This is a genomic window from Methylobacterium sp. J-078 (genome assembly GCF_022829285.1).
Classification (GTDB): domain Bacteria; phylum Pseudomonadota; class Alphaproteobacteria; order Rhizobiales; family Beijerinckiaceae; genus Methylobacterium.
Map to the genome: position 1 here is coordinate 1 of NZ_JAKSYI010000057.1, position 55,583 is coordinate 55,583.

Annotated in this window: 56 protein-coding genes and 1 tRNA gene (1 of these 57 running past the window's edge); 32 read left to right on the plus strand and 25 right to left on the minus strand. The window is 66.3% G+C overall.

The annotated features are described in order from the left end of the window. Positions 1-1,444: 1,444 nt before the first annotated feature. A complete protein-coding gene (locus tag MKK58_RS07600; protein ID WP_243911499.1) occupies positions 1,445-1,645 on the plus strand; it encodes a hypothetical protein in 201 nt (66 codons plus the stop codon). A gap of 78 nt (positions 1,646-1,723) precedes the next feature. Here MKK58_RS07600 and MKK58_RS07605 read toward each other — a convergent pair whose 3' ends face one another. Then, the gene (locus tag MKK58_RS07605; RefSeq protein WP_243911500.1) at positions 1,724-1,999 is read right to left on the minus strand and encodes an adenylosuccinate synthase; all 276 of its coding nucleotides are present in this window, start codon (positions 1,997-1,999) and stop codon (positions 1,724-1,726) included. A 120-nt stretch (positions 2,000-2,119) separates the two neighbouring features. After that, on the minus strand, positions 2,120-2,386 hold the full coding sequence (locus MKK58_RS07610) for a DUF6894 family protein (RefSeq protein WP_243911501.1): 267 nt from the start codon (positions 2,384-2,386) through the stop codon (positions 2,120-2,122). Between the two features lie 128 nt (positions 2,387-2,514). Between MKK58_RS07610 and MKK58_RS07615 the strand changes: the two genes are divergently transcribed. The 12 genes from MKK58_RS07615 (at position 2,515) to MKK58_RS07670 (ending at position 11,591) form a co-directional block, all read left to right on the plus strand. Continuing rightward, entirely contained in the window at positions 2,515-2,754 is a 240-nt protein-coding gene (locus MKK58_RS07615; protein ID WP_243911502.1) for a hypothetical protein, read from the plus strand. A gap of 472 nt (positions 2,755-3,226) precedes the next feature. Beyond that, positions 3,227-4,450 carry a tyrosine-type recombinase/integrase gene (locus MKK58_RS07620; RefSeq protein WP_243911503.1) on the plus strand — a complete coding sequence of 408 codons (1,224 nt, stop codon included), beginning with the start codon at positions 3,227-3,229 and terminating at the stop codon, positions 4,448-4,450. Continuing rightward, positions 4,443-5,312 (plus strand): hypothetical protein, encoded by an 870-nt coding sequence (locus tag MKK58_RS07625; RefSeq protein WP_243911504.1) that lies wholly within the window; start codon positions 4,443-4,445, stop codon positions 5,310-5,312. The genes MKK58_RS07620 and MKK58_RS07625 overlap by 8 nt, the downstream gene beginning before the upstream one ends. A gap of 157 nt (positions 5,313-5,469) precedes the next feature. After that, a complete protein-coding gene (locus MKK58_RS07630; protein WP_243911505.1) occupies positions 5,470-5,676 on the plus strand; it encodes a helix-turn-helix transcriptional regulator in 207 nt (68 codons plus the stop codon). 4 nt (positions 5,677-5,680) lie between these two features. Continuing rightward, positions 5,681-5,893 (plus strand): hypothetical protein, encoded by a 213-nt coding sequence (locus MKK58_RS07635; protein WP_243911506.1) that lies wholly within the window; start codon positions 5,681-5,683, stop codon positions 5,891-5,893. Further along, positions 5,890-6,273: a hypothetical protein gene (locus MKK58_RS07640; RefSeq protein WP_243911507.1), complete on the plus strand. Its 384-nt coding sequence runs from the start codon at positions 5,890-5,892 to the stop codon at positions 6,271-6,273. Before MKK58_RS07635 ends, MKK58_RS07640 begins: the two co-directional genes overlap by 4 nt. Then, the gene (locus tag MKK58_RS07645; RefSeq protein ID WP_243911508.1) at positions 6,270-7,136 is read left to right on the plus strand and encodes a bifunctional DNA primase/polymerase; all 867 of its coding nucleotides are present in this window, start codon (positions 6,270-6,272) and stop codon (positions 7,134-7,136) included. Before MKK58_RS07640 ends, MKK58_RS07645 begins: the two co-directional genes overlap by 4 nt. After that, positions 7,120-8,538 carry a phage/plasmid primase, P4 family gene (locus MKK58_RS07650; protein WP_243911509.1) on the plus strand — a complete coding sequence of 473 codons (1,419 nt, stop codon included), beginning with the start codon at positions 7,120-7,122 and terminating at the stop codon, positions 8,536-8,538. Before MKK58_RS07645 ends, MKK58_RS07650 begins: the two co-directional genes overlap by 17 nt. 736 nt (positions 8,539-9,274) lie before the next feature. Continuing rightward, positions 9,275-9,940 carry a hypothetical protein gene (locus MKK58_RS07655; RefSeq protein WP_243911510.1) on the plus strand — a complete coding sequence of 222 codons (666 nt, stop codon included), beginning with the start codon at positions 9,275-9,277 and terminating at the stop codon, positions 9,938-9,940. After that, positions 9,927-10,193 carry a hypothetical protein gene (locus MKK58_RS07660; protein ID WP_243911511.1) on the plus strand — a complete coding sequence of 89 codons (267 nt, stop codon included), beginning with the start codon at positions 9,927-9,929 and terminating at the stop codon, positions 10,191-10,193. Before MKK58_RS07655 ends, MKK58_RS07660 begins: the two co-directional genes overlap by 14 nt. A 230-nt stretch (positions 10,194-10,423) precedes the next feature. After that, positions 10,424-10,633, plus strand: coding sequence for a hypothetical protein (locus MKK58_RS07665; protein ID WP_243911512.1), 210 nt, complete (start codon positions 10,424-10,426; stop codon positions 10,631-10,633). A gap of 430 nt (positions 10,634-11,063) precedes the next feature. Beyond that, positions 11,064-11,591, plus strand: coding sequence for a hypothetical protein (locus tag MKK58_RS07670; RefSeq protein WP_243911513.1), 528 nt, complete (start codon positions 11,064-11,066; stop codon positions 11,589-11,591). Here the strand turns inward: MKK58_RS07670 and MKK58_RS07675 are convergent. Then, positions 11,557-11,871: a hypothetical protein gene (locus tag MKK58_RS07675; RefSeq protein WP_243911514.1), complete on the minus strand. Its 315-nt coding sequence runs from the start codon at positions 11,869-11,871 to the stop codon at positions 11,557-11,559. The genes MKK58_RS07670 and MKK58_RS07675 overlap by 35 nt on opposite strands. Before the next feature lie 9 nt (positions 11,872-11,880). Between MKK58_RS07675 and MKK58_RS07680 the strand changes: the two genes are divergently transcribed. Together MKK58_RS07680 and MKK58_RS07685 are read left to right on the plus strand one after the other, a co-directional pair. Then, positions 11,881-13,761 carry a nitrate- and nitrite sensing domain-containing protein gene (locus tag MKK58_RS07680; protein WP_243911580.1) on the plus strand — a complete coding sequence of 627 codons (1,881 nt, stop codon included), beginning with the start codon at positions 11,881-11,883 and terminating at the stop codon, positions 13,759-13,761. Continuing rightward, positions 13,761-14,876 (plus strand): phage baseplate assembly protein, encoded by a 1,116-nt coding sequence (locus tag MKK58_RS07685; RefSeq protein ID WP_243911515.1) that lies wholly within the window; start codon positions 13,761-13,763, stop codon positions 14,874-14,876. Before MKK58_RS07680 ends, MKK58_RS07685 begins: the two co-directional genes overlap by 1 nt. A 420-nt stretch (positions 14,877-15,296) precedes the next feature. Here the strand turns inward: MKK58_RS07685 and MKK58_RS07690 are convergent, their stop codons facing one another. The 5 genes from MKK58_RS07690 to MKK58_RS07710 form a co-directional block, all read right to left on the minus strand. Then, positions 15,297-15,863: a hypothetical protein gene (locus tag MKK58_RS07690; protein WP_243911516.1), complete on the minus strand. Its 567-nt coding sequence runs from the start codon at positions 15,861-15,863 to the stop codon at positions 15,297-15,299. A gap of 451 nt (positions 15,864-16,314) precedes the next feature. After that, positions 16,315-17,214 (minus strand): DUF3037 domain-containing protein, encoded by a 900-nt coding sequence (locus tag MKK58_RS07695; RefSeq protein WP_243911517.1) that lies wholly within the window; start codon positions 17,212-17,214, stop codon positions 16,315-16,317. Further along, on the minus strand, positions 17,195-17,902 hold the full coding sequence (locus tag MKK58_RS07700) for a HipA family kinase (RefSeq protein ID WP_243911518.1): 708 nt from the start codon (positions 17,900-17,902) through the stop codon (positions 17,195-17,197). The genes MKK58_RS07695 and MKK58_RS07700 overlap by 20 nt, the downstream gene beginning before the upstream one ends. Before the next feature lie 406 nt (positions 17,903-18,308). Beyond that, positions 18,309-20,036 carry a Hint domain-containing protein gene (locus MKK58_RS07705; protein ID WP_313899271.1) on the minus strand — a complete coding sequence of 576 codons (1,728 nt, stop codon included), beginning with the start codon at positions 20,034-20,036 and terminating at the stop codon, positions 18,309-18,311. A 254-nt stretch (positions 20,037-20,290) separates the two neighbouring features. Beyond that, complete coding sequence (locus MKK58_RS07710) at positions 20,291-20,536, minus strand: helix-turn-helix domain-containing protein (protein WP_409565213.1); 246 nt, start codon at positions 20,534-20,536, stop codon at positions 20,291-20,293. A gap of 217 nt (positions 20,537-20,753) precedes the next feature. Here MKK58_RS07710 and MKK58_RS07715 point away from each other — a divergent pair, with 217 nt between their 5' ends. From MKK58_RS07715 to MKK58_RS07725, 3 genes are read left to right on the plus strand one after another with little or no spacing between them, the layout of a single operon-like run. Next, complete coding sequence (locus MKK58_RS07715) at positions 20,754-20,933, plus strand: hypothetical protein (protein ID WP_243911520.1); 180 nt, start codon at positions 20,754-20,756, stop codon at positions 20,931-20,933. 12 nt (positions 20,934-20,945) lie between these two features. Continuing rightward, positions 20,946-22,442 (plus strand): hypothetical protein, encoded by a 1,497-nt coding sequence (locus tag MKK58_RS07720; protein WP_243911521.1) that lies wholly within the window; start codon positions 20,946-20,948, stop codon positions 22,440-22,442. A 4-nt stretch (positions 22,443-22,446) separates the two neighbouring features. Next, positions 22,447-22,698, plus strand: a complete 252-nt coding sequence (locus tag MKK58_RS07725) for a hypothetical protein (protein WP_243911522.1) — start codon at positions 22,447-22,449, stop codon at positions 22,696-22,698. Between the two features lie 75 nt (positions 22,699-22,773). Here the strand turns inward: MKK58_RS07725 and MKK58_RS07730 are convergent. From MKK58_RS07730 to MKK58_RS07775, 10 genes are all read right to left on the minus strand, one after another. After that, positions 22,774-22,848: transfer RNA gene (locus MKK58_RS07730), tRNA-Thr, on the minus strand. 160 nt (positions 22,849-23,008) lie between these two features. Next, positions 23,009-23,467 carry an NUDIX hydrolase gene (locus MKK58_RS07735; RefSeq protein ID WP_243911523.1) on the minus strand — a complete coding sequence of 153 codons (459 nt, stop codon included), beginning with the start codon at positions 23,465-23,467 and terminating at the stop codon, positions 23,009-23,011. Between the two features lie 364 nt (positions 23,468-23,831). Continuing rightward, positions 23,832-24,299 carry a MarR family winged helix-turn-helix transcriptional regulator gene (locus MKK58_RS07740; RefSeq protein ID WP_243911577.1) on the minus strand — a complete coding sequence of 156 codons (468 nt, stop codon included), beginning with the start codon at positions 24,297-24,299 and terminating at the stop codon, positions 23,832-23,834. Positions 24,300-24,527: 228 nt separating this feature from the next. Next, entirely contained in the window at positions 24,528-25,586 is a 1,059-nt protein-coding gene (locus MKK58_RS07745) for an HD-GYP domain-containing protein (protein WP_243911524.1), read from the minus strand. Between the two features lie 165 nt (positions 25,587-25,751). Beyond that, complete coding sequence (locus tag MKK58_RS26970; RefSeq protein WP_313899272.1) at positions 25,752-26,825, minus strand: L,D-transpeptidase family protein; 1,074 nt, start codon at positions 26,823-26,825, stop codon at positions 25,752-25,754. 125 nt (positions 26,826-26,950) lie between these two features. After that, positions 26,951-28,177: a polysaccharide deacetylase family protein gene (locus MKK58_RS07755; protein ID WP_243911525.1), complete on the minus strand. Its 1,227-nt coding sequence runs from the start codon at positions 28,175-28,177 to the stop codon at positions 26,951-26,953. 268 nt (positions 28,178-28,445) lie between these two features. Further along, the gene (locus MKK58_RS07760; RefSeq protein ID WP_243911526.1) at positions 28,446-28,910 is read right to left on the minus strand and encodes a hypothetical protein; all 465 of its coding nucleotides are present in this window, start codon (positions 28,908-28,910) and stop codon (positions 28,446-28,448) included. Positions 28,911-29,000: 90 nt separating this feature from the next. Beyond that, complete coding sequence (locus tag MKK58_RS07765; protein ID WP_243911527.1) at positions 29,001-29,687, minus strand: alpha/beta hydrolase; 687 nt, start codon at positions 29,685-29,687, stop codon at positions 29,001-29,003. A gap of 86 nt (positions 29,688-29,773) precedes the next feature. After that, positions 29,774-30,172, minus strand: coding sequence for a YybH family protein (locus MKK58_RS07770; protein ID WP_243911528.1), 399 nt, complete (start codon positions 30,170-30,172; stop codon positions 29,774-29,776). Between the two features lie 34 nt (positions 30,173-30,206). Then, complete coding sequence (locus tag MKK58_RS07775) at positions 30,207-30,650, minus strand: OsmC family protein (protein WP_243911529.1); 444 nt, start codon at positions 30,648-30,650, stop codon at positions 30,207-30,209. 360 nt (positions 30,651-31,010) lie between these two features. Between MKK58_RS07775 and MKK58_RS07780 the strand changes: the two genes are divergently transcribed. From MKK58_RS07780 to MKK58_RS07790, 3 genes are all read left to right on the plus strand, one after another. Beyond that, entirely contained in the window at positions 31,011-31,439 is a 429-nt protein-coding gene (locus tag MKK58_RS07780; RefSeq protein ID WP_279578280.1) for a PAS domain-containing protein, read from the plus strand. Between the two features lie 125 nt (positions 31,440-31,564). After that, complete coding sequence (gene frc, locus MKK58_RS07785) at positions 31,565-32,815, plus strand: formyl-CoA transferase (protein WP_243911530.1); 1,251 nt, start codon at positions 31,565-31,567, stop codon at positions 32,813-32,815. 186 nt (positions 32,816-33,001) lie between these two features. Next, positions 33,002-34,234, plus strand: a complete 1,233-nt coding sequence (locus MKK58_RS07790) for an HPP family protein (protein WP_243911531.1) — start codon at positions 33,002-33,004, stop codon at positions 34,232-34,234. 331 nt (positions 34,235-34,565) lie between these two features. Here the strand turns inward: MKK58_RS07790 and MKK58_RS07795 are convergent, their stop codons facing one another. After that, positions 34,566-34,874 (minus strand): hypothetical protein, encoded by a 309-nt coding sequence (locus MKK58_RS07795; protein WP_243911532.1) that lies wholly within the window; start codon positions 34,872-34,874, stop codon positions 34,566-34,568. A gap of 106 nt (positions 34,875-34,980) precedes the next feature. Beyond that, positions 34,981-36,297 carry an oxalate/formate MFS antiporter gene (gene oxlT, locus MKK58_RS07800; RefSeq protein ID WP_243911533.1) on the minus strand — a complete coding sequence of 439 codons (1,317 nt, stop codon included), beginning with the start codon at positions 36,295-36,297 and terminating at the stop codon, positions 34,981-34,983. 654 nt (positions 36,298-36,951) lie between these two features. Here oxlT and MKK58_RS07805 point away from each other — a divergent pair. The 4 genes from MKK58_RS07805 (at position 36,952) to MKK58_RS07820 (ending at position 39,970) form a co-directional block, all read left to right on the plus strand. Then, entirely contained in the window at positions 36,952-37,362 is a 411-nt protein-coding gene (locus tag MKK58_RS07805) for a CBS domain-containing protein (RefSeq protein ID WP_243911534.1), read from the plus strand. Between the two features lie 252 nt (positions 37,363-37,614). Beyond that, positions 37,615-37,893: a hypothetical protein gene (locus MKK58_RS07810; protein ID WP_243911535.1), complete on the plus strand. Its 279-nt coding sequence runs from the start codon at positions 37,615-37,617 to the stop codon at positions 37,891-37,893. A 21-nt stretch (positions 37,894-37,914) separates the two neighbouring features. Further along, positions 37,915-39,732, plus strand: a complete 1,818-nt coding sequence (locus MKK58_RS07815) for a hypothetical protein (protein WP_243911536.1) — start codon at positions 37,915-37,917, stop codon at positions 39,730-39,732. A gap of 76 nt (positions 39,733-39,808) precedes the next feature. After that, positions 39,809-39,970, plus strand: coding sequence for a hypothetical protein (locus MKK58_RS07820; protein ID WP_238281280.1), 162 nt, complete (start codon positions 39,809-39,811; stop codon positions 39,968-39,970). Positions 39,971-40,066: 96 nt separating this feature from the next. Here the strand turns inward: MKK58_RS07820 and frc (MKK58_RS07825) are convergent, their stop codons facing one another. Continuing rightward, positions 40,067-41,341: a formyl-CoA transferase gene (gene frc, locus MKK58_RS07825; RefSeq protein ID WP_243911537.1), complete on the minus strand. Its 1,275-nt coding sequence runs from the start codon at positions 41,339-41,341 to the stop codon at positions 40,067-40,069. 118 nt (positions 41,342-41,459) lie between these two features. Next, on the minus strand, positions 41,460-43,235 hold the full coding sequence (gene oxc, locus MKK58_RS07830) for an oxalyl-CoA decarboxylase (RefSeq protein ID WP_243911538.1): 1,776 nt from the start codon (positions 43,233-43,235) through the stop codon (positions 41,460-41,462). 573 nt (positions 43,236-43,808) lie between these two features. Between oxc and MKK58_RS07835 the strand changes: the two genes are divergently transcribed. After that, positions 43,809-44,501 carry a GntR family transcriptional regulator gene (locus tag MKK58_RS07835; RefSeq protein ID WP_243911539.1) on the plus strand — a complete coding sequence of 231 codons (693 nt, stop codon included), beginning with the start codon at positions 43,809-43,811 and terminating at the stop codon, positions 44,499-44,501. A 43-nt stretch (positions 44,502-44,544) separates the two neighbouring features. Here the strand turns inward: MKK58_RS07835 and MKK58_RS07840 are convergent, their stop codons facing one another. Together MKK58_RS07840 and MKK58_RS07845 are read right to left on the minus strand one after the other, a co-directional pair. Next, positions 44,545-45,585, minus strand: a complete 1,041-nt coding sequence (locus tag MKK58_RS07840; protein WP_243911540.1) for a sensor histidine kinase — start codon at positions 45,583-45,585, stop codon at positions 44,545-44,547. Continuing rightward, positions 45,572-47,119: an ATPase domain-containing protein gene (locus MKK58_RS07845; protein ID WP_243911541.1), complete on the minus strand. Its 1,548-nt coding sequence runs from the start codon at positions 47,117-47,119 to the stop codon at positions 45,572-45,574. The genes MKK58_RS07840 and MKK58_RS07845 overlap by 14 nt, the downstream gene beginning before the upstream one ends. A gap of 319 nt (positions 47,120-47,438) precedes the next feature. Between MKK58_RS07845 and MKK58_RS07850 the strand changes: the two genes are divergently transcribed. The 5 genes from MKK58_RS07850 (at position 47,439) to MKK58_RS07870 (ending at position 52,664) form a co-directional block, all read left to right on the plus strand. Next, on the plus strand, positions 47,439-48,533 hold the full coding sequence (locus MKK58_RS07850; RefSeq protein WP_243911542.1) for an OpgC family protein: 1,095 nt from the start codon (positions 47,439-47,441) through the stop codon (positions 48,531-48,533). After that, positions 48,497-49,498 (plus strand): SGNH/GDSL hydrolase family protein, encoded by a 1,002-nt coding sequence (locus MKK58_RS07855; RefSeq protein WP_243911543.1) that lies wholly within the window; start codon positions 48,497-48,499, stop codon positions 49,496-49,498. Before MKK58_RS07850 ends, MKK58_RS07855 begins: the two co-directional genes overlap by 37 nt. Positions 49,499-49,612: 114 nt before the next feature. After that, positions 49,613-50,965: a lipopolysaccharide biosynthesis protein gene (locus MKK58_RS07860; protein ID WP_409565215.1), complete on the plus strand. Its 1,353-nt coding sequence runs from the start codon at positions 49,613-49,615 to the stop codon at positions 50,963-50,965. Continuing rightward, positions 50,962-52,185 carry a GNAT family N-acetyltransferase gene (locus MKK58_RS07865; RefSeq protein ID WP_243911544.1) on the plus strand — a complete coding sequence of 408 codons (1,224 nt, stop codon included), beginning with the start codon at positions 50,962-50,964 and terminating at the stop codon, positions 52,183-52,185. The genes MKK58_RS07860 and MKK58_RS07865 overlap by 4 nt, the downstream gene beginning before the upstream one ends. Before the next feature lie 59 nt (positions 52,186-52,244). Beyond that, a complete protein-coding gene (locus MKK58_RS07870; protein WP_243911545.1) occupies positions 52,245-52,664 on the plus strand; it encodes an FKBP-type peptidyl-prolyl cis-trans isomerase in 420 nt (139 codons plus the stop codon). 31 nt (positions 52,665-52,695) lie between these two features. On the opposite strand, the gene MKK58_RS07875 is transcribed toward MKK58_RS07870, so the two are convergent. Then, positions 52,696-53,718, minus strand: a complete 1,023-nt coding sequence (locus MKK58_RS07875; RefSeq protein ID WP_243911546.1) for a PAS domain-containing protein — start codon at positions 53,716-53,718, stop codon at positions 52,696-52,698. A 1,125-nt stretch (positions 53,719-54,843) separates the two neighbouring features. Here MKK58_RS07875 and MKK58_RS07880 point away from each other — a divergent pair. Continuing rightward, on the plus strand, positions 54,844-55,583 hold the start of the coding sequence (locus MKK58_RS07880) for an NAD-glutamate dehydrogenase (protein WP_243911547.1). Its footprint extends 4,141 nt past the window's final position; the window shows 740 of its 4,881 coding nt (coding positions 1-740); the start codon lies at positions 54,844-54,846; its stop codon lies beyond the right edge, outside the window.

Below are 55,583 nucleotides of genomic sequence, written 5' to 3' on the forward strand. Positions count from 1 at the left end.
CGAACTCGTGCAGCGAGGGCGGCAACAGCCAGCCCTGATCGACGTCCCAGGAGCGAAACACCTTGGCCATGAGCCGAGTGAATCACCTCGCAGCCTCGTCGTCGAGAGGATTACTCGGACAAGCTCCTAGATGTCGAAGCTCCCGCAGGAGCAGATTTCCCATGTACTGCCCGGCTCGATGGAGGCGGTCACTGATCCAACCCAGCACGAATCGCCGCTGCGATGGGCATCTCTCTCCGGCGTCTTCGAGAGTTGTTTCGCGAGGATGGGCGCAGCGCTGCTGGTTGGATCTGGAAGCGGCGTCTAGACTTGGCCGCTCGGCGACTCGCACTTCTCTCGCCGGTTTCGCGATCATGTCGAGATCAGCCCCAATGAGTACCGCCAGGCTGCACTCGCCCGTCTCGCCGAGCGATCCGGAGAATGGACCCGCTGCCAGTGAACCGCATTTTGTAATCGGTGACACGCCGCGAACCATCCCACTGCCGCCCCGTTCGGAACGCATCTCGAGCGAGACTCGAACCTCACCCGCCCGGCTCCGGCCGCGGCGGGCTTTTGTTTGGGTCCCGCGAAACGACGATGTCCGAGCGAGATGCCCGGCCGGGCAAGGAACCTTGGCCATGAAAAGCCCGTTAACCATATGCGAGGAGATGCCGATGTCAGTTTCAGCGAAGTGTCCTTATCGCATCGGTATCCGGCCATCCCCGAGGAACCGGAGCCGGTATCTCTGGTCCATCTGCGGCACCGCGGAACTCTTCCGCGAAGAGTCCGAGATTGAATACGATTCGATCGAGCGCGCTCTTGAGGATGCGAGTAAGCGCCTCTCGCAACTGGTTTGATCTGGTTCTGTACGCTCGACAGACATAGCCCCCCAAGATCCCCCTGAGGCGGTTCTTGCTTCATGCTGATGCGGCCTCGCATAACGTGCAGTCGTCGTCACAAGATGTCTTTGGAAGGCGGGGCGAAACCTTCGAGCGGTTGAGAGCCGAGAGGTTTTCCCGATGGGGCGCGACGATCGACGATTTCTGGCATACCACCTGACACGATGAGCCGTTCCTTCCCAGCGACGACGTGACGCTTACCCGCCCGGCTTCGGCCGCAGCGGGTTTTTCATGTTGCGCGACGACTTTGGTCGGGTGGGATCGAAATTTTTGGCAAGGCCTAAGGTTTTCCTGTCGGTCATAGCAGTAGCCATGAGAGCGCTGATGCTTTCGACGCGCGCTCTGGCACTGTCTTCGTGCGACCTCGTGCAGATGAGGATCGACGCTGATGTCCGATCCCGGACCAAGACGCGCGGTGCCACCGTCCCCGGCATGCAGAACGCGACAGGCGGACATCCTGGCCGCGTTCGATCTCGCGGTGGATCGATCCCGCTGTCGCGGCGAAGCGTTCGAACAACCGCGTTCCTCAACCGTTGGCCTCGAACAAGCAAACTGGCGAGGAAACGATGACCGAGAACAAGCAGGAGCCGCTCGACGTCCCGATGGATCAGGTGATCACCCGGGATGGCGGTGACGATCCGAAGGAATCCGAACCGAAGGGCGCGACCACCGGCACCCGGCGGATCGAAGGCAGCCACACGCAGGAGACAGTCGACCCGGCCGAGCGCCTTCCCGAAGAGCCGGAGGAGCAGAACGATCTCGCCTGATCCGGCCCGAACAATGGACCCGGCCCCCGTTCGGTTGTGCCGGGCCTCCTCCCATCGCGCCGCGTCGCGCAGGCATCCTCACGCCGTAGCGATCTCGAATTCCATTCCTCGTCCCGGCCCCTGATCAGCGTAGTCGACGAGGACGTAACCGCGCTCGGCAAGCGCCGCGTCGAGGCTGTCTCGGTGCTTCCGGAACGTCTGGCCAATCGCCAGGGGCGTGAGACGTGGATTGCCCTGTCGAAGCTGATCGACGCCGACGTTGAGCGGTGCGCCTTCGCGGTCGGCAATCCGGATGAGGGCGGATGCCAGATCCGCGGCTTTCGTCTCCGCTGCCGATTTCGCCTTGAACGCCACGCTGGTCTCCTCTGTGTCCGAGCGCTCTGCGCGCACTGCCGACTCTCTGCGAAATCCTCCGAGATCTCGCGGACTTGGCCAGGAATCGCCGCGGCCTCCCGCTCACCCGTCTCGTCGACTTCATCGCGACGGTCGGGTCTCTCCGGGCTCAGGCGGCCGGGGGTCATACCGGACGTCCGTGAAGGCCTTCGTCAACACCACCCGGCCGTTCGCATCGTAGACCTCGACGTGCCAAGCCGACCAATCGAGCTGTGCGCCGTGCAACATCAGGTCGAGTGCGACCCGCTCGGCGTAGTGGCGCATCAGTGCCACCGTCGGGACGCGTCGCCCGCGCAGGTCGGCAACCAGATCATGTCCGTCCGTGCAGTGGAAGCGGTAAAGCCGCATCGGCATTGGCTTTCTACCCCGCGCTCCACAGCCGTCCACCGACGCGTCAGCGGCCTTGGCCCTTTCCATTGAACCGTGGGCCTCGATGCGGTTTGTTCCTGATACGTTCTTTCAGGGATCGATCCAAGATGCACGCCCGTCCGTTCGAACCGCCTGTGGCGGTCAAACTCTCCGAGGCCGAGACGATCGCGCTCGCCTACCATCGGGCGGCGCATGGAGACCCCTGGGCCGCTCTCGTACGCGTGGTCGAAGACGCGCTCGCGGATCTCGCCGAGGCCGAGCGCCGGACCATGCAGCGGGACCGGCTCATCTCTCAAGGCTACGTCCGCAGCGCCACGGATCGGACGGTCGCGCGCATCGCCCGATGACCCCAAGCGCCGTCGCGGGACGGATGCTCAGTGGCCCGGACGCAGCGTACGTGCCGTGACCGGGCAGGTTTTCTGCGCAGGGGTCCCGAGCCCGCGCGCGCCGGTCCTGGTACGGATCCGCGGCGGGTCGATGCGCGGCGCCAGCATTCGCGATTGGAATCGCGCCTGCATCGACCGCAATCGAAAAACGGGAGCATGCGCTGCGCTTACCGGAGCGCGTCGCCGGTCAGCAATGCTTTGACTAAGTTGTCGGAAAGAATGGTGCTGCTGGACAGGATTGAACTGTCGACCTCCTCATTACCAAACACCTGCCATTGGCAAACCAAGCCGAACAAAGCAGGTGGTCCGAGGAGACCGTAACCACCTGCCGCACCAGCATTTGGCATCCTTGTGAGCCTTGGTTAGTATCTTTGGGTAACAGGGCATAACAGCCCCTTTCCGTTACCCAGATGATACCCAGGGCGCACAACAGATGACCGCGAAGGTGCTCACCGTGCAGTCCGTCGACCGCCTCAAACCTGACCCGCTTGCCCGTCGCGAGATCCCCGACGCCGGCATGCCGTCGCTTTACCTTGTGATCCATCCGACCGGCCGAAAGGCATGGTGCATCCGCTATCGCTTCGCTGGCCGTACCCGGAAAATGATGCTGGGGCCTTATCCGGCTCTTGATCTGCCGGCTGCGCGAAGCCGAGCGCGTGAGGCAATCCAAACTCTATCCCTGGGCCGTGATCCGGGTGCCGAGAAGATTGAGGCTGCCAAGGAGGCTCGGCAACGACCCGCCGACCACGACCTCGTCTCCGGTGTCATCGAGGATTTCCTTGAGCGGCATGTGAGGCCGAAGAACAAGGCCAGGACGGCCGAGACCGCCGAGCGCATCCTCCGCAAGGAGGTCATGCCTCTCTGGGGGCGGCGTCGGGTTCAGGACGTGACTCGCCGTGATGTCCTCGACCTCCTCGACGGGATTGTGGATCGCGGCGCGCCCGTGGCTGCGAACCGGACGCTTGCCACCGTGCGCAAGTTCTTCAACTGGTGCATCGATCGCTCAATCATCACAGCGTCGCCGTGCGCACTCGTGAAGGCGCCATCGCAGGAAACAGCCCGTGATAGGGTCCTGAGTGATCAGGAGTTGCGACTGGTCTGGCAGGCTGCTGATCGTGTCGGCTGGCCATTTGGGCCGTTCGTCCACCTTCTCATCCTGACGGCTCAGCGCCGGGACGAGGTGGCCGGTATTGTGAAGACCGAGATCCGTGAGGGCGGCACGGAGTGGCATCTGCCTTCCACTCGGTCGAAGAACAAGTTGGCTAGCATCGTGCCCCTGAGCGCTCCGGCTTCGGCCATCCTGCGGTCGCTGCCGAGCATCAAGGGTGACTACCTGCTCACCACGACCGGCAAGGGGCCAATCGCGGGATACTCTCGAGCCAAGAGCAGACTGGATGCCGAGATCGGGGCGTTGGCGTTAGATAACTTCCCCGGTTGGACCTTCCACGATCTCCGCCGCACGGCCGCGTCCGGCATGGCCCGTCTGGGTACGAACCCGCACGTTGTGGAAGCCGTGCTGAACCATCGGTCCGGCACGATCAGCGGCGTGGCTGCCGTCTACAATCGGTATCAGTACCTTGCTGAGAAGCGAGCGGCGTTGGAAGCGTGGGCGAGGCATGTCTCCAGCTTAATCAGCGAAGGCTCTCGCCATGGATGAAACCTGGAAGAAAGCTCGGCGTGACGAGTTATGGGATGCGTATGTACACAACGTACCCGAACTCGATCTGCCGGCAGGCGCTTCGGATCGCACCGTACAAGCTTTTGAGATGTTGCGTGTGCTGAGCATCGTTCATCAAGCCGCAGTTGATGCTGGTGATACAGACCAAGCAATCCACACTGCGGCGCGAGGACGGATAGTCTGGCAGCTTCTAACTCTTGAGTTCGTGCGCTGGCTCTTCGACGAGCCTTTACCTGATCGAAGGTTGAGCCAGCTGGATGATTGGGTCGGATGTGAGCGCATAGCGCTCAGCCTCGTCTTAGCGATGCATAGAGATCTTGGCCCCCATCCGCATCGGCCAGCGATTGATCCTGTTCCTGTTCTGATGCCTCGCTGGCTTCTAAATAGATTAGCGGGTGCGCTCGAAGCCCTTGGTGATGGTGAAGTCCAGGACATCGTTCGTCCAGCCATTGCTGGACGACATGGTACCGCGTGGTCGTGGGACAAAATGCGAGCTAGCGCCCTGGAGCACGTCGCCTTCCTGCATGGGCAGGGTCAGACAAAGAAGGTCGCTCAACAGCGAGTTGCGGCTCGCATGGGTATTCCTCCAGCAACCCTTCGCGACTGGGAAAGAGATGCGGCTCTCAAGGATGGATGCGAAACTGCATACGGGGCCGGCAAGCTAAAGATCATTTTCGAAGATGACCCGAAATACGCTGAAGGTGATGGCAAGTCTGTCGATAGCGGCGCCTTGGCACGATTGATTAAGTTCAGGTCTGAGCCTTCGCTTGCAGATTTCGGAGCGGAATACCGTGAGAAATTTGGTCGTAGGCACAACCCCGGCACGAGTGCGGACAACTAGCCCGTCGTTGCCCACACGATCCTGCGGTTAGCTGTATCGCAGTATTCCGCGAAGTTATGCGAGTAACTGCGCCTCAATCATCAGCATAGACGCGATCAGGTGTTCGAAGCACATTGCTTTCGAGCGCAAGAGTTTGCGCGTGTTTGGAGAGGTGAAAATGAGCGATCGACCCAAGCTCTACTGCACCGCCACCCAGGTTCGGCGTCGTTATGGCGGCATCTCGGAAATGGGACTTTGGCGTTGGATCAACGATGGGAAAGTTGATTTCCCGAAGCCCGATTTGATCGTGAACGGACGGCGGCTCTGGAGCGAGGAAACCCTCGATATCTTCGACGCACGCCTCGCTGTGAAGGAGGCCGCATAAGCGCATGCCCCACAACGTCAAAACCCCCGCCGGCCAGGGCGAGGGCTTTGGAAATAGTGTTGTCGCTTCGCAGGCGGACAACTTTTCCTTAGCATCTCAGCCCCGTTTCTACCAAGCAAAAAAGCTTGCCGCCCGTCTTGGTCTGAGTTTCGCTCACGCCAGTGTGCTTGCCGAGCAGGCTTATGCAATCCCCGAGACATGGGGGAGCCGCGCATGAGCATCAGCGCGCTCTCCCGCCCCGCTCAGCGTCGGCTCAAGCGGCTGACAGCCGAGAACGAGGCGAGCATCCTATCCGATGCCCGCTTCTTCGAGCGCCGGCCTGATCGAAGCCATCGCATCCGCCTTTCCTCGCTGGCCGAGGTCGAGACGATCCGCCTCCTGCATCCCGGCAATCAGCTCACGCCCGGCCTCCGGTGGTACACAGCAGTCCGCCAGGTCCGACAGGGCGTGCGCCTGCGCGTCTTCAGCATGGGCTTGCCCGACCTTGACACCGACGAGCCGGAGGACGTGTGCCGCTGGGTCTACGAGCGGGGCCGCACGGGCGGGGACGATGCAATCGAGCGCGGTCTCCGGCGGGCGATGGAGGCGCGGTCATGAGCGATCGTCTCGACGCCGCTCTCTACCTTGCCAGCCGTGGCGGGCGGGTGTTCCCGCTCCATGGCATGCGCGCGGCCGCAGACGGCAGTCTCGTCTGTACCTGCGGCGTGCGGGACTGTGGCGACGCCGGCAAGCACCCCATGGCGAAGCTGGCGCCGCGCGGGCTGAACAGTGCGACCAACGAGGAGAAGGTGGTTCGGCGATGGTTCACGGTCGCACCCTTCGCCAACCTTGGGCTGGCGACCGGCTCCACCATCGTGCTTGACGTCGACCCACGCCATGGTGGTGACGATAGCCTCCGCGCCCTGGAGGCCGAGCACGGTCCCCTGCCGGAGACCTGCCGCTCCATCACGGGCGGCGGCGGCGAGCACATCTTCTTCAGGCCGCCAGCCGGCGTCGAAATTCGCAACAGTGCGGGCGATAATGGTGGCCTCGCGCCCGGTCTCGATATCCGGGGGACCGGCGGCTACATCGTCGCCCCGTCTAGCCTGCATCGTTCGGGGCGGCCCTACGAGTGGTCGGTCGATCATCATCCGGACGAGGTGGTGCCAGCACCGATGCCGGACTGGATGGTTCGGGCTCTGACACAGCCGAGCCTGGGCGCTGCGCGATCCCCAGCCGAGTGGCGCCGCTTCGTTGCCGAGGGCGTCTCGGACGGGGGCCGCAACACGGCGGTCTCCCGCCTGACCGGCCATCTCCTGCGTCGCTTCGTCGATCCCGAGGTCGCGCACGAACTGGTCCAAGCCTGGAACGCGACCCGGTGCAGCCCGCCCCTGAGGCCTGAGGAGGTGACGAAGACGGTCGGCTCCATTGCCCGCAAGGAACTCAAGCGTAGGGAGGCTCGGAATGGTAGCCGGGTTTGAGGACATTCTGAACCTGTCGGAGTTCGGACAGAACCGGCGCGCGCGCGCAGGCAGCAACGGCGACCTGCTCACCGAGGATCACGCTGCCCGGCAGTTTGCCGAGCGCCATGCTGGCGAGCTGCTGTTCTGCCACGACACTGGCAAGTGGCACGAATGGACCGGCGCGGCTTGGGTCCCGAACCGGCAGGGCAAGGCGTTCCAATGGGCGCGTGAACTCGCCCGCGAGCTTTGCGCCGACGAGGACCCCAAGACGCGCTTCATCGCCTCGAAGGTGAGCTTTGCCGGCGGCGTGGAGAAGTTCTGCCGCTCCGATCCAGCCTTCGCGGTTACGATCGAAGGGTGGGATAAGGACCCCTGGCTCCTCGGCACGCCGGGCGGGACGGTCGACCTCCGCACGGGCATGTTGCGAGAGGCCCGGCGCGAGGATCGCATCACCAAGCTGACGGCAGCGACACCAGCCGAGGTGGCCGACTGCCCGACTTGGTTCCAGTTCCTGCAGGACGTCACCCAAGGCGATGACGGCTACATCCGGTTCATTCGGCAATGGGCCGGTTACTGCCTGACCGGCGACACCAGCGAGCAGGCGCTGTGCTTCGCCTTCGGTGGCGGCGGCAACGGCAAGGGCGTGCTGATCCACGTACTGGCCGGGATCTTGAACGACTACGCCCTGAACGCCGCGATGGAGACGTTCACGGCGGCCAAGCACGACCGGCACCCGACCGAGATCGCGGCTCTGCGTGGAGCCCGCCTCGTCACGGCTTCGGAGACCGAACAGGGGCGCCAGTGGGCCGAGAGCCGGATCAAGCAGCTCACCGGCGGCGACGTCATGCGCGCGCGCTACATGCGCCAGGACGAGTTCGAGTTCATGCCGGTGCTGAAGCTCCTCATCATCGGCAACAACAAACCGGGGCTCTCCAGTGTGGATGACGCGGCGCGGCGCCGCTTCAACCTCCTGCCCTTCCTGTTCAAGCCGGCGGTGCCCGATCCGCGCCTGGAGGAGAAGCTGAAGGCCGAATGGCCGGCGATCCTGCGCTGGATGATCGAAGGCTGCCTGGACTGGCAGGCCAACCGGCTCGTGCGGCCCGACGTCGTGAAGGACGCCACCGACGAGTACTTCACCGCACAGGACACTTTCAGTCAGTGGCTTGAGGAACGGTGCCTCGTTGAGCGTGGCAACCCATACCGTAAGGCCACAACAAAAGAGCTATTTGACTCCTGGTCTAAGTACGCCTTCGGCAACAATGAGGCTGTTGGCTCGCTGAAGGCCTTCTCGGAAAACTTTGAGAAGCGGGGGTTCAAGAAGCTGCTCAACGTTCCCACCGGACTGGGAACCAGGGCGCGTGGCTTCGCTGGTGTCGAGGTTCGGGTAGACCACTCCCAGGGAGGCAATGATGAGGATTGATGAGCATCCTCCCTACTGCACGCACACGCGCACGTGCGCGAATGGGCGGTTTACGGGGAACCCTCGTCAATCCTCATCATCCGCATCTACCGAGGTGGCCAACCGCTGCCTCATCCCGTTCGACCGCCGAGAAGGTCTGTCCCTGTCCCAGGCCGCCAAGATTGCAGGCAAGTCCGTCGACACTGTTCGGCTCTGGTGCCTGAACCACGACATCGGACGGCGCGTCGGCGGGGGCTCATGGGTCGTGAGCCGTGTGGCCCTCACTATGTTCCTTGACGACGATAGCAGAGCGCTAAAGGCCTACCTTGCTGGAAGCCGTTCGCGGGCTGAGGTGGCAATGTACTTCCACCGTTTAGGCCTAGATAGTCTGCTTAGGGACTGGGCAAGATCAGCCTGAAATCTCCGAAGATCCCGAATTCATCTGTGGTCCTGAACGCCTCTGATGGGGCACAGTCTGCACACCTTAAAGCTTCACCCAAGGAGCCCGTCGTGCAGACCGCCGCTCGTTCCATGACTTTTCCAGAGGCCGTTCGCTTCCGTGCAGAGCGCGGCTTGTCTGATGCCGTTGTGCGCGCGGCACGAATGAATCGCGTCTCAACCAGTGAATACGTTCGCCGAACCGTGCGTGCTCAACTGCTCGTTGATGGCGTGGCGCTGCCCGATCTGGACGACGGTGACGGACCCCGCACGCCTCCCGCCGCTCCCGCTCTTCGCCAAGCAGCCTGAGGAAATCCGCATGAGCCTCCCAACCGTCAACGTCCGCGAAGCTAACACCCTTCACTCGATCGTCAGCCTCGGCAGCAATCGCCTGCCGGCCCAGCCGATGCGTCCAGCGCCCCGCACATCCGTGGAGATTGCTGCGGATCGGGATGCCGCTGTCAGCGACCGCGAAGCGCTGGAAGCTGCCCGACCCGACGTTCTGCTGAGGGGTACGGCCGACGAGGTAGCCGCCCTCGACCACCGCGTTGCCGTCGCCAAGATCCGCATCGATCAGGCCGACGTGCAGCACGCCGCTGCAGTCACCGCAGAAGCGAAGGCGAAGGCTGATCACGAAGCCGAGCAGAAGCGCCGCAAGGAGCTTCACCGCAAGGCCATGAAGGCCTCAGCCGAGGTCGCCAAGCTGGCCGACGAGTACGTCACCGAAGCGCATCGCCTAGTGCCGCTGCTGACGAAGATCCGCGAAGGCGCCGCGCTGATCGCGGCAGCTAACTACGCCCTGCCAGACGGCGCCGAACCCGTCCCGCCTGGTGAGCCCCGCTGCAGTTGGAACGGCAAGGCCGACCAGCCGCACAGCACGATTGCTAGTCGCGTGAAGCTGCCCGCCCTGGGCACCGACACCGTCTTCATCTGGGGCGAAGTCGCCGCCCCGCTTCCCCATAGGATTGTCCATGAAATGCTCTGATATCGAGGCAGATCGCGCTTGGGCGCGTCGCGTCCTGCGCAAGCCCGAGCTGGCTGCCACCGAACGCAAGCTGACCCAAACTGAGCGCATCGCGGCGTGGTCCGCCCAGAACCGCGAGGCCGAGGGCAAGCCCCCTCAGACCCGATCTGCCGTTGAGCAGACGAAGCGCGAGCTTCATACCCCCGGCGCCTCCTACCAGATCGGTGCCGAACGCTACGCAGCCGATGGCAGCCTTTGGCGCCGTACGGCCTGAAACAGGATCGCGCGGGCGAGATCCTCACGGGCCTCCTTCACTCGCGCTTTTGAGGGCTAATCCGGTCAGCCCAATAGCGACAAGCCAGCCTGTCCTACGCCTGATCCAGAGCCATGGGGGCGGAGGATACGAAGGCCGGCAAGACTGCACCCCCTGCTCGTGCAGGGACGATCGGGGATCGCGGCGGAGGGGTTACCCCGCTGCGGTCTCCTCCTTCAAAGGAGCAAGCGATGCCGAAGATCACTCAGGATACCAGCGACAGCGCCCCGAACGATGCGGATGCCAACTTGGCGCCCGCAGTCATTCCGTGGACGCCGCCCGTTGATCCCGGCGACGCTGGCGGCATCGGCAACGGCGACGAGCGCACCATCGCACCTGATACGCTGCACGAGACCGCCGAGGATTATAGGGCTCGCGGCGGGATGTGGGGGCCAGTGTGAGCAGAGAACGCCGAGAGCGATCCTCAGTCGCCGCCTCCGCCGCCGCCATCTCCTCCACCACCGCAACTCCCGCCGTCGCTGGAGCCACCATCAGAGCACCCGTGGCCTCCATAGCCACCGTCAGACGAAGTGCTGCTGCCGGAACCGGAGTCATGCCTAGGCCCCGCATTCCGCGAGTTCTTCGATCGCATCCAGTCGGGCCGCAGGCTCCAAATTGTCATGAAGAACGCGAAAGCCAAAAGGCCGACTTCAAGACCCTGCCTTCTATCCATCGAAGCACCTCATCGGGTTCGGTAGGTCTCGCAAGTGTAGCACATCCGGATGTGCGGCGAGAGTTACAATGGGTCCTTCCCAGGGGAGCCAGGGTCGAGGGTCAGCGCGAGTCCGGCTTCTGTCTAGGTGCTCAGTTTCCATAAGGGGTTCCGCCGCCATGTCGACGATCAGCCAAGTCGCTTCGCATCTCGACATGAGCGAGCGCCGGTTCCGTGAACTGCTGGACGAGACGGTCATCACCCGGGCGCCGCGCGGCGAGTACGACCTTGATGCCGTTCGCCGCCAGTACATCGGACATTTGCGCGTGGTGGCCGCCGGTCGGCAGCCGGCTCAAGCCGGCGACCTTGATCCCGCGCAGGAACGTGCGCGCAAGGACCGCGCGCTCGCGATCGCCACCGAACTGAAGAACGATCTGTCCATCGGCAAGGTGGTGCTGATCGACGACGCGATGGCAGCGGTCACCGTCCAGCACATGAAGCTCCGGAACAAGCTCCTGAGCCTACCCAGCCGCATCGCGAGCCGCATTCCCGAGAAGGGCAGCGCCCAGGTGTTCACGCTGGTGGAAGCCGAGGTGCTGTCTGCCATGGCTGAACTGACCACGGGCGGCGAAGGGCACGTGACGCCCGCCGAGGTCATCGCCGAACGCGGTCTTACCGAACAGACAGAGGAGCCTGCCCATGGCTGACGATCGCCTCCGCCTCGTCGCGGAAGTCCAGGACGGCTTCACCGGTCCGCTGGCCAAGCTGCACACCGCCCTTCAGCGCACCGCCGCTACGGGCACGCAGGCCGGCAAGGATCTCAAGAAGGATTTCGATGCCTTCCACGGGACCCTCGGCAAGACGACCACGGCCCTGCAGGGCATCCAGCCCGTGCTGTCCGGTCTCGGTGTCGCTGGCCTCACGGCGGGCGTGTCCCTCGGTGCCGTAACGGCTGCCTTGAGCGGCTTCTCCAAGGGCACTCAGCAACTCGCAATCATGTCGAAGGAGACCGGGCTGGCCGTCGACCAGCTCCGTGCTTTCGGTGCCTTGGGTGAACGGTTCGGCGTCTCTGCCGAAACGATGCAGGGTGGCGTCCGCAAGTTCGCAGATGAGATGAGCCGCCTGCGCAAGCGGTATGGCGAAGCCTACTCCGACCTGCAGGCGATGAACCTCGGCGAGATGGTCGAGAAGATGGTCTCGTCGCCAAACATGAAGGCGGCGCTCGACAGCTTCATGGAGTCGGTGAGCAACATCGGCGACCCGGTGAAGCGCCGGAAGGTGGTCGAGATGGTGCTCGGCTCGGACCAGATTGCCGCCGTCGCGGGCCAGGTCAGTGGCCGCTATCGCGCGGTGATGGACGAGATCCTGAAGGCGCAGGGCACGACGACGGATGCCCAGGTCAAGGCAGCCCAGCGCTTCGAGACGGCGTTGAGCCGGGTGCGGGAGAACATGGACGGGCTGCGCACGCAGGCGCTGGGCCCCCTGCTGGAGCAGCTATCCAGCCTGGTCGAGAAGTTCGGCTCGGCGGACACCATGGCCGCCTTCGGCAAGCAGCTTGAGGAGATCGGCAAATTCGCCCGCACGACCGTGCAGGAGTTCGAAGCGATCGTCCGGACCTACGAGCAGTTCAAGGAATTCATCGGCCTAGGCGACCCGTCGAAGAACAAGGAGTTCACCCCTGTCCTCGGTGGCCCGCCCGGCGCGAAGCAGCTTGAGGGCCGTCGGGACAGCATCGAACAGCAGCGCAAGCTCCTGGACGCCAACCCGAGCACCCCCGACTACCAGCGCAAGCGCGACCGCATGACGGATGAGCTGAAGCGCGTGGGCGACGAACTGGAGAAGCTCCGGAGCGCGGGCGGGGCAACGGCCCAGCCTTCAAGCTACGGCGGTGCCGTGGGCGGGGGCGGTGGCGGACTGATCCACAAGGCTGCCTACGGTCGGGGTGGCTCTGGCGGCTACGGTGGCGTCGGCAGCATACCGCCCTTGGGCCTTCCCGACCCGGCGGGAGGCGGAAGCGGCAATGCGAACGTGACCGGCGGCAGTGCCGGCCGTGGCTACCAGGGCGAGGCGGGGGCCGGGCCCATGGTAAGCCCGCCCCTCTCCTCCGGCACAGCCCCGCTCGGCACCAATCGCTCGATGCCCGGCATCTCGGCGCGCGACATGCGCAACGTCCATCCAGAGATCGCGGCCTACATCCGCAACTCCGCTGCCCGGCACGGCATCGATCCGAGCGTGGCCCTGCGCATCGCCAACAGCGAAGGCCTGCGGGGTTCGACGCCGAACCGCATGACGCCGGGCGACCGGGATGGGGCGGGCAATTACACCAGCTTCGGGCCTTTCCAGCTTCACTACGCAGGGCGCGGCGGCGGCATGTCCTCGAAGGGCCTCGGCGACGCCTACACTCGCGAGACAGGGCACCACGCCAGCGATCCAACTCATTGGCGGGAGCAAATCGACTTCGCGATGAGGCACGCCCGCAAGGGCGGCTGGGGCCCGTGGCACGGTCGCATCGGCGCCGGCATCGGCGTTCGGGATGGGATCGGCACCTACTCAGGGCCTATTCCATCTGCCGAACCGTCAGCGGCCGCAGAGGGCGGGTCAGACGTGCCCTACTATCAGCGGCCGCGCTCCAACGTGCCGGGCGGTATGTCCCGGCTTCGTGACGACGAGATCGAAGTGCCAGGTTCGGGAGCCCGCTCAGGCGACAAGCTGATGGGACGGATGTTCTCCCGCGAGACGGCAGCACCGCCTCCCCAGAGCCATCGGATGACGATCGATCTTAACGGTTTCCCGGCCGGGACCCGTGCCCGCACCTCGATGGGCGACCTGTTCAAGGAGACCACGGTCTCGAAATCCAGACAGGTGGAGGCGATCTGATGCCTGATCCCGATCTTATCTGCGAGGTCCGCACGAACGGCGGCACCTACCGCGACTGGATCAGCGTCGCCGTCGAGCAGAACTTCATGACGGAGGGCTGGATCAGATCCTTCCGTCTTGTCTGTGCGGAGCCAAGTGCGGTTGCGAACCTGCGCCTCAAGCCCGGCGACCGGGTGGACATCGCGCTCGCCGGTCAGGTGGTGATCCAGGAGGGCTACATCCGCGACCGGCAGGCCGCCTACGATGGCAATCGGCATGCCGTGCAGGTCGTCGGCTATGGCAAGGCCGGCATCATCACGGAAGCGAGCATCGACGGCGGGACGGGGCAGTACCGGGGCTACAAGCTCGATGCCATCGCGAACTCCGTCCTGAAGCCTTACGGCCTGTCCTTCCGCGTTCAGAACGGGCCGGAGGGTTGGGACATGCCCTTCCCGAACGTCATGGTCCGCTACGGCGAGACGCCCTTCGATCTGATCTCGCGGCTCTGCCGGCAGCGCAACCTGTTCTTCTATGCCGACAAGGCTGGGAACGTGGTGGCCGGTCCCAAGTCCGGGGGCAGCAGCGTCGCGTTCGTCGAGGGACAGAACATCCTCTCGGCGAACTGCCAGCTGCGCCACCTCGCGGTCGAGGCTCTGGTGATCAACTCGCAGCAGTCAGGGTCCGACAGCCTGTTTGGCAAGAAGGCAGCCGAGATCCAGGCCAAGGCGACGGTGACCGGCGGGACCCCTGGCGCCAAGCTGAAGGTGCTGTCCGAGATGCCCTCGGATCAGAAGGGCACGCAGATGCGCACCAACTGGGAGGCGTCAGCCCTGCAGGCGATGGCGCTGCAGTTGCAGCTCACCTACCAGGGCTGGCTGAAGCCGGGTGTGGGCGGACTCTGGGAACCCTCGGACGGCGTCACCGTGAAGTCGCCCATGCTGTTCGCCACGGAGAGCGGCGAGGAGGAACTGAAGGTCGCCGGCTACGCCTACACGCAGGACCCGAACAGTGGCACGACCACGACGCTCGACCTTGTTAACAAGCTGGCCTGGCAGCAGCGCAAGGGCGACGCCACGAAGAACGATGGGTTCTATGACCTCGGGAACTCGGCAGCTCAGCCGGAGGCGGCTACGTGAAACTGACAGCCATGTCGGCTGCGCATCCGGGAAGGTGCAACCTTTTCATCCAGGTAAGGGCAGAGAAATATTATCCGACAAAAATTATCTATGTAGCAAAATTAAATTTAAATCGATGCGGGTCCGGCCATTGCATCAACCAATCAGTGGTTATGGAAATGCAGAATAAATTTTATATTCCAAGGTATCGACGTGGATTTGCCTAACTTAGAAACACGCTCAGAAACTTTTTGCTAAAATTATTCGTGTCAGAAACTGATACTTAATCTCTGTTTGTATTACCGAATAGAGCGTCCAATCTCTTCTTTATTTCCTCCTTACTCTTCCCCTGTTTTATCATATCTTTGATGATTTCATCAATGATTGCTTTTTCAAGTTCGTTCACTATCTTCCCCCGTCTCAATTGGCGTTATATTTTATTTAATCAGGGGAAACATTTATACTATTTATATCAGTGCGCATAATTCGATCAATTTGAGCACAGTCTTCCTTACTAAGTATTTTTTCTTTATATTTATGCCACTCTTCTGTAGCTTCATTAAATGCCTGGGATAACGCTTCAATTAAATTCTTAGCTTGCGGAACGCCAATGTCAGCACTTTTGTGCGAAGCTACGAAAGCCTGCAGAACCCTAGCTTTGATAAGTAGATCACGGTCCGAGACAACTTTCTCGACTTCCATCTTAATACGACTTTCTCTGAGTAAAAAAATTCCTGCAAAAGTTAAAATGGTTGTCAGGATCGTTCCTAAGTTAAGAATAAGGGCTACAACAGAACCCAACAGGACCTGTGTATGTTTCGTTGAAGGAGGCTCCTTCGGGGCCCCGTCTGGAGACCAATTGCCAGAAAGAACCTGGAACCAATAAACCGCAAGTTCGCCCTGTGGCACGGAGGCCGCAAAAAAATAAAGCAGCGAAAGAAATATTAGGGTTAGACCCAGTGAGATAGCGGTAGGGAGAGCCCATTTCTTCGCTTTCCTCCAACCCACCGCGCTCTCCGGAACAATACGGTGCCAAAACCATTGTCGCCCCCTAGGCCTCCGCTAGATGCTACGTTTCGAAAGCTTGGCATCACGGTTCAAGAGAGTCACACGCCGACGAACGCCCCGTACACAGAAAAGTTCGATGGCAGACAATCTGACATCTGTGCAGGCTTCATGCAACCGAGCCCTGCTCTCTCAGGGTCTGACGTTTCTGCCATCATCCCCACTTGTGAAAGCCCTGAGCGGAGGGGCTACGATGCGTCGGGCATAATGGAGAATGCCCAGCCATAGCGGCAGCTAATTGCTCCCGCCATGGCGCCTCATTGTGATACAAAGTTTACGCAAAAGACATCAGCAGCATGGCCGGCATTGCGAGGAATGTCTGGGCAGCAATGGCATAAAGCATTACGATACTATATCCCTTAATCTGCGGTCAGTACGTCATGCTATTATTGATTCAAAAATTAAATCCGTGTTCTCTGCCAGGGGAAAACCGAACCTGGCCCCTCTTATTTTTCTTTGCAACAGGGGTGGCAAGGTTTGCAAGCTCATGTACAAAATGGCTTCTTTGCGTCGCGCTTGACCAATTTATAAGCTCTGCCCCTTGATGCTCTGCTGCATCAAGTGAGGGGCGAGCAATTCGCTCAATATTCGCCGATGCATTGTAGACAAGGCGAGCTTTGGTTTTTTTATCTCCAAACCGCATTCTTGCGCGCTCAAGAACCAGGGCTGATACCGCTATATCTCCAATAGCACGACGCAAGGATACCTCGTCGTTTGATGCATCAACGGTTTCCACGACATGCATAGCACCGTTTCTTAGTACAAGATCGGCAACCAGCCCTTCGTCAAGCTCAAATCCACTCACAATACGGTGGGACTCAATATCTTCATGCCGCTGGGCCAAAACTCGTTCCTTGCGGAACTCTGATTTTATCTGTGTAAGCAGCTTAGATGATTTCCGCTTAGCTCTGGGCAGAGCGGGCTCTGGGTCGACGTAGGACTTGAGTATTGACGAGATACGATCTTCGTAATCGCTCTGCTGCTCAACCCAGAATTGTCCTACTTGGGAAAGCTTGATTGGCCCAAGAGAGGACATAATTTGCTTCCGACACCCTATATCAAAGGAGCCCGAATCTCGCATCCTTTGATCAATGTCTGACAGGCCAACGATAAATTCACGCAGCAAGTCTACGTCGAGTGCTGCCGAGAGGGCGCGGATTTTCTCAAGCCGCCGCGAGACACGGATGTCCAAGCCGTCGTCCTGAAACACGACAGCGCCTACGTTCAGTCTTTCATCGCGGCCATCATCCGGAGCAAAGCGGATGATGGCGAACTCATAAGATCGAGCCATCATCAAAGCCCCTTCGCAGATCGTTCACGCGCGCTGCCCGTTCCCCGTTGCCCCAAAATTCCAGAAACTCATCTCTCTGTTGGGCTGGGAGCCAGCCTTCCGGCATCCGGTTAACAAATCCTTCCACCGCCGCCAATGGCAAGCCTTCGATTCTGTCCAGTGTCGTTGTCGCTGTGATATGATCGAAGCCGTGGAGCATGCGCAGTAGCCGGCCAACGACAACGGTGTTCGAGTCTACTCTCAGAAAACCTGCCCAAGGCCAGTCCCAGAACATAGCTCTGCTGAAATCAAAAGTATAGAGCCGCCTCGTGCCCTGATCGTCGGTCGAAAGGTAATTGCCTGGATGTCGGTCGTCGTTATTTATAAATTGATCAAGCGCGTAAACCGCGGATAGGAGCGGCTTTAAGCCGATGGGTGGGGCTCCTAAGTTTGTATTCGACGGCTGCGCTAGGTATGCCCTCGTAGCAATGTCTTCAGCTACACCGGAAATGCGCCTGGAGCCAAATACCAAACTTCCGTCGAGGCGACGGATCACCATGGGTGTCGGGGCGGCGATGCCGACTTCTTCCGCGATGTGTGTGCAGATCCATTCGCTAGCCCGAATCAACTTACCGTCAATATCACCCTTGATATGGTATCGATGGTTGTCATCGGCTTCAACTTCGCCCAAGGCGTCGGCGGTGCCTTGCAAGTTTGGGTACTCTACCAGGGCGCGTCTCGCGAAAAGCGGAAGCTGCCGATTGGGAACTGGCGGCAACACTGGTTTGGCCTCTCTGTCGAGGTTACCCTGAGAGAGGATAGGACACCTAGCTTTCGCTTTTGGTCAAGCCGTCGTGATTGCAGATTGTGCGAACCTAGCGATTTGAAATTTTGGTTACCACGCTTTGTTCGGCCGCACTCCCGGCCCCTTAACATTCTGCTCAACAATGATGACGCTACGGCTTTGAGGGCGCCCCTTCCTTCGTAATGGGGGGGGCGGGGGTTCGAATGACAGATCCGCATTCGAACCCGCAGCGTCAGCCAACCACATGAATGCCCCGCACCCCATGACAGCGGCCGGGCATAATCATCCTGAATGGCAATCTGATTGTCGGAGCCTACGCCGCAGCGGCTTCAGGGCTGGCTTCGGACGCCTCCTGGCTCGTCACTAGTGCGGGCGCCTGCCAAGCCCGCAGAGTCCCCTCCTCGGGCGCCAGTTCAACAACAAGGCTGAAACCACCCTCCGTCCCAGCCCAGAGGATGGGAGGCACGATCGCCTCACCCGTCGTCCAGCGCCAAGGCCGATCAGACCCGCCCTGCACAAACGAGAAGCCCTGGTTCAAGGCCTCACTCCCGATCGGCAGCGACCGTGTTTCCCCGGCACCGTCCTCCACCGCTAGGCCGCGTACGGGCACGCCGAGGCGGCGCCCATCCCCCGCACCGACATGCACGCGCTCGGGCACGAAGCTGCGCGAGACCAGCCGGATCTCCTGGGCGCCGGCAGGGATCGCGAAGCGCGCGGCGGTCCCACCTCGCTTTGGATAGACGACCGCACCATCGACAACAGCGTGAAGATCGTCCTCGCCCGTTAGGGTCCAGCCCAACTCCGAGGCGCGGGCGAGCAGGCGCAGGCGAACCGCGTCAACGATCGGCCCCTCCTGAACCAGTGGTCTGCAGAAGTCGGCGAGGGTCAGTGGACTGAAATCGGGGTGGAGGGTCATATGGTCCGCCCCATTTTCGAAGTCAGCACGTACGCCCGTGTCAAGGAAGCTTTCAGCAGGTAGGCCTTCGGCAAGTAAGATATCATGACTATCCAGTTCAACGTGCCAGTATGTGACCTTTTCAGTGGGGACTTGAATGACGGTTGCATCGTTGAGAAGGTGCTTTATAGGAATAAGCACCTCGTCAAGGACGGTGACGCAGACTGAGTGGTCGGGGGAAAGAAGAAGGTCACGAGTTGGCCGGCCTTGTCCGAAGGCGTGGGCTCGAACGCGTATAGGCCAAACGGCTTCTGGGCGTGGGTGATGTATGCAGTCTATGTGGCGCGTGCCAATCCAATGGATCGCACGCGCCTGTCCCGATGAATTGAGAACTTTGTCGGAAATAGAGAGCTTCTCAACAAGAGTGAGACCTCTGTTAGTCTGAATTAAAGTGCCGGCGACAAAACAGGGGACGGTACTCAAGGTTACTGTGGTTCCAAAAACAATATCACGAAAACCGCCGTTCGAAGCACTTGCTCTAGACGCAATAAAGTATAGACCGTCATAGGTTCCAGAAAGCTTTACTGAGACGCTTGCCTGTCGACCTGAAACAGTCAAAAAATTTGTATTTGGGTTATACAAAGCGCCCGAGTTGCTAAAATCATAATCAAGTGATGAGAAGTTTAGTATGCCTCCTTGCTTTAGATTTACGTCGGAAATGCTAGCATTCGAACCCACAGACATTGCGCCACCATTAATAACAGTGCCAATGGCTGTGCTTTGCGAGTTAACATACTGGACCCCGCCGGTTTCCAGAACCGTATTATAAGATGTGCTTCCTGAAAATAGAACTTGTCTGCCCCCTGACTGAATAACACTGTTATTTAGAACGCCGCCTTGCTGACCCTGTTCGACTCCGTTCCGATATACAATCGTATTAGAAGTATATCCTCGCACAAAAGAACTGCTTTGCACATTTGTATTGTATGCAGATCCGCCGTTTTCGACGGTTAAGTTGGCATTGCCCGAAACATTCGTTTCATCAACGGTACCGCCTGAGAGTACCGTCATTCGATCTCCATCGGCTAAGGTAACACCAGAGACGTTCTGACCAGGGCCGACTGTATACGAGGTCATTATTTGCATCCCGAATGCGCAGCATACCAACTGTTTGCTACACTAACCATTCTAGGCGTTAAGGCAAAGCTACGAGCGCCTTTTGGTATTCGCTACAGTACTGTGTTCAAAAAACAGATAATCCTGCATAGAATTCAATCTAGAACACACTCTTATTTCGCAAAAAGACAATTTGCTTGCAAAAAATTCGATTTTTCCAATAACCATCGGTGTTGCTAAAACGCGACAAGGCCTAGCTTTCAGGCTATAGTTGGAGGTGCCGCTTAGCTCTCACTGCCCGCATCTTGCCGCTTCCGCAGCCGCACGCCAGCCCCACCGCCGTTCTCAGGGATGAACTCGACGCCGGCCGCTTCGAGGGCCGAACGCAGGGCTGTCATCGTGGATTGCTTGGCGTCTGCGCCGTTCTCGATGCGTGTCACGGTGTTGGCGGTCACGCCCGCCTTTTCCGCAAGTTCCCTTACGCCCCAGCCAACCGCTGCTCGCGCCATCCGGATCTGAACAGGCACCATTTGTGTTTTGTCCAAACGCGTGTTGACGCCGTGCCTAAACGCGGCTTATAGGTACAGTGTACCAACGCGGTGACACAAAGCCAATCCGCGTGGGGACTTTTCATCATCCCGACCATCTCAGCCCCGGAGCACACCGGTTATGGCAACGAACCCGCTTGCCCCCTCAAATTCCAAACGCCGATCTTCAGGCGCCCTGTACGCTCGCCCAGCCCCTTCCTTGGAGCCCGATGAGCACGGTCCCGGTAGCGCCGAGGACTGGCGCGTTACGGCGCCCGTCCGGCCCGATACCCCACACGTCCGCGCCCCGCGCTTCCTCGACCTAGCCGGCGACTTCGTCTCCGCCATCCTGATCATCGCTGGAGGCGTGTTCGCCTACGGCTTCCTGCAGATCGGTTGAGGGGAGGCTGGCATGACGACGCAAAGCAAGACTGCCCACACTGCCGAAGCCGCCCAGAGTCTCCGTGAGCGCGCCGGACATCTCCGCGACGCCGCTGGCCGGTTTGTCCGGCGCAAGCCGGCTGAGCCCGCACAAGACGCCGAGGATGCGCCAGACGCTGCTGCATCGCTCGAACTGGCGTCCATGGTCGCCGAGTGGGTCAGGTTGACCGAGGTGCAGGACAGTGGCGACCTCACCGACGAGGAGGCCGACGCCGTCAGCCCAGAATGGTCGCGCCTCCACGGTGAGATCTGCCGCTTCCCTGCCCGGTCCCTGGCGGATCTCGCCGCCAAGGCTCCGCTCTACCGCTACGAGCGCGATGATGAGCGCGCCTCGTGCAAGGGCGAGCCAACCATGCCGCTCCGCGCCTGGGAAACCGTGGTGCAGGACATCGAGGCGCTGGGCGCGCTGACCACTCAGACGCCGGGCGCTGATCCAATCTTTGACATGATCGACGAAGCCCGGCGGCAACTTCGTGAGGTTGATGCTGCCTACGCCGCGTCGGCAGATGCGACCGACGATGATCCGCGTTTCAAGGCTCGGAACATCCTGCATGGAGAACTCTGGGCCTACATCGACAAGGCCATCCTTGTGACCGTGCCGCGCACAGCGGCCGGGTGCCGCGAACTGGCTCGGTTCAGTGTGGCGTTCGAGGAAAGTCAAGGCGTGCCGATCTCTGACGATCCTCATGCCGTCACCAGTCTGATCGCTAGGAGCCCTCTGCGGGACGTGACCACAGTCCGCTCCGTGCCTGCTGGTGATATCGATGGAACAGGCCTCATCACCTACGAGGACGCGGGAGGGCAACTGCATCGTAGACCTATCGCGCAGTGGATCGCCTTCACGGCGGCGCGCCTGAGCAGCATCGCGCAGTCCGAACTCACGCGGCAGTTCAATGCCCGCTACCAGGGCCTCTCCGAGGAGGAGCGCGCTGCGCTCGAAGACGAGTTGCGGCGAACGCTGCGGATCGATGCCCTTCACGACCTCGCCTTTCGATCAGACCAGGTCTTCGAGGTGCACAAAGGGCACGCGGTCGGGCACCGCTGGCGAGCGATCGGCGATGATGCGGTGAAGCCCGATCAGCCCACTCTCACGCCCAAGGCGTCGGCAGAGGGCATCAACCTTTCGGACCTCGGCATCAACGGGCTGAGCGCCCTTTATGAAAGGGTGGGTGCGGTTCGAGAGCTTTGGAACGGGGCGATGTGCCTGCCTGGGGCCGTGGCCAGGAGGCACTCGAATGGCTGCGTCACGCTCAGCCCGCTCGGACGGCTCGCGGATTTTGAGGATAGCCGCCTCAGCTTCCTCAGAGACCGGATTGTCGATGAAGCCGCGCGGCGATCCCCTGCGAACGAGTACGACCGCGACAACCTTCTGAGCCTGCGCATCCAGCACGAGATTGCCTGCAACGGCCGGATCGATCGCCGCGACGCACCCGACCTACTCCTCGAAGCGCTGAAGGCATGGGGCTGATCCGATGACCAACGTCATTCGCTTCCCGGCATCCGGCCGCATCCAGGCTGCCACCATCCCGCGCGAGGAGTTCCAGCGCCTTGCTGACCTCGCCCTCGACGTAGTGGACCGCATCGTTGCGATCCTTGATGAGATTGACGGCGACGCGGACTTCGAGCCCGACGCTGATTCGGAGCCGTCGCTTGCCGCACCTATCGGTGGCGCGTGTCAGATCGTCTGGATGCGCGGTGGCGATCACGATCTGGAAGAAGGCTGAAACAGGGGAGGGTTGCAGTTACCCACTGCGTTACCCAGACCCCGATTTGAGAAACACCGTAACACGCTAAGTGTATGGTGCTGCTGGACAGGATTGAACTGTCGACCTCCTCATTACCAATGAGGTGCTCTACCACTGAGCTACAGCAGCGCGGTGTCCGTGGCGGCGGCGATGGCCTCGCGACCGGACGAGGGGGCAAGTAGCCGATCGCGGACGCCTTGGCAATCGCATCGTCGACAATTGCCTCGGTTTTGTGCGTCGCGATGGCTGCTCCCCCCCGCCGCCCCGAAACCGGGAGCCGGCATGGTCCTCAGGCGAGGGCGCCGGTCTCGCGTTTGCAGGCCGCGCGGATGATCGCCGCGAGGCCGGGCTCCGCCACCGCCTCGGCGGCCTCGGAGGGCGAGAACCAGCGGTCCTCGCGCTGGTGGCGCTCGGGCCAGTGCTTCAACTGCTTGCGGACCTCGAGGGGGAACACCTTGACCTGGCACAGGACGGCGTCGCGGCTCTTGAGGCGCTTCTCGTAGAGATAGAACCCGAGGGGGCGCTTGCCGATGGTGCCGATCAGGCCGGCCTCCTCGTAGGCCTCGCGTGCGGCCGCCTCGTAGGGCTTGCGCCCCTTCATCGGCCAGCCCTTGGGGATCACCCAGCGCCGGCTCTCGCGCGAGGTCACCAGGAGGATCACGTAACCGCCCTCCGGTGTCCGCCGGAAGGGGAGCGCCCCGACCTGCCGCCGGGGTGTCTGGTCCGCGTCACCCGCATTCGCACTCATGGGTTGAGAACGCTTTCCGCCACCGACGGTTCGCGTCCCCGCGGGCCGCCCGTCGATCCCCGGCCGCCGTCGGGCAGCCTACGTCGCATCGCGGAGGGCGGCTGGTTCGGGGCGACGCGCGCCCGGACCTGTCGATGGGCTTCCATATCTGGCGCAATCCCGTTGGAGCCACGGCCCCGGCAAGGGTTTTGGAGAAGTCCGGTCCGGCGCAGGCGCGCCGCCCCGGGCTCGCACCGGGACAGCCGAGCATCGGCGGGTCTGCTCCGGCTTAGCGGCTCCGGGCCGACCCGCTCAAGAGAAACTTATCCGGCAAATCTTTTTCGCTCGTTCCCAATTCCGCGGGGCCGCCCGCCGAGCGCGGCGGTCACCCGGCCGCGCTGAGGTTCGCGATCAGCGCATTGAGATCGGCCCGCATGGCCTGGACCTCGGGTTCCGACATGTTGAGCTGGCACATCACGGATTCGCGTACGGCGGTCGCCTCGGCGCGCAGGCCGCGGCCCTTCGCCGTGAGGGCGATCTCGACCTCGCGCTCGTCCGAGCGGCGCCGGTTGCGCACCAGGAAGCCGGCATTCTCCAGGCGCTTCAGAACGGGTGTCAGCGTTCCGGAATCGAGACGCAGGCGCCGGCCGATCTCCGAGACGGTGACACCGTCCGTCTCCCAGAGCACGAGGAGGACGAGGTATTGCGGGTAGGTCAGCCCCATCCGCTCCAGCATCGGGCGGTACGACTTCGTCATCCGGTGGGCGGCCGCGTAGAGGGCGTAGCAGAGCTGGTTGTCGAGGAGGAGTGGATCGATGAGGGGCGCCGTCTTCTCCGGCCGAGCGTCTACCATGCATGCCATGCCACTTGATCCCTGAAGCCGGCCGCTGGCGCGGTGGCAGAGAGGACCGCCTCCGGAGCCCTTCCGCTTCCGACGATAGCGGACACAGGTCCTTCCAGTATATAACTGTTTCGCCGCAGCCGTGACATCCGGACGGCCTTCATCCCGACCCGGCGAATGTTGCACATCCTTCGCGGGGCGCAAAGTTCGCGTCGGGCGAACCTGCCTTCGGCCGCTGCCTCAGGCGGCGCTGGTGTCGGAGGGGCGCTCGGCGATCAGGACCGTGATGTCGCTCCAGCGCGACACGAACGCGGCGACGCAATCGGGGTCGAAGTGGCTGCCCGCATGGGCCTCCAGGTGCCGCCGGGCTTGCTCGGGCGGCCAGGCCTTCTTGTAGACGCGCTCGGAGATAAGGGCGTCGAACACGTCCGCCACCGCGACGATCCGGCCGGCGAGGGGGATCTCGGTGCCGCGCAGACCCTGGGGATAACCCTGGCCGTCCCAGCGCTCGTGGTGGGTCAGCGCGATGTCGGAGGCGATCTGCAGCAGGTGCGAGGGGCTGTCGTTGAGCATGCGGTAGCCGCGAAGGGCGTGCTGCTTCATCTCCTCGCGCTCGGCCTCGGTCAGGAGGCCGGGCTTCATCAGGATCGCGTCCGGGATGCTGATCTTGCCGATGTCGTGCATGGTCGAGGCCAGCGCGATGTCGTTGGCCTCCTGCTCGGAGAGTCCGAGGCCTTCCGCGATGGCGATGGTGCAGCCCGCAACGCGGGTGAGGTGATCGCCGGCCTGGTCGTCGCGGAACTCGGCGGCGAGCATGAGGCGGCGGATGATCTCGCGCTCGCGCAGGGCGGCCTCGGCCACCGCCTGCTCCAGCGTCCGGCTCATGGCCCGGGCCTGATGGTCGGCCTTGCGGCGCAGGAACGCGAGTTCGAGCAGGTTGGCCACCCGCGTGATCAGGTCGAGGGGCTCGACCGTCCGGGCCATGACGTCGTTGGCGCCGGCCGCGACCGCGGCGTACCGCACCGCCGCCACGTCGTCCGCGAGCAGCACGATCGGGCTGCGCGCGTGCTCGGGCATCGCGCGCAGCCAGGCGATCAGGTCGATGCCCTGCGCATGCGCGGTCCCGGCCGCCTCGATCAGGATGAGGTCGCAGGGCTGGGCCCCCAGGGCGGCGCTGGCATCCGCGAAGCCGAGGACCAGACGGGTCGCGCAGGCCAGGGGCGCCAGGGCCTGGATGAGGGCGAGGGGAGGGACGTCGGCCACGAGGGCGATCAGGGCCGTACCGGCGTCGCGTGCCATCCATCCGATCCCCAACGGGACCGCCGCCTGCGGCGCCCCATCGGCACCCGGCGACGCGGTCCCACGGGAATCGATGCTAGCCGCGCCGCCGTTAACCAAATCTTGACGGCACCGCGTCCGGCCGACGCATGTGGCACGGACGGAGGGCCGCTCTGGCGACCCCGCTCACATCACCTCGACCCGGGTTCCCACGGGGACGCGCTCGTAGAGTTCAATGACGTCTTTGTTGAGCATCCGGAAGCAGCCGGACGACGCGGCGCGGCCGATCGAGCCCGGCTCCGTCGTCCCGTGGATGCGATAGGCCGAGTCGCCGAGATAGAGTGCCCGCGCGCCGAGGGGGTTGCGCGGGCCGCCCGCGACGTGGTGCGGCAGGCCCGGCCGGCGCCGGCGCATCTCCGGCGTCGGCGTCCAGCCCGGCCAGGTCTGCTTGGCGGTGACCCGTTCCACGCCCGTCCAGGTCGCGCCCGCGCGGCCGACCGCGACGCGGTAGCGGATGGCCTTGCCGTTCGCCTGGACGAGATAGAGCGCGCGCTCCCGCGTGCTGACCACGATCGTGCCCGCCTCCTGGCTGCCCGCGTAGTCCACGAGCTGTCCGCGCCAGACCGGGCGCTCGGTCTGGCGTCGGGTCGGGTCGGGCAGCGGGGTGGCCGGCAGGGCAAGGCGGGTCGACGTTTCCGGTGGCGGTGCGACTGGCGACGGCGCGTCCGGATCATGTCCCTGTGCGATCGAGGCCTGCGGCGAAGGCGCGTCCGTCGCGGGCGAGGCCGAGGCGGAGGCGGAGGATTCCGTCCTCGGCGCGTCGGGCGGTGAGGCCGGGCCCGGTACGACGGGCGCGGGGATCGGCGCGGCGGCCACGCGGGCTGACCCGGCGCAGCGATACACGCGGCGCCCATCCGTCCGCATGGTCACGGGTCCGATCGCATCGACCACGATCTGCCGGGTGCTGGCGTCCCGGTCCGCGGCCTGATCCTCGGCCGAACCGTAGCATCGCAGGGCGAGGCGATAGCCGATTGCCGTGTCGGAGACCCGCGTGATCCGGCAGAGGTTTCCGGCGCCTTCCAGGGCAGGGCCGGCCTGTGCCTTCAGGCGCACCTCGAACACGCCGCTGCCCTCCGGGTCCCGGCACGCCTTGAGCGTCGGCGCCCACCGGCCCTCGGGGGATTCGTCCGCGCTGATCGCCAGGGCGGGGCTCGCGCCGCAGAGGAGGATGAGGGGCAGGAGGCGAGCGAGGGACGTCATGCGCAAGTCTCGTCGGCGAGGGGAGGGGGCCGCCGCGTCGGCGGCCGGATCTGTCTCGAGGGGTTCTCTGGGTCCGATGCCGCGCGATCAGCAGGCCTGTGGCTGCGGCATGGGCCGCGCCCGGCTCAGCGGCGCAGCCGGATCTCCTGGAAGCCGGCACCCTGGCCGGTCAGCAGGCTCACCGAAACGAAGCCGGCGTGATCGGTCTCCCGCGCCCGGGTCGCGGCTGCGGGCTGCGCCGCCTGGCGTTCCCCAGCGGGACGGTTCGGCGCGGCGAGGGCCGGGCGCACCGGAGCCGTCGACGATGCGGACGGAGCCTCGGCCCGCGCCACCGCAGCGGGTGCCGGCGGGTGCACCGGATCGACCCAGGCATGTCCCGTGGGGGTGGGCGTGATGGAATCCGGCAGGGCGGGCCGCAGCGCCAGGGCTTCGTCGCCGGCCGAGGCGACGCGCACGACCTGTGCGGGCGCCGTCGTGACCGGGACGAAGCTGCCGCCGGCCGAGGCCACGCGCTGGAATTCGCGCGTCTCCAGGCGGTCGAGGGCGAGCCGGATGCGCCGGGCGCGGGGCTCTTCGACGGCGTCGAGGGCGAGGCGGGTGTCGCCCGCCGCCGGCACCACGTGAACGATGCGGTAGCCCTTGGCCTTCAGCCGGCGCAGGAGCTCCGGCAGGATCGCGACGGTGCGCGGCTGGATGTCGTGCAGCAGGACGATGCCTCTGCCGCGGGCATCGAGGCGGGCGAGTACGCGCTCCACCACCTGTTCGGGGGTGATCCGCCGCCAGTCGTCGCCATCGACGTCGATGCTGAAGGGAATCAGGCGCTGGGCGGCGACGTAGCCGTCGAGGGCGCGGGTGTGCCCGAGGCCGGGATAGCGGAAGAACGGCGAGAGCGCGGGGTCGGTCCGGCCCAGCACCGTGCGGGCGGCCACGAGGCCGCCATTGATCTGGTCGCGCTGGACGTTCCGGCTCCGCTGCCGGTTCAGGTAGGCGTGCGACCAGGTATGGGTCGCGATCGTGTGCCCCTCGGCGGCCGTCCGGCGCAGGATGTCCGGAAACTCGGCCACCATCGTGCCGACGACGAAGAAGGTCGCCTTCACGCATTCGGCCCGCAGCGCCTCCAGCACGGCGGGGGTCCGCCGGGGCATCGGCCCGTCGTCGAAGGTGAGTACCACCTCGCCCGGCTCCAGGGGCAGCGTCTGCCGGTAGCTGGCGCGCCCGACCGGGCCTTGCGTGAAGGGGACCTCCATCACCCGGGAGGTGCCGAGCCGATCAGGCGTGCAGTCCTGGGAATAGGCCAGGCCCGATGGAAAAATGAGTGCGCCGGCGAGCACAAGATCTCTGAGATGACGCACGCACAGCTCTCGAAACGCAAGCAGGGGCCAGTGCTCCCTGATACGATACACTTCTTAGCTGCGGCTTAAGAAGCATTGGTCTGTGCGGTTGATCCTGTGTGAAAGCTTAGTTTCTGTGTGCGTCGTCGATCTATTGGTGATTTCTTTACCGTGTTCGGAGGGGTTTCGTTAAAGAACGCCCTCCGGCTCCGTGGTGCCGGACGGATTTCGGCGCGCGGATGAATGGATCGGCGGCGGCCGTCGCTCCCGAGCGCGCGCCGGTCTGCGGTCAGCGCGCCGGGAGGCAGGCCGCCTGATCCGTGTAGAGCACGACGTCGCCCGGCTTCGGATTGTTCAGGGTGAAGGGCTTGGTCCCGTCGTAGGGCAGGAAGCCGCGCCCGAGCTCGTTGGCGTAGAAGTCGTGCCCGAACTCGAAGTAGCAGCGGTCCAGCACCGCCTGGTAGCCGAAGGATTCCTGCACCACGGGCGGGCCGAAGGCGGCCGGGTCGCCGTAGAGGCCGCGCGGCGCGCAGTAGCCGGAAAGCGTCAGGGTTCCGGGGCGCGCGAGCCGGATCGCCCGGGAGGTGCCTGGCCGGAGCGTGATGGCGGGGCCGCCGTCCTGGGAGGCGACCAGCACCAGGGGCGAGCGGTTGTAGACGTGCCGCACGCAATCGGCCGAAGCGCTCCCGATCCCGAGGAGCATCGAGGCCGCGGACAGCGCGCCTCCGCAAAGCAACCGCGTCGAACCGCGCATGACGTTCTCCAATACCTGACTGGAGATGTAGCTAGAGCATTGACTGATCCGCGACCAGCCGCGCCCGTCCCGCCGGTCAGGCTCCGCGCCTCAGGCTTCGTCCGCCAAGCAGAAGGCGACCCCCTGCGCCACGACCGCCGGGTCGTAGGCGTGCGGCCCGTCATACTCGACGGCGGTGACGTCGTAGCCGGCTTCCCGCAGCTTCGCGACGTGGACCCGGGCGCTGCGATCGATGGGGATCTGCTCGTCGCGGGTGCCGTGCGAGAGGAAGATGCGTGGCGCCCCCGATTGCAGGTGGACGGAGAGGAAGCCCGCCGAGGAGACGAGGAGGTGGGTCACGACGTGACCGTTCGCGAGTCCCAATGAAAGGGTGTAGCTGCCGCCGTCCGAGTGTCCCGCGAAGGCGAGGTGGCCGGGATCGAGGAGGAAGCGGGTGCCGACCGCGGCGAGGGCCAGGTCGACGCGCTCGCGGTCGGGGCCGTGGCCGCCGATCACGAGGTCCCAGGTCGGGAACACGGATTGGGGAGCGAGCAGCAGGAAGCCGCGCGCCTCCGCGTGGGCGCGCAGCATCGGCAGGATTTTTTCCGCGCTGCCGCCGCCCCCGTGGAAGAGCACGACCAGCGGCGTCGGTCGGCGCGGATCGATGCCCTCCGGCACCACCAGCATGGCGTCGCGCTCGGCAAACAGCCCGAGGGCGTGGAGCCCGGGGGGCAGGGGGGGCTGCGTGGGCAGCCGGTGCGCGAAGGCGAGCCGCCCGGCGAGGTGGGGGTCGATCATGCGGGAAAACCCTTCGGGTGGGGGGCAGCGCTCCGACGCGCGCCCGTGTGGTGGGGATCATCACCCCACCGGCCAATGGGAAGGCGTCAGCCGGCCTTGTCCGCGGTTGCGGGCTTGATCTTGAGCTGGTCGATCAGCCAGAGCCAGCCGCCCTGGCTCTGGCGCCGGGCGGTCTCGGCAGAGATCGTGCCGTTGGGCAGGCGCGCGAAGGTCATGGCGAGATCGCCGTTCACGATCGCCGGCAGGGTCTCGGCGGCGGGGAAGTCGGAGCGGCGGCCGAGGAGGTCGGTGTAGAAGGCGCGGATCTCGGCGTGGCCCGTGGCCACCACCTTGCCGGCGGCCAGCACCGCGCCGGGCTCGTAGAGCGCCACCAGGCCCTCCACGTCGCCCGCATTGGCGCGTTCGTTGAACAGGCGGGCGAGGTCCTCCGGTGTCTCGGCCAGGGAGCGGTCGTTCGCGGATGTCGTCTTTGCTGATGTTGTCATGGCGTGTCCTCCTGATGTTCGGGTGATGGAGCCCTCAGCCCAGCAGCGTGCCGGTGCCGTCCCGGACGGTGACGGCGACGGGAATCCCGGCCTGGACGCTCTCGGAGACGGTGCAGAAGCGCTGGAACTGCTCCAGCACCCGGTCGATGCGCGGGACGGCCTCGGCGTGCGCGGCCAGCGAGATGGAGACCGTGATGCCGGTGATGCGCAGGCGGTTCTCGGCGTTGCGGGTCACCGCGCAGTGGGCCTCGGCCCGGATGCCGCCGGCCTCCTGCTTGAACTTGGCCAGCGCGAAGACGAAGCTGGCGCACAGGCAGTTGGCGACAGCGGTGACGAGGAGCTGCTCGGGGAACGGACCCGTGCCCTCGCCGATCGGCACGGCCTCGTCGACGACGAGCTGTGGCAGGACGCTCCCGAAATCGACCGCGAACTTGTAGCCCTCGATCTGCGTGATCGTGATGCTCGGACCCGGGCCCATGGCGTCTCTCCCTCGACCGTCTTTTTTAGGCGCAGCCGTTCGGGAACGTTCCGCGCCCGCCGCCGCTCCCCTTTGGGAATTGACAATCGGGCGCTGTCGTAACCGGGGCGCCGGCGAATCCGGCGATCGGCACGGGTGGCCTCGGTTGACACCCTCGGATCGTTGGCATACCAAATACCAACGATGGAAGCGCTGAAAAAGCAAGGCCTCACGAAGCCGGCGCCTCCGGAGCAAAGTCCTCGCAACGCCACCGTACGGGCGCTTAGCTCGGCGGAGAACGGAGGAGTGTCCGATGCCACGAAGCCCAAGCATCCCGACGCGACGATGCGGATCGCGAGGCCGGCGGCCCACGGCGTGACCATGGCGCAGGGCATCGATTTCGCCGCACTGGTCGCGGCCGCCGGGGATGCCGTCGTGGTGTCCGATCCCGATGGGGCGATCACGGTGTGGAATCCGGCCGCGACGCGCATCTTCGGCTATACGGCGGAAGAGGCCATCGGCCGGTCTCTCGACCTCATCACCCCGGAGCGCCAGCGCAAGCGCCACTGGGACGGTTACGCCAAGACCATGAAGACCGGTGTGACCAAGTACGGCGCCGATGTGCTGCGAGTGCCGGCCATCCACAGGGACGGCCACGCCCTCTCCATCGCTTTCACGGTGGCGATGCTGCACGGCCCCGACGACCAGGTCACCGGCATCGCCGCGATCATCCGCGACGAGACCCAGCGCTGGAACGACGAGCGCGAGCTGCGCCGGCGCCTGGCCGACCTCGAATCCCGCGTCGCCTGAGGGCGGCGCGCCGGACCGATGCCGGGACATCCCGCGAGGGGTGCGCGGCCAATTCAGAGCCCGGGCCGACCGGGCCAACCTTTCGACTCAAGACCATTATTTCAATCGACAGGGAGAACGCCACGATGAGCAAGCCGCTCGAGGGTACCAAGATCATCGATTTCACCCACGTCCAGGCGGGCCCCGCCTGCACGCAGCTCCTCGCCTGGTTCGGCGCCGACGTGATCAAGGTCGAGCGCCCCGGTGCCGGCGACGTGACGCGCACGCAGCTCCGCCACGTGGAGGATGCCGACGCGCTCTACTTCACGATGCTCAACTCCAACAAGCGTTCGCTGACGCTGGACACCAAGACCCCCGAGGGCAAGGAAGTCCTCGAGAACATGATCAAGCAATCCGACGTGATGGTCGAGAATTTCGGTCCCGGCGCGCTCGATCGCATGGGCTTCTCCTGGGCCCGCATCCAGGAACTCAACCCGGGCATGATCCTCGCCTCGGTGAAGGGCTTCTCGGACGGCCACCATTACGAGGACCTCAAGGTCTACGAGAACGTCGCCCAGTGCGCGGGCGGTGCTGCCTCCACCACCGGTTTCTGGGACGGCCCGCCCACCGTGTCGGCCGCCGCGCTCGGTGACTCGAACACCGGCATGCATCTCGCCATCGGCATCCTCACGGCGCTCCACCAGAAGAACAAGACCGGCAAGGGCCAGAAGGTCGCCGTGTCGATGCAGGATTCGGTGCTCAACCTCTGCCGCGTCAAGCTGCGCGACCAGCAGCGCCTCGACGCCCTGGGCTACCTGGAGGAATACCCGCAATACCCGCACGGCGAGTTCTCGGACGTGGTGCCGCGCGGCGGCAACGCGGGCGGCGGCGGCCAGCCGGGCTGGGTGCTGAAGTGCAAGGGCTGGGAGACCGACCCGAACGCCTACATCTACTTCACGATCCAGGGCCATGCCTGGGCCCCGATCTGCAAGGCGATCGGCAAGCCGGAATGGGAGAACGACCCGGCCTACAGCACGGCCCGCGCCCGCCAGGACAAGATCATGGACATCTTCGGCACCATCGAGGAATGGCTCGCCGACAAGACCAAGTTCGAGGCCGTCGACATCCTGCGCAAGTTCGACATCCCGTGCTCGCCGGTTCTGTCGATGAAGGAACTCTCGGTCGATCCGTCCCTGCGCGCCAGCGGCACGATCGTCGAGGTCCAGCACCCGAAGCTCGGCTCGTACCTGACGGTCGGAAGCCCGATCAAGTTCTCGGACATGCCGGTCGAGGTGAAGGCCTCGCCGCTGCTCGGCGAGCACACCGACGAGGTCCTGCTCGACCTCGGCTACACCCAGCAGCAGATCGAGCACCTGCACCAGGCCCGCGCCGTCTGAGGACGGATGGCGGCCCTCCCGGTGGGGGCCGCAGGTCGACGGGACGGCGCGCCGCGAGGCGCGCCGTCCGCGTTTGGCGCGTGACCGGGCCTGACTCTTCGGCACGCCTGCGCGGCTCCGGGCTTGCCTGCGGCCTCCGCGGTGCGGCATGGCGAACCCGGTCTTCCCTGTGAGGTCGTACCGCCGATGCGATTGTCCCTCCGCAGCCTCGTCCCCGAAGCCGCCCCTTTGAGCCTTCGCGAGCGCTTGCGCGCGGCCGGCGGCGCCCTCGTGGGTATCCTGGCCACCGGGCTGATCAGCCAGGCCGCCATCGGCTCGGGCTCGGGCTCAGGCTCGACCTTGCCGATCCTGATCGCCCCGATGGGCGCCTCGGCGGTGCTGCTCTTCGCGGTGCCGGCGAGCCCGCTGGCGCAGCCCTGGTCCATCGTCGGCGGCAATGCGGTGGCGGCCCTCGTGGGCGTCAGCGCCGCTCTCATCGTGCAGAACCCCTACGTCGCCGCCGCCCTGGCGATCAGCGTCGCGATCGCGCTGATGATGGCCCTGCGCTGCCTGCACCCGCCGAGCGGCGCCGTGGCGCTGACGGCGGTGCTCGGCGGCGCGCCGATCCGCGATCTTGGCTACGGCTTCGCCCTCTGGCCGGTGGCGGCCAACTCGCTCCTGCTGCTCGCCGTGGCGCTCTTGTTCAACAACCTCACGGGCCGCGCCTACCCGCACGTGCTCCCGAAGGCGCCCGCCGGCCACGGCACGAAGGACCCGCTGCCCTCGGCGCGGGCCGGCATCATCGCCTCCGACCTCGACGCCGTGCTCAGGGACTACGACCAGGTTCTCGACGTGCGCCGGACCGACCTCGAGGCGATCATCCTCCAGGCGCAGATCCACGCCTATCGCCGCCGCTCGGGGCAGGCGACCTGCGGCGAGATCATGTCCCGCGACGTCATCGCCATCGGCCCCGAGGCCCCCCTGCACGAGGCCCGCGACACCCTGCGCCGGCACCACATCAAGGCCCTGCCGGTGACCGACGAGGGCGCCCGGGTGCTGGGCATCGTCACGCAGACGGATCTCCTCGACAAGACGCGCTGGGACCAGTCGGGCCCGCGCCTCGGCCCGCGCCGCCGCCTCCGCCTGACACTGACCCGGGGCCGCGCCCCGCATGGCTGCGTCGAGGACATCATGACGGCGCCCGTGACGACGGCGCGGCCGGACACGCCGATCTCCGACCTCGTGCTGTGGATGTCGGATGCCGGCCTGCACCATCTGCCGGTGGTCGGTCCCGACGACCGCCTCGTCGGCATCGTCTCGCAGACCGACCTCGTGGCGGAACTCCTGGCCGACGCCGCCGAGCGCCACGTCCCGTCCGGGGCGGCGTCCGGGATTCACCCGGTCGGCGAGCGCAGTGCGCAGATCCAGCCGGTGGTGTGAGCGCGAACGGCGCGGCGGCTCACAGTCGGTCGCGGCCTTGCGTTGCGGCTTCGCCCTTCTGAGGGTCCGGAAACGTTTACCCGATACGGATGCCGCCTGCCTCCACGCCCGCCTGACTTCGAAGCCTGGGATCGGCCTCGCGGACGCAAAATCGTGGATTGGCCCAGCAAGGTTGCGGGGCTGGGGATGGTCCTTCGGCGCCGCGATCCGGGTGAAGATCGCCGCCCCGTCGCGCCCTGCATGGCGATAGATCCGTCAGGGCCTCACGACGGGACCGGCACCGGACCCGTAGATCTCGGCGTGCGAAAATCCGGACCGCGATCCCCATCCGTCAGCGGCTCGGCACTGCTTGGGACTGGTATGCCGTTGGACCTGGGACGTGCCGTCCCACCAGGTCCGGGTCGGTCGCAGGGGCTGTGACGCCCGCCGCGAGGGCTTCGTAGGGCAGCCAGCCGTCGAAGGGCTCCAGGGCGCCGGGCTCGGCCGGCCGGTACCAGCGCCAGACCTGGCGCGCCGCGCTCGGGGCGTACCAGCGGCCGGGCCGGCCCTCGGCCAGGATCGGCCCCAAGGTCAGGTGGTTCAGCCAGATCTGCGCGACGGCCTGCGGGGCCGTGTGCATCGGGCGCCAGGTCGGCGGCATCGGGTATCTCCTAAGGGGCAGGACGCGGGGCTGAAACGGGCGCGGGGGCCGGGACGAATCCGTCCGGCCCCCGCGCTCATTCATGTTCGGTCGCTCGGCGTCGGGATCAGGCCGTGACCACCCGGGGAGCCGGCTTCGCCTCGTCGGAGACGGCCAGCGCCTGGGCCACCACCCGCTTGCGCCAGGGCTTCAGCACCGCGATGGCGAGCAGCGAGGCGAGGATGTTGGCGCCGGCGGCCACCAGGAACACGCCGTCCCAACTGTTGGTCGCCTGCTGGAGGTAGTTCGCCACCGGGACCAGGAGGGCCGCCGTGCCCTTGGCGGTGTAGAGCAAGCCCGCATTGGTGGCGGCGAACTTGGTGCCGAAAGTGTCCGTGCAGGTCGAGGGGAAGAGGGAGTAGATCTCGCCCCAGGCGAAGAACACGAACCCTGAGAGTAGCACGAACCACAGCGGGTCATGGCCCCAGAGGTAGAGCATGTAGATGCCGAAGCCTTCCATCGCGAAGGCGATGAACATGGTGTTCTCGCGGCCGATCTTGTCCGAGACCCAGCCGAAGAACGGGCGGGTCAGGCCGTTAAGCACCCGGTCGATCGTGGCCGCGAAGGTGATCGCCACCATGGTGATGCCCATGATCGTGACGGGGACCTTGTCGACGCCGATGTCGGAGGCGATGGGCTTGAGGTTGGCGGTGATCATCAGGCCGCCGGCGCCGACGATGACGAACATGAAGTACATCAGCCAGAAGATCGGCTGGCGGGCGACCTCACCGGGGGTGTAGTTGCGCCGGGTCTGGATGATGTTGGCGTTGGCGACGACCTCCGGAACCTGGCCCTTCTTGGGCGAGGTGAAGAAGAAGGCGAGCGCGCAGACCACGAGGCCCTGGCCGATGCCGAAGTTGAAGAACGCGGCCTGGAAGCCGTGATCGGCGATCATCCACTGGATCGGCGCGACGGTCAGCGCCGAGCCGGCGCCGAAGCCGGCCGCGATGATGCCGGCGGCGAGCCCGCGCTTGTCCGGGAACCACTTCAGGGCCGAGCCCACGCAGGTGCCGTAGACCGCGCCTGCGCCGATGCCGGCGATGACCTGGCCGAGATAGAACATGTTCAGCGAGGTGGCGTAGGAGTTGATCACCCAGCCGATGCCGCAGAGCAGGCCGCCGAACAGGACGACGACGCGCGGGCCGTACTTGTCCACGAACCAGCCCTCGACCGGCACCAGCCAGGTCTCGAACAGCACGAACAGGGTGAACGCCCACTGGATCGCGGCGCGATCGAAGCCGAACTTCTTCTGGATGTCGGGGACGAAGAACGTCCAGCCGTATTGCAGGTTGGCGATCATGACCATGCAGATGACGCCGATGACGAGCTGGCCCCATCGATAGCCGTCGGACACAGGTTTGATCGTGGTTTCTGCCCTGGACATGCTTTCCTCCGGTAGGTTCTGGCTGGAACGAGGTGCGACCGGTTCTTCGACCGTCTGTCGCGGGTAAGGCCGTGCTCGCCGCGCGTATCGTCGGCTTGCGCTGGCGCCGTGCGTCGGCGCCTTGGATCGACGTCTTGGTATGTGGAATACCAGCCTCACTCGCGCAGTGGCGATCGTCAAGAGTATTAATCCCGGAAATCGATCCCGCACCGCAGCAGAATGCCGTCCAAATGAAGACCGGGGCGCGTTGTAGAAGCTCCGAGATGGATCGCCGAAGTAGAAGGATGCGCTGGTTCAGCATCCTCGCACCGGCGCTGAAGGACAGTGCCTGAGCCCGCTTTGCAGCCGCTAACGCCTTGCGAACACTGGCGGACGATTGCCCCATCGCGCTCGGCGGCCTTGCGGAGCCTGAACGCGGGAGGAAGGATGCTGCGCTGCAGCATCAAATCGAGATGCAGAGCTGCAAAATTTATCATCGAAAAGGCGGTGGAGGGCGGGGCCTATGGGGTCGCCCCGGACAAAATCCGCCGCATGTCTCCCATTACGGCAGGATAATTCAGACCCTCCGTTGACATCTGAAATTCTGTATACCAGCATTGCGGCAACAAGATTTCGCGGGTTCGCAAGATTTCGCGGATTCGGAGGAGCCGCGCCATGAATGCTCGCCACGAGGCTTGCAGTACCGCCCCCCGTGCGCGCTACATCCGCATGGATCGTTCGGTGCGCGAGGCCGTCCGGATCCTGTCGGAGCCCGACGTCGACGCCCTCGTCGTGGTGGAAGGACCGAGCGACGACCGGGGGGCCTTCATCGGAATCCTGACGGAACGCGAGATCTTTAAGGCGATGGCCGAGCGCGGTCTCGACGTTCTCGACCACCTCGTCTGGATGCTGACGACGCAGGATTTCGTCTCCGTGGACGTGCGGACCACCCCCGCCGACCGTCTCGAGGCCTTCTGCACCCACAAGACCAATCACATCGCGATCATGGACGGTCTCTGCCTGCACTCGGTGCAGAGCATCTGGGATTGCGTGGCCGCCTCGGCGGATCGTGCCGCCGCGGCCTGACCCACCTGCACGGCGTGATTGTGCGGAGCCGGCGAGCGTTATGCGCGCGGTCCTGCAAAGCTGCGCGTCGAAATCCTGCAGTGCAATCCTGGATTTGTGCTCTGCAAATACTTTTGCCCGGACGGCGATCTTGACGCTGTAGGCTTTTGAATACAAATTTTGTCTGGCGCAGGTCGGCGCCATTCGACACGATGGTCCCTGCGGCCGCTGCCGCTCCGCCGGCGGGTCCGGGACAGGCAAGGAACGGGACTGATGCGTTATCTGGCGATCCTCGACTGCCCCGTGATCTTCAGCGGCGAGAACGGCTACGGGATGACGAGCATCGACATGTGCCCGTCGACGGGGATCACGGGGGGGCTCATCAGCCGCCACGTCAAGGTGGTCGACGGGCGCCTGATCGCGGTCTGCATCTGGACGAGCGAGTTCTGCGCCAGGGTGTTCTTCGATCCGGCCTGGTATCAGAAGGCGGGCGAGCTCTGGGGCGACCAGTACCAGCTCCGCCTTGAGGCGATCGACGAACAGGCCGCCTGATCGCCGGGGCTAAGCGTCCGCGTGCCCCGCGCGGCGCAGCCCGACGGACCGTCGCATCAAGTCTACGGCCCCTGGAACCCCGGCATCGAGTCGAGCCTGCCGCGCGCCGTCCTGCCGCTCGCGACGGTGTTCCGCCCCGAGCATGTCGAGACGACCCTCGCCGACGCCTCCGAGATGAGCGACGTCAGCGGTCTGCCGTTGACGTCGCTGGTCCGGTTCCGGGCCCGGCGGCTCGTGGTCCACGAGGTGCTGATCCGCGTGATGGCGGACCTCTCCGTGCCGATGGGCGAGACCTACGGCGATCTCGGGGTTAACTTCCGCGCCATCGTGTCGGCGATCCTGCGCGGCGGGATCGCGTCGCATGCCGACGCGATCGACGCCCATCTGACCGAGATCCGCGCCCGGGCGGACGCCCTGCTGGAGGCCGAGATCGCCGCGATGCTGGGCTTGGGGCGCGCGCCGGCCGCGCCGCCGCCGCGCCGCGCCGACTGGGCCGCCCTGTTCCGTCCCCGTAAGCCGGCGAGCCCCCGGCCCCCGGCCGATCCCGAGACGCGGGCCGAGGCGCATCTCGCGGAATGGCAGGACCGCGCCGCCGCGTCGGGCGATCCCCTGGCGGTCGCGTCCTGCGTGGCCCTGCGCAGCGTCGTCGCGTCCCTGGTTGGGCGGCGCGGTTTTCTCATCCGCGATCCGGCGCTTCTGCGGACGCTCGCCGTCACCCTGGTCTCGAACGGCCACGGCAGCCGCGCCCTCGGTGAGCGCATCGAACCGTGGCTGGAGGCGGTGGTGGCGCGCGAGGGATTCGTGCGCCTCCGCGCCCAGGCCGCGCCGGTCGTCATGAACGTGAAAGGCTCCTCCGCCTCCGGCAAGAGCACGATCCGGCCCCACCAGCGCGCGCTGACCGAAGCCCTCGGCCTGCGCTGGTCGGATTTTGCCCTGATCACCCCGGATGTCTGGCGCAAGTTCCTGCTCGACTACGACAGTCTCGGCGCGGCGTGGCGCTATGCCGGGCCGCTCACCGGGCACGAGGTCGAGATCGTCGACCGCAAGCTCGACGGCTACATGGCCCGCAAGGCCGAGGCGGGACGCATCTCCCACCTCCTCATCGACCGCTTCCGCTTCGACAGCTTCGCGGTCAATCCCGGCACCGAGACGGGGAGCCAGCTCCTCACCCGCTTCGGCCAGCAGGTCTACATGCAGTTCATGGTGACGCCACCGGACGCCACGGTGGAGCGGGCCTGGAAGCGGGGCCAGCAATTCGGCCGCTACAAGGCGGTGGAGGACCTCCTCGCCCACAACGTCGAGGCGTTCACGGGCATGCCGCGCCTGTTCTTCACCTGGGCGCTGCGCGCCGACAAGGCGGTGCATTTCGAGTTCCTGGACAACAGCGTGGCCGAGGGCGAGCGGCCGCGCACCATCGCCTTCGGTACCAACGGCTGCATGAACATCCTCGACGCCGGCATCCTGCTCGACATCGACCGCTACCGGGCGATCAACATCCAGGCGCGCGAGCCCGGGGCGGTCTATGCCGGCGTGCCACCCCGCGCGGAGGTGGACATGCGCTTCCTGCGCGACTGCATCCGGCGGATGACGACGATCCGGTTCGCCGATCACAGGACCGGGCGGGTCCTCGCCCGCCTGGAGCGCGGGCGCCTGGCGAGCCTCGCCCCGGAGGCGGCGGATGGCGGCGCGATCCGGCGCCTCCTCACCGACCTGCGCGTGCCGCCGGCGGCCGGCACGATCCAGGATGACGGCGAGATCCTGGCGGTCGCCGAAGCCCGGACGCTGGGAGCCTGGGGACCAGTCGCCAGCCCGGCAGTCATGCTTTCACGGCAAAGCTGACATCTGGGATGTGGTATATCTATTTGCAGCGCACCATGGCACATCTGCGGTGCAATATGTACCGAGGAGGCCCATCGTGCTCGCATCCATCATCGTCTCGACGCTCTGCCTGATCGCCCTTCAGGTGGTGCTCGTCGTCAAGGTCGCTGACTGGATGTCCCGCGACACCGGAAAGGTCGAGGGCCGCAACGACGTCGTGCTCGGCAGTGTCAACGGCCGCTTCGCCGGCATCGCCTGAGCCCGCGCGGCCAACAAAAAAAATGGCGCGTCATCGAGGGGATCGATGCCGCGCCAGTCGGGAGAGAAGACCAGGGTTGGAAGGGGTTGTTGACTCCTATTCGGCTGCGATCTTCTGGACGGCGCCGATGGCGCCGGATTCCGAAATCTTGAGGCACTCGGCGTCGGAGTAGCCGAGCACCGCGCGCAGGATCTCGTCCGTGTGCTCGCCCAGCAGCGGCGAGCGCGTGATCTCGGTCTCGCTGCCCGAGAGCCGGATGGGGTTGCCCACCGTGAGGTACTTCCCCCGGGTCGGGTGATCGACCTCCACCACCGTGCCGGATTTGCGAAGGGATTCGTCCTCCGCGATCTCCTTCATGGAGAGGATCGGCCCGCAGGGCACGTGCAGTGCGTTGAGGATCTCCATCGCCTCGAACTTGGTCTTCGACATCGTCCAGGATTCGATGCGGGTGAAGATCTCGTTGAGGTGCGGCAGGCGGGCCTTCGGCGTGGCGTAGTCCGGGTGCGTCGCCCAGGCGGGCTCGCCGATGACGTCGCAGATCTGCGGCCAGACCGCCCCTTGCGTGATGAAGTAGATGTAAGCGTTGGGGTCGGTCTCCCAGCCCTTGCACTTCAGGATTCGGCCGGGCTGGCCGCCCCCGGAATCGTTGCCGGCGCGGGGCACCGAATCCCCGAAGGGAATTCCTTCCCCGAACTGGCTGTATTCCGGCAGGGGGCCGCGCTCCAGGCGTTGCTGGTCACGCAGCTTCACCCGGCAGAGGTTGAGCACCCCGTCCTGCATCGCGCAATCGACGCGCTGGCCGAGGCCCGTCTGCGTCCGGTGATAGAGGGCGGTGACGATGCCGAGCGCCAGGTGGAGCCCGGTGCCCGAATCGCCGATCTGCGCGCCCGTCACCATCGGGATGTCGGTGCGGAACCCCGTGGTGGAGGCCGCCCCGCCGACGCACTGCGCCACGTTCTCGTAGACCTTGCAGTTCTCGTAGGCGCCGGGTCCGAACCCCTTCACGGACGCGAGGATCATCCTCGGGTTGGCGGCGTGGATGGCCTCCCAGGTCAGGCCCATCCGGGCGAGCGCGCCGGGGGCGAAGTTCTCCACGAGCACGTCGCAGGTGTCGATCAGGCGCCAGAGCACCTCGATGCCCTTGAGGTTCTTGGTGTCGAGGGTGATCGAGCGCTTGTTGTGGTTCAGCATCGTGAAATAGAGGCTGTCCACGTCGGGAATGTCTTGCAGTTGCTGGCGCGTGGCATCGCCCACGCCGGGGCGCTCGACCTTGATCACGTCGGCGCCGAACCAGGCCAGCAGCTGCGTGCAGGTCGGGCCGGACTGGACATGGGTGAAGTCGAGGATCTTGACGCCTTCGAGGGCTTTCATGGGGCTCACCCGGGTCTGGGGCGAAAGGGGGCGACGGCCGCCCGCGCGGCCGTCGCGTCCGGCAGGACGGGAGAACCCGGCCTCCCCCGCGTTCGGGAGGGCCGGGCATCCACGAGGTTCAGGCTGGCTTCTTGCGCACCGTGCTGGTCGGGTTGAGGCTGCCGATATTGCCGCTCTCGGTGCCGGCATTCGGGTCGATCACGGCGTTGATCAGGGTGGGCTTGCCCGAGTCCATCGCGGCGTTGACGGCCTGCGACAGCTCGTCCGGCGTCGTCACGTTGACGCCGACGCCGCCGAAGGCCTCCATCATCTTGTCGTAGCGCGAGTCCTTGACGAAGACCGTGGTGCCGGGATCGCGCCCGGTCGGGTCGATGTCGGTGCCGCGGTAGATGCCGTTGTTGTTGAAGACCACGATGCAGACCGGCAGGTCGTACCGGCAGATGGTCTCGACCTCCATGCCGGAGAAGCCGAAGGCCGAGTCGCCCTCCACCGCCAGCACCGGCTTACCGGTCTCGACGGCGGCCGCGACAGCAAAGCCCATGCCGATGCCCATGATGCCCCAGGTGCCGACATCGAGGCGCTTGCGCGGCTGGTACATGTCGATGATGCCGCGGGCGAGATCGAGGGTGTTGGCGCCCTCGTTGACGAGGATCGCGTCCGGCCGCTCCTTGATGATGGTGCGCAGCGCGCCCAAGGCCCCGTGGAAGTCCATCGGCGCCGAGTTCTTCTTCAGCTTCGAGGCCATCTTGGAGAGGTTCTCCTCCTTCTTGGCCTGGATCGCGTCGGTCCAGGCGGCCGGCGGCGCCTGCCAGTTCTGGCCCATGCCGTCGAGGAGGGCGGAGACGCAGGAGCCGATATCGCCGACCACCGGGGCCACGATCTCGACGTTGGAATCCATCTCCTTGGGCTCGATGTCGATCTGGATGAACTTCTTCGAGCCCGGTGCGCCCCAGGTCTTGCCCTTGCCGTGCGAGAGCAGCCAGTTCAGGCGCGCGCCGACCAGCAGAACGACGTCGGCTTCCTTCAGCACCAGGGAGCGGGCCGCGCCGGCGGACTGGGCGTGGGTGTCGGGCAGGAGGCCCTTGGCCATGCTCATCGGCACGTAGGGAATGCCGCTGCGCTCGACGAGGTTGCGGATCTCTTCGTCGGCCTGGGCGTAGGCCGCGCCCTTGCCGAGCACGATGAGGGGACGCTTGGCGGCTTTCAGGACGTCGAGGGCGCGGGCGATGGCGCTGGGCGCGGGAAGCTGCGCGGGGGCGGCGTCGATCACCTTGACGAGGGACTTCTCGCCGGCCTCGGCGTCCATCACCTGGGAGAACAGCTTGGCGGGCAGGTCGAGATAGACGCCGCCCGGACGGCCGGAGACGGCGGCCCTGATGGCGCGCGCCACCGCGATGCCGATATCGGCGGCGTGCAGCACGCGGAAGGCGGCCTTGCACAGGGGCTTGGCGATGGCGAGCTGGTCCATCTCCTCGTAGTCGCCCTGCTGCAGATCGACGATCTCGCGCTCGGAGGAGCCCGAGATCAGGATCATCGGGAAGCAGTTGGTGGTGGCGTTGGCGAGCGCCGTCAGGCCGTTGAGGAAGCCGGGCGCCGACACGGTCAGGCAGATGCCGGGCTTCTTGGTGAGGAAGCCCGCGATCGCGGCGGCGTTGCCGGCGTGCTGCTCGTGGCGGAAGGAGATGACGCGCATGCCGGCGGCCTGTGCGAGGCGGCCGAGATCGGTGATCGGGATGCCGGGCACGCCGTAGATGTTGGTGATGCCGTTGAGCTTCAGCGCGTCGATGACGAGGTGGAAGCCGTCGGTCTGCTCGCGCTCGTGAGCCTCGCCGTGGCTACCCGGAAGAGACTCGACGGCGGCGTGCGACTGTTCGGAGACAGCGGTGCGATCCATGGTGATTTCCTCCGGTTGGGGCGCTTCTTGTTTGTTCGTGCGCCGTTCTTGAAGCGGGTCTTGGGTGGGGACTTGCTGTGCCGGACGGACGGTCCAGCCGTGTCTGTTCAATTGAGTCTCGCGTGCGCGCTCGCTGGCGAAGCGAGGGGACGCGGAGCGCGCGGCCCGGGTCCCGGCAGGGACCGGAGTCTCGCTGAAGTCCGGCCGCCGAAGAACCCCCGGCGGTCCTGCGCTTGACCGAGGTTCGACCCCTCGGAACCTGACGATGGAAGTTCTGCTGCCGATTCCGGCTTCTCGGTTGCCAGTTCGAGAATGGTGGCATACCAAATACCAAGTGTCAAACCAGATCGGGGCTCCTAGGCCGGTGCGCGCGGCCTGCGCGCCGGGGTTGTGGAGCCCCGACGCATCACGTCTTCGCGTGCGGCCGCAGCTATGTTGTTGTTGCAGGGGCCCTATTCGGATGTTGTCCCGGGATGGAAGGCTTCGTTTCCTTGTGTTCCGGAAGCGGGTTCGGCATGCTCCAGACCAAATGTGCGCGGCGTCGGCGTTTGTACGAAGGTTCCAGGTGTAAAGATGGTTGAGTCGACGACCTTTCAAATCAAGCCGCTGGCGGCGACGTCCAGCCTACGGGCGCTGGCCTATGATGCGCTGAAAGAAGCCATCACCAACATGAACATCTACAGCCAGCGCGAGGAGGTGCGGCTCGACGAGCGCAAGCTCTCGCAGGACCTCGGCGTCAGCCGCACGCCGGTGCGCGAGGCCCTGACCGTGCTGGAGCAGGAGGGCTTCGTGCGCTTCGAGGCGCGGCGCGGCGTCTTCGTGATCAAGAAGTCCAAGAAGGAGATCGTGGCGATGATCCAGGCCTGGTCGGCCCTGGAGAGCATGGCCGCGCGCCTCGCCTGCCAGCATGCGAGCAACGAGCAGCTCGCCTGCCTGCGCGAGCACTTCCCCGAGTTCTACGAGGGCCGCCCGTCCGACCACATGGACGAGTATTCCGACGCCAACATCCGCTTCCACCAGAAGATCATCTCGCTCGGCGGCTGCGAGGTGATCCAGGACATCACCAGCAACCTGCTGATGCATGTCCGCGGCATCCGAAACACCGCCCTGCGCCAGGGTGACCGCGCGGCGAACTCCATCAAGGAGCACGTCGAGATCATCCAGGCGCTGGAAGCACGCGACGCGGAGCGCGCCGAGCGCCTCGTGCGCGAGCACGGCCTCGGCCTTGCCCGCCACGTCGAGAAGTACGGCGACTACCTGGATTGAGGCGACCCTGGGCGCGGCGACCCGGATCGCGGCGCCCGCACACTCAGTAGCTTGGCACCAGGCGCTCGTCCGGCAGCGGCGCATCCATGTGGAAGTGCAGGCCGGCGGCCGCGTAGTCGATCGTGACGGTGGCGTTGCATTGCTGCGCCAGCACCCGCTGCAGCAGGGTCGAGCCAAAGCCCTTGCGCTGGGGCGCCGTCACGGGCGGGCCGCCCGATTCCCGCCAATCGAGGCTGAGGCGCCGACCCGAATCACCGGCCGTGACGTCCCAGGCCACGGTGATGCGCCCGCCCGGCTGCGAGAGCGCGCCGTGCTTGGCGGCGTTTGTGGTCAGTTCGTGGAACGCCATGCCGGTGGGCACCGCGAGGTCGGCCGCGAGCTCGATCGGGGGGCCGTCGAGGTGCACGCGGGCGCCGTCCGCGTCGTTGTAGGGCCGGAGCTCGTTCTCCAGCAATTCGTGCAGGGGCGCGGTCTGCCAGTAATCCTCGGTGAGCAGGGTGTGGGTCTTGCCAAGGGAAACGATGCGGTTCGAGAACGACTGGTAGAACGTCTCGACGTCCCGGGTTGAACGGGCGGTGGCCCCCAGCAGCCCCTGCACCGTGGCGAGGGTGTTCTTCACCCGGTGGTGGAGCTCGCGAATCAGCAGCGCCTGGCGCTCGTGCGTCTTCTGCCGCTCCTCCAGATGGGCCAGCACCTCCCATTGCCGGCGCCGGGCGCGCAGGGCCGAGCGCACGGCGTTGGCGAGCACGGCGGGGTGGAACGGCCGCTCGAGCAGGGTCACGTTGCCGAGGAGTCCGGTCAGGCGCTCGTCCGGCGAGGTGCCCCGGTGGCTGAGCAGGATGAAGGGGAAATCCGACCAGGGCGGCTGGCGCTCGGACCAGTCGGCGAGGGCCCGCCGGTCGGAGCGCAGCAGGGCCTCCTCGGTGATCACCGCGCAGGCCGCCGCGTCGAGGTCGGCCACGAGGTCAGCGAGGCTCTCGTGGATCCGCGACGCAATGCCGACCTCGGACAGGATCGCGGCGGCGACCCGCGCATCCCGTCCCCCCGGCGCGAGGATCAGCGCGACGGGATCAGGCTGCGCCATGGGAGCCGGGTTCGCTGGCGGTAATCCGCGCGGTCTCGGGCGGCCGGTCGTCCAGAAGGTCGGCGCGGTTGCCCTCGAAGGTCGGCACGCCGGTGAGCACGCCGCGGAAGTTCTCGAGTACCGCCCCGACCCGCAGGCCCTGGGCGTCGATGCGGAACTCGCGGATGGTGTCCTCGTGGATGCCGGTGCGCTTCTTGAGCACCGAGAGCGCGCGCCGCACCCGCCCGGCCGCCTCGAAGAAGCGCAGCATCACCACCGTGTCGCTGACGTAGGTCAGGTCCACCGGGGCCTCCATCCGGCCCACCATCCCGTGCTGGGCCAGCACCAGGATCGTCACCACGCCCTGCTGATTCAGGTAGGTCGTCATCTCGTGCATCTGCAGCACGAGGTGCGGCTGCCCGCTCATGGCGCTCATGTAGCCGGTGAGGCTGTCGATCACGACGACCCGGGCCCCGTCGGTCTCGACGGCGTCGCGGATGCGCCCGGCGAAGTCGCCCGCCGAGACGTCGGCCGGGTCCATCTGCTCGATGCGCAGGAGGCCCGCTTCGATGTGCGCATCGATCGGGAGGCCGATTCCGGCGGCGCGCCGCCGCAGGATGCCGAGGGTCTCGTCGAAGCTGATGATCAGCCCGTGCTCGCCCCGCTCCAGAGCGGCCACGAGGTAGCCCAGCGCCAGGGTGGACTTCCCGGCCCCCGAGGGGCCGATGATGAGGCTGGTGGTGCCCCGGTCGAGACCGCCGCCGAGGGCCGTGTCGAGTTCGGGCACGCCGCAGGCGATGGTTCCGGCCTCGAACGTGGCGTGGTGGTCGGCCGCCACCAGGCGCGGGAAGATGCGCACGCCGCCGCGCCGGAGCACGAAGTCGTGATAGCCGCTCTCGTAGGGCGTGCCGCGCATCTTGATGACGTGAAGCCGGCGGCGCCCGGCCCCGTAGGCCGGGGTGATCTGCTCCAGGCGCAGCACCGCGTGGCTGATGGAATGCAGATTGAGGTCGTCCTCCTCGGAGCTGAGGTCGTCGAGCATCAGCACGGTGGCGTTGTTGAGGAGGAAGTAGCTCTTGAGCGCCAGCACCTGACGCCGGTAGCGCAGGGAGCCCTGCGAGAGCAGGCGGATCTCCGACAGGCTGTCGAACACCACCCGCACCGGGCTCACGCGCTCGATCTCGGCCAGCGCCATCCGCACCGTCTCGCCGAGTTCGAGGTCGGAGGAGTGGATCAGGCTCTGCTGCTGCTCGGAATCGAGGCTGAGCTCCGGGGGCACCAGCTCGTAGATCTCGAGTCCGTCGAGGGACCAGCCGTGGCGCTCGGCCACCGAGAGCAGTTCGCGCCGGCTCTCCGAGAGGGTGATGTAGAGGCCGCGCTCGCCGCGCCGCACGCCGTCGAGGAGAAACTGCAGCCCGAGCGTGGTCTTGCCGCTGCCGGGGCGTCCCTCGATCAGGTGGGCGCGCTGGGCCGCGTAGCCGCCGTGGAGGATCTCGTCGAGGCCGGCCACCCCGGTCGGGATCGGCGCGGCGTCGCCTGGGGCGGGACTCTGCATGAGGGCTTCCGAAATCCTGGTCAAACGCGGTGTCACCGGGAGAACGCCGTCCATGGCGCTCCGGTTACGGATGCTACAGGGCGGTACGAATGCCGTCACGGTATCGGCGCAGACGCTTAAGGGATCGCGCACGCTCTCGGAACCCCCGGCGGAACGGGAATCCGCTCCGCCACGGAGGCGCCAAATCGCACGCCCCGGTTCGGCCGGCCTTTGCAGATCGGCTGCGCGCACCGTATCAGGGCCGGGCCTCGCCGCGCGGCCGCGTCGTCAGAGCCCGCTCAGCCCCTGTCCCTTCCAAGTGCCGGAGTGCGGATTCCCGATGCGCGAACCGAACGCGGTCGATTTCTGGCGTGGGCTCGCCCTCGTCACGATCTTCGTGAACCACATCCCCGGCAACACCTTCGAGCGCTATACCTACTCGCAGTACGGCATCTCGGACGCGGCCGAGCTGTTCGTGTTCCTGGCCGGCTGGTCGATCGGCATCGCCACGCGCGAGCGCGACGGCAGCCCCGAGCCGCGCCTGCGGACCGTGCTGCGCCTCCTGTCCCGCACCATCGAGGTCTACCGCGCGCAGATCACCACGATGGCGCTGGCGCTGGCCATGATCGCCGGCACCGCCCTGGTCCTCGACAATCCGCTGCTGCTGGAGTGGCACAATGCCGGCGGCTTCTTCGCCGACCCGATCCAGACCATGGTGGGTTTCGTGCTGCTCACCCACCAGCTCGGCTTCTTCAACATCCTGCCCCTCTACGTGGTGCTGCTCGGGATCGCGCCGGTCTTCGTGCTGATCGGTCGCGTGAGCCGGGTCGCCGCCCTGGCCCTGTCCTTCGGGCTCTACGCGGCGAGCCTCGTCTTCGAGTGGAACCTGCCCTCCTGGCCGGGGGAGGGGGACTGGTTCTTCGATCCGTTCTGCTGGCAGCTCCTCCTCGTCATGGGCTTCACGGCGCAGGACTGGAGTCGGACCTCGCCCTGGCTGAAGCGCTCGGCCCCCCGCCTGGTGCCCCTGGGCGTGCTGATCGTCCTCACCGGCATCGTCCTGTCGGTGCTCGAATTGCGGCCCGATCCGCTCCTCGTGCCCGACCCGCGCCTCGTCTTCACCTTCGACAAGACCTACCTCTCGCCCGCCCGCGTGATCCATTTCCTCGGCGTGCTCCTCGCCTTCCAGACCCTCTACGCGGTCATCGCGCCGCGCCTGGGCTGGGTGGCGACGTTCCTCGCCAGCCTCGGGCGCAACTCGCTGGCGGTGTTCTCCATCGGCTCCCTGCTCAGTCTCGCCGCGCAACTTGTGAGGTTCTGGACAGGCGGCGGTGTCGTCGTCGACGTTTTCGTCGTAGGGTTCGGCCTGTTCGCACTGGGTTTCACCGCATGGTTCGTCGAATGGCGCTCCCGAAAGCCGCGGCTCTCGTCGCCCTGAGCTTGAGTCTGGCCGGCATGGCGGGCGGCGGGGTGGCATCGGCGCAGGCGCCGACGGCGCATCCCCAGCCCCCGGGGCCGGAGGACTACATGGTCCGGCCGAGCCCGGCGACGCCGGTTCCGGCATCCCCCACCGTGGTCTCGCCGCCCAGCGTCGCGGCGGCGGGCGCGGGCGTCGACGGGGAAGCGGTCGACGTCACCCTGTCCCCGGAATGCCGGGTTCCGGGCTCGAAGCTCTACACCCTGGCCCGCCTCGGCGCCGTGAAGGCCGCCCTCAAGGAGAAGCACCCGGTCCGGGTCCTCGCCATCGGTGCCTCCACCATGGGGCTCGGGGCCTCGGCCACCTACCCGGTGCGGCTGGAGACGGCGCTGGAGCGCTCGCTGCCCAACGTCGACGTGGTGGTGGAGAGCCGGGGCCTCCAGGGCGAGATCGCCTCCGGCGCCGGCGAGCGCCTGCGCGGCATGGTGGCGGAGCTGGAGCCCGACCTGGTGATCTGGCAGGTCGGCTCGCACGATGCCCTGGCCCGCGTCGACCTCGACGCCTTCGGCAGTGCCCTCGATGAGACCGTGCAGTGGATCAAGGGCCACGCGATCGATGTCGTGCTGGTCAGCCCGGTCTACACCGCGAGCCTCGCGCAGGACGCCTATTACACCAGTCTCGTAGGCAAGGTGCAGGAGGTGGCCCAGCGCGAGGGCGTGCCCCTGGTGCAGCGCTACGAGGCCATGCGCTACCTGGCGCTGCGCAACGACAAGGGCGAGGGGCACCTCCTCGGCACCCAGTTCCGGCTGAACGACCTCGGCCTGCGCTGCATGGCCGAGCACGTCACCCGCGCCATCACCCTCTCGCTCCTCCAGCCGGACCCGGTCTCCACGGGCAGCGCCGGGCGCCCCGCCCTGACCCTGGCGCCCCCGAAGGACTCGGCCGGAGTCAGGGTCGCGCCGCCGCCGGTGTCGACGGGGGATTGAACGGCCGCGAGGTCGAGGCGGAGGCTCGCCCAAAGCCTTAACCCCGCCGCTTAACCGGCCCGCAACGCCGGCCCGGCTATGGCCGATGCGGGGTTGGGGGGCATCGCGTTGGGCATCGCGACGGACAGGATCGGGGCCGGCGGCCGCTGGGGCGGTCTCGCCCGCCTGCGCGGCGGCGCCGCCGGGGCGGCCATCGACGTCTTCGCCATCCGCATCGCGGCCGCGGGCTTCGCCTATGTGGCGCAGGTGCTGATGGCGCGCCTGATGGGGGGCACCGAGTACGGCATCTTCGCTGCCATCTGGGTCTGGATCGCGATCCTCGGGCATTCGGCCACCCTCGGCCTGTCGCAGGGGGCCTGCCGCTTCCTGCCCGCCGACCAGGCGCGGGGCGATCTCGCCTCCGTGCGCGCCTACCTCGTCGGCGGGCTCGCCGTCACCCTGGCCTGCGCCGTGGCCGTCGCCCTCGGGGGGCTTGCGTTGGTCTGGGCCGAGGGCTCGCTGCTGGCCGGGCCCTATGCGGCCCCGCTCCTCGTGGCCGCCCTCGTGCTCCCGCTCTTCGCCCTCCAGGATTACTGCGAGGGCATCGCCCGCAGCCAGAACTGGGCGGTCCTCGCCATCGCGCCGCCCTACCTGCTGCGCCAGGGCCTGATCATGGCCGCCATGCTGCTCGCGGTCGGCCTCGGTGCCCCGGCGGAGGCGCGCATCGCCGTGCTGTGCACCCTCGTGGCCACGGGCATCGCCGTGGGCGTCCAGGCCGGCGCCCTGATGCTGCGGCTGCGCCGGAGCCTGCCCGCCGGTCCGCGCCGCTACGCCTGGCGGCGCTGGTTCCGGGCCTGCCTGCCCATCGCGGCCGGGGATCTGGCCAGCGCCGGATTCAGCTTCGTCGACGTGGTGGTGCTGAGCCTGCTAGCGCCCCCGGCCACGGTGGGGCTCTACTTCGCCGCCACCCGGATCCAGCAATTCGTGGTCTTCGTGCATTTCGCCGCCACCGCCGCCACGGCGCAGCGCTTCACCGCCGCCCACGCCGCCGGGGACCGGGCCGGCCTCGCCGCCCTGGTGCGGATGCAGGCGCGCCTGGCCCTGGCGGCCACGATCCTGGTCGGCGCGGCGGTGCTGGCCGCCGCGCCCCTGCTCCTCGGGCTGTTCGGCCCCGAATTCCGGGCGAGCCTGCCGATCCTCGCCGTGCTGGTCGCCGGCAGCGTCGCGGCCGGCCTGTTCGGGCCGGGGGAGGACCTCCTCAACATGCTGGGGGGCGAGCGGATCGCCGCTCTCGTGACCGTGGGGATGCTGGCCCTGGCCGGGGGCCTCTGCCTCGTCCTCGTGCCGCTCCTCGGGGTCGTGGGGGCAGCGCTCGCCATGGCGCTCGCCACCACCCTGCGGGCCGGCGCCATGGCGCTGGCCGCCCGGGCCGTGCACGGATTGTCGACGCCGGTCTGGCCGGGCCCGTCCGGACGGAGCGTCCCATGACCGCCGCGCGCGCCCTCGCGCTGGGCGGGGCCGCCCCGGACCTGGGCGCCCCGGACTTGGCCGCCGCGGACTTGGCCCACGCCGTCACCACCCTCGGCGCCCTCGGAGCTGAGGCGCAGGCCTGGGACGAGCTCACGGCGCGGGCCGGCGACGCCCATCCCTATTACGGTCGACACGTGATGCGGGCGCACGCGGAGAGCGGCCTCGCGAGCCCCGACCTGCCGGTCCTCGTGGTCCGCAGCGGGCGCGGGCTGGAGGCTCTGCTGCCCTTCCGCATGTCCTACGACATCTGCGGCCTCGGCCGGCCCCTGGCGCTCCCCTTCGTCTCGCCCTTCGTCACCGCGACGGCGCCCCTGGTCGCGGCGGGACCGGAGCGCCCGGCCGTCCTCGCGGCCCTGGTGGCGGGCCTGCGGGCCGCGTCCGGCGGACGCCCGTGGCGCTGGCCGCTCCTCGCCGTCGAGGCGCCCCTCGGCCGCGACCTCTGCGCCGCCCTCGACGCGGCCGGTTGGGCGCGGGGCGAGGTCGGGCGCTTCGCGCGTCCCGTCCTCGACCGGCGCGCCGACCACGCGGCCTTCCTCGACGGGCATCCCCATCGCGGCCGCCTCAAGGACCTGCGTCGCCGCCAGCGCCGCCTCGCCGAGGCGGGCGCCGTCACCTACGCCTCCGCCACGGGCGGTGCCGCCCTCGCCGGGGCGGTCGAGGGCTTCTTTGCCCTCGAGGGGTCGGGCTGGAAGGGCGAGGCGGGCAGCGCCATGGCCTGCCGCCCCGCCCATGCGGCCTTCGCGCGCGCGGTGTTCGGGACGGCGCCGGGACCGGTGCGGGTCCGGGCCGACACCCTCAGCCTCGACGGCCGGGCGCTGGCGATCAGCCTCGCCCTGATCTCCGGCGGGACCGCCTACCTCCTGAAGACCGCCTACGACGAGGCGGCCCGGAGCCTGGCGCCGGGATTGCTGCTGGAAGCCGAGATCGTGCGGGCGCTCCACGACGACGCTTTCGCGGGCCGCCTCGACTCGGCGACGATGGGGGATTCGCCCCTCGAGAGTCTATACCGGGAGCACGAGGCCGTGGCCGAGATCGTGGCGGTGCCGGGTGAGGTGCGCCGCCTCATCAGCCTGGAGCGGCGCCTGCGCCTCGCCCGCCTGGAGGCGGAGGCCCGCAGCGAGGCCAAGCGCCTGTTGCGGCGCCGGTCGGGCGGCGGCGCCCGCGGTATCGGGCCCTGACGCGCCGGTTCGTCCGTGCTACTGCGCGGCCTCGGCACGCCAGACAGGACTTCAGCCCCATGCGCCGTCCGTTCTACGCCCTCACCGGAGCCTTGATCCTCGCCATGACCGCATCCGCATCCGCCGAGACCATCACCACGCCCTCGGGCCTGCAGTACCGCGACGAGGTCGTGGGCACCGGGCCCGAGCCGAAGGCCGGCCAGAAGGTCAGCGTCCATTACACCGGCTGGCTCGACGAGGGCGGCAAGCCGGGCAAGAAGTTCGATTCGTCGCGCGACCGCGGCACGCCCTTCACCTTCACCCTCGGCGCCGGCCAGGTCATCGCCGGCTGGGATACGGGCGTCGCCACGATGAGGGTCGGCGGCAAGCGCACCCTGATCATCCCGCCGGACCAGGGTTACGGCCCGCGCGGTGCCGGCGGCGTGATCCCGCCCAACGCCACGCTGATCTTCGATGTGGAACTGCTCGGCGCCCGCTGAGGCCCGCGCGACGGGTTCCGGCCGGGTGGCACTACCCGGCCGGGCTCGGATCCTCCGTCCGCGGCTTGGTATCGGCGGGCGGTCGGTACACGAGGCCGACCTCGCCGGGGGACGACGTGGTGAAGGTGATGCCGGCCCTCTCCAGGGCGGTGCGGATCGCGGCGCGTGTCCGGGGGCGCAGGGCACCGCCGCCGCTCTCTTCGAGGCGCTTGACGCTGGAATCCGAGACCCTGGCCGCCGCGGCCAGTTCCGGAATCGACCAATTCAGCAGCGCCCGCGCTCCGCGCACCAGGGAGCCGGGCAGATCGTCGAGCCGGGCGCCGGCGGGCTGCGCCATCGCGGTGGCCGAACTCGTCAGGTCGAGAATGAGGCCGATCCACTCGCTCACGGTCCGGTCCGGATTGAGCAGAGGCACGGCGCGGCTGTTCACCCAGCGATAGGTCCCGTCCGCGCAGCGCAGCCGGTAATTGGATTCGTAGGTCTCGCCCCGTTCGAACGCCCGATCCCAGGCGTGCAGGGCGCGGGCCTGATCCTCCGGATGGACGGCGTGGATCCAGCCGCCCCGGCGCCATTCCGCCTCGGATTGTCCCGTCAGCTCGCACCATGCGGGACAGGACCAGTGGGTCCCGTCCCCGTTCGCGATCCAGACCACGGCTGCGATGGCCTGGACGAGGCCCTGATAGCGCGCCCGGCTCCGGTCGATCACCTGTGCCGCCTCCCGGCGGCTCGTGATGTCGATGATGATCCCGTCCATGCGGACCGGAGCGCCGTCGGTCCCCAGCACGACGTCCGCCTTGATCTCGATACAGCGTACGGTCCTGTCGGGCCGGACGATGCGCAACTCGCGATGGACCGACAGGCCCGAGTTGACGGCCGCCAGGATTTCCTCGCGGATGCCGCAATCCGCCGGATGAACGAGGTCCAGGACGTTGGTGCTACCCGCACGGGACAGTCCGGCGATGCGCAGGAGGCCGTCCGACATCATCATGGAGAGGTCGCGCAGCTCGATCGACCAGACTCCGATCTGTGCCTGATCCTCGATCAGGCGCAGCATGTGGCTCGCGGACGTCGCCGAGCGGGAATGAAAGATACGATCCAAAAAGCGATGCTCTGACGGACTTGGGTTTTCGAATGGCACGGTTTCTTTGTTTCCGCGCCGATCGTGAGGGCCCTTTACTGGCTCACCGGTTAGGCTCGGGTTCGGAGCCTGGCTCCTGGGATCATGATATAACAGAACAGAGCGCCGGATAAAATTCATTTCCTTTGACGTCCTCCATTTTTGTCAATACAAATCAAACGAAGCAAATTCATAAATCATCCCAGATTTGTCATGCCCGCAGGTAGACTATCTTTCGTCTGAAATTCATGTCGGAAGGCCTCCGGAATAGGTCGATGCGATCACGCATACGCAATTGTTCGGACCTGCAATTTCTGATGTCGGGCACGTCACGCCAAGCGTTGCGCCCGGGAATCGGAGGACATTGATCGAAACGGCGCCTGGACATAGCCGGGAAGACTGCGCACGTGTGCCGTCCTCATTGCTTCAATGTCGCGCGGGCGACTGTGCCGAGGCTGCGTATACGTCGTCGGGGCCGAGTGAACGCGCATCGACCGGGTTCGAAGACACACCGCCCTGCGCCCGCGCCCGGCTTCATCTTTCGCGCAGCAGGGGTCCCCGTCCGGTCGGGCTCCGTTTGGGAAACCGGAGCCGTACGTTTCGATTGCGGGTCGACTTCAACAATCCGTAATGCCGGCGCGGCCGATCATGGCCCGCGCCTGCGATTGTTTGCAGAGCCGCCCTGCTTGCGGACGGATGTTGGTGTTCCGTTGATCTCCGGGGCGTCGGGATCGCTTCCCCGCATCCGATGCCCGGCGTCTCTCGTCGCCGCCGGATCGGAGGACGGCGTGGCTTTACGCGACTGATTCGCCGTGGCGCGACGATCCGGAGAAATCCGCGCGGCGGACAGGTGAGGCCGGCCCGGTGCGCCCGTCCGGAACGCGATGGAACCCGAAAAGGCTGACACACGCCCCGCGTCGTCGCCGTCCGGGGCGGTTCCGGCGCGGGATCGATGGAAACCCGTGAGCGCCGATGCTCAAGTGCGGCCGGGCGGAGGCGGCATGTCACATCCCGGTCGGGATGATCGGTCATGCCGGGTCGATCGCAGCGAGGACAGATCGCATGGCACTGGAACGGAACGCCGCTCTCTCCAGCCCCGAGGCCCAGGGTGCCCGCAAGGATCTGCTGGGCGCCGCAGCCGACCGGGTCGAGGCCCTGGGCGGCCCGGGCGGCTTCGTCGCCGACCTGTTCGGACGCGTTCCCCCCGAGGATCTGGCCCCCTACACCCCCCAGGCCCTGGCGGACCTCGCCCTGGCGGCCCGCGCGCACCTCGCCGGGCATCGGCCGGCGGGCGCCGCCTCCGGCATCGCCGTGAGCGACCGCACCGTCGAGCGCGAGGGGCGGCCGCGCGACCTGACCATCGTCGAGATCGTCAACGACAACCGGCCCTTCCTCCTCGATTCCTGCCTCGCCGAACTCACCGAACAAGGGCTGACCCCGCACCTCGTCGCCCACCCGATCCTGGGCGTCGAGCGGGACGCCGCGGGGGGCCTCGTGCGCGTCGTGGGCGAGACCACCGCCGACGCCAACGCGGCGCTGGCCCGCGAGAGCTTCATCCACATCCACCTCGACCGCCTCGACGCGGAGGCGGCCCGCAGCCGGCTGATCGACGGCCTGACGGGGGTCTTCCGGGACGTGGCGCTCGCCACCGACGATCACGACGCGATGGCCGCCCGCCTCGCACGGCTCGCCCAGGGCTACGCCAGCGCCCCGCCGCCCCTGCCGGAGGGCGAGGTCGCGGAGGCGCGCGCCTTCCTCGACTGGCTCGGCGCGGGGCACTTCACCCTGCTGGGTCTGCGCGA

Excerpts from the sequence above, each read along its gene's own strand:
- MKK58_RS07600 (WP_243911499.1), top strand. The coding sequence starts at position 1,445 with ATGACCGAGAACAAGCAGGAGCCGCTCGACGTCCCGATGGATCAGGTG.
- MKK58_RS07610 (WP_243911501.1), bottom strand. The coding sequence starts at position 2,386 with ATGCGGCTTTACCGCTTCCACTGCACGGACGGACATGATCTGGTTGCC.
- MKK58_RS07615 (WP_243911502.1), top strand. The coding sequence starts at position 2,515 with ATGCACGCCCGTCCGTTCGAACCGCCTGTGGCGGTCAAACTCTCCGAG.
- MKK58_RS07620 (WP_243911503.1), top strand. The coding sequence starts at position 3,227 with ATGACCGCGAAGGTGCTCACCGTGCAGTCCGTCGACCGCCTCAAACCT.
- MKK58_RS07625 (WP_243911504.1), top strand. The coding sequence starts at position 4,443 with ATGGATGAAACCTGGAAGAAAGCTCGGCGTGACGAGTTATGGGATGCG.
- MKK58_RS07630 (WP_243911505.1), top strand. The coding sequence starts at position 5,470 with ATGAGCGATCGACCCAAGCTCTACTGCACCGCCACCCAGGTTCGGCGT.
- MKK58_RS07635 (WP_243911506.1), top strand. The coding sequence starts at position 5,681 with ATGCCCCACAACGTCAAAACCCCCGCCGGCCAGGGCGAGGGCTTTGGA.
- MKK58_RS07640 (WP_243911507.1), top strand. The coding sequence starts at position 5,890 with ATGAGCATCAGCGCGCTCTCCCGCCCCGCTCAGCGTCGGCTCAAGCGG.
- MKK58_RS07645 (WP_243911508.1), top strand. The coding sequence starts at position 6,270 with ATGAGCGATCGTCTCGACGCCGCTCTCTACCTTGCCAGCCGTGGCGGG.
- MKK58_RS07650 (WP_243911509.1), top strand. The coding sequence starts at position 7,120 with ATGGTAGCCGGGTTTGAGGACATTCTGAACCTGTCGGAGTTCGGACAG.
- MKK58_RS07655 (WP_243911510.1), top strand. The coding sequence starts at position 9,275 with ATGAGCCTCCCAACCGTCAACGTCCGCGAAGCTAACACCCTTCACTCG.
- MKK58_RS07660 (WP_243911511.1), top strand. The coding sequence starts at position 9,927 with ATGAAATGCTCTGATATCGAGGCAGATCGCGCTTGGGCGCGTCGCGTC.
- MKK58_RS07665 (WP_243911512.1), top strand. The coding sequence starts at position 10,424 with ATGCCGAAGATCACTCAGGATACCAGCGACAGCGCCCCGAACGATGCG.
- MKK58_RS07670 (WP_243911513.1), top strand. The coding sequence starts at position 11,064 with ATGTCGACGATCAGCCAAGTCGCTTCGCATCTCGACATGAGCGAGCGC.
- MKK58_RS07680 (WP_243911580.1), top strand. The coding sequence starts at position 11,881 with ATGTCGAAGGAGACCGGGCTGGCCGTCGACCAGCTCCGTGCTTTCGGT.
- MKK58_RS07685 (WP_243911515.1), top strand. The coding sequence starts at position 13,761 with ATGCCTGATCCCGATCTTATCTGCGAGGTCCGCACGAACGGCGGCACC.
- MKK58_RS07695 (WP_243911517.1), bottom strand. The coding sequence starts at position 17,214 with ATGATGGCTCGATCTTATGAGTTCGCCATCATCCGCTTTGCTCCGGAT.
- MKK58_RS07705 (WP_313899271.1), bottom strand. The coding sequence starts at position 20,036 with ATGCAAATAATGACCTCGTATACAGTCGGCCCTGGTCAGAACGTCTCT.
- MKK58_RS07710 (WP_409565213.1), bottom strand. The coding sequence starts at position 20,536 with ATGGTGCCTGTTCAGATCCGGATGGCGCGAGCAGCGGTTGGCTGGGGC.
- MKK58_RS07720 (WP_243911521.1), top strand. The coding sequence starts at position 20,946 with ATGACGACGCAAAGCAAGACTGCCCACACTGCCGAAGCCGCCCAGAGT.
- MKK58_RS07725 (WP_243911522.1), top strand. The coding sequence starts at position 22,447 with ATGACCAACGTCATTCGCTTCCCGGCATCCGGCCGCATCCAGGCTGCC.
- MKK58_RS07735 (WP_243911523.1), bottom strand. The coding sequence starts at position 23,467 with ATGAGTGCGAATGCGGGTGACGCGGACCAGACACCCCGGCGGCAGGTC.
- MKK58_RS07740 (WP_243911577.1), bottom strand. The coding sequence starts at position 24,299 with ATGGTAGACGCTCGGCCGGAGAAGACGGCGCCCCTCATCGATCCACTC.
- MKK58_RS07745 (WP_243911524.1), bottom strand. The coding sequence starts at position 25,586 with ATGGCACGCGACGCCGGTACGGCCCTGATCGCCCTCGTGGCCGACGTC.
- MKK58_RS26970 (WP_313899272.1), bottom strand. The coding sequence starts at position 26,825 with ATGACGTCCCTCGCTCGCCTCCTGCCCCTCATCCTCCTCTGCGGCGCG.
- MKK58_RS07760 (WP_243911526.1), bottom strand. The coding sequence starts at position 28,910 with ATGCGCGGTTCGACGCGGTTGCTTTGCGGAGGCGCGCTGTCCGCGGCC.
- MKK58_RS07765 (WP_243911527.1), bottom strand. The coding sequence starts at position 29,687 with ATGATCGACCCCCACCTCGCCGGGCGGCTCGCCTTCGCGCACCGGCTG.
- MKK58_RS07770 (WP_243911528.1), bottom strand. The coding sequence starts at position 30,172 with ATGACAACATCAGCAAAGACGACATCCGCGAACGACCGCTCCCTGGCC.
- MKK58_RS07775 (WP_243911529.1), bottom strand. The coding sequence starts at position 30,650 with ATGGGCCCGGGTCCGAGCATCACGATCACGCAGATCGAGGGCTACAAG.
- MKK58_RS07780 (WP_279578280.1), top strand. The coding sequence starts at position 31,011 with ATGGCGCAGGGCATCGATTTCGCCGCACTGGTCGCGGCCGCCGGGGAT.
- frc (WP_243911530.1), top strand. The coding sequence starts at position 31,565 with ATGAGCAAGCCGCTCGAGGGTACCAAGATCATCGATTTCACCCACGTC.
- MKK58_RS07790 (WP_243911531.1), top strand. The coding sequence starts at position 33,002 with ATGCGATTGTCCCTCCGCAGCCTCGTCCCCGAAGCCGCCCCTTTGAGC.
- MKK58_RS07795 (WP_243911532.1), bottom strand. The coding sequence starts at position 34,874 with ATGCCGCCGACCTGGCGCCCGATGCACACGGCCCCGCAGGCCGTCGCG.
- oxlT (WP_243911533.1), bottom strand. The coding sequence starts at position 36,297 with ATGTCCAGGGCAGAAACCACGATCAAACCTGTGTCCGACGGCTATCGA.
- MKK58_RS07805 (WP_243911534.1), top strand. The coding sequence starts at position 36,952 with ATGAATGCTCGCCACGAGGCTTGCAGTACCGCCCCCCGTGCGCGCTAC.
- MKK58_RS07810 (WP_243911535.1), top strand. The coding sequence starts at position 37,615 with ATGCGTTATCTGGCGATCCTCGACTGCCCCGTGATCTTCAGCGGCGAG.
- frc (WP_243911537.1), bottom strand. The coding sequence starts at position 41,341 with ATGAAAGCCCTCGAAGGCGTCAAGATCCTCGACTTCACCCATGTCCAG.
- oxc (WP_243911538.1), bottom strand. The coding sequence starts at position 43,235 with ATGGATCGCACCGCTGTCTCCGAACAGTCGCACGCCGCCGTCGAGTCT.
- MKK58_RS07835 (WP_243911539.1), top strand. The coding sequence starts at position 43,809 with ATGGTTGAGTCGACGACCTTTCAAATCAAGCCGCTGGCGGCGACGTCC.
- MKK58_RS07840 (WP_243911540.1), bottom strand. The coding sequence starts at position 45,585 with ATGGCGCAGCCTGATCCCGTCGCGCTGATCCTCGCGCCGGGGGGACGG.
- MKK58_RS07845 (WP_243911541.1), bottom strand. The coding sequence starts at position 47,119 with ATGCAGAGTCCCGCCCCAGGCGACGCCGCGCCGATCCCGACCGGGGTG.
- MKK58_RS07850 (WP_243911542.1), top strand. The coding sequence starts at position 47,439 with ATGCGCGAACCGAACGCGGTCGATTTCTGGCGTGGGCTCGCCCTCGTC.
- MKK58_RS07855 (WP_243911543.1), top strand. The coding sequence starts at position 48,497 with ATGGCGCTCCCGAAAGCCGCGGCTCTCGTCGCCCTGAGCTTGAGTCTG.
- MKK58_RS07865 (WP_243911544.1), top strand. The coding sequence starts at position 50,962 with ATGACCGCCGCGCGCGCCCTCGCGCTGGGCGGGGCCGCCCCGGACCTG.
- MKK58_RS07870 (WP_243911545.1), top strand. The coding sequence starts at position 52,245 with ATGCGCCGTCCGTTCTACGCCCTCACCGGAGCCTTGATCCTCGCCATG.
- MKK58_RS07875 (WP_243911546.1), bottom strand. The coding sequence starts at position 53,718 with ATGCTGCGCCTGATCGAGGATCAGGCACAGATCGGAGTCTGGTCGATC.